The following is a 57,017-nucleotide window of genomic DNA, read 5'->3' on the forward strand; positions in this document are numbered from 1 at the left end:
CCGGGCCGGTGCGCAGGACCACGCCCGCGAGGTCGGAGCCGATGATGTGGTACGGCAGGTCGTGCCGCTTGGTCAGCTCGGAGAGCCTGCCGTAGCGCTCTAGGAACCCGAAGGTCGACAGCGGCTCGAAGATCGAGGTCCAGACCGAGTTGTAGTTGACGCTCGATGCCATGACGGCCACCAGGGCCTCGCCCGGGCCCAGCTCGGGCAGGGCCACCTCGTCGAGGTGGGTGGACTTGCGCGGGTCCTTGTCGCGGGTCTCCAGGCCCGCGAACATCTCCGTCTCGTCCTTGTGCACGGTGATCGCCCGGTACGACTCCGGGAGGGGCAGGGCGGCGAAGTCGGCCGGCGTCGAGTCCGGCGACTGGATCGCGTCGAGAATGGCCTGAGTGGTCACGGTGTTGCCTCCGGCGGTGTACGCCCCTGAGGGAAGGGGCGCTGAGGGGTACGTCGGGTGCTGCTGAGGGTTTTGGGAAGGTGCCGTCGGTTCGGCGTGGGTGGTGCTTCGGCAGCGCTTTGTGGCGCGGGAGGTTGCCTGTGACGCAGGCGTCCGGCGGGCGGGCTGGTGGGCTCGCCGGGACAGGCCGGACACCCATCAACGTATGACACCGCGTGTCAGGTGGCAAGGCACTGAGTGCCAGAACTTGCTCTCAGATGAAATCTTTACGTAACAAATGAGCGATGATCGATCAAAGCTACCGGCCGGTAGGGTACGGTGTCCCGACTTGCGGAGGTCGTCCGGATGTCAGAGCGGCTCGGCAGTCCGGTCCGAGCGGTGACCCGGCACGCAGTGCCATCGCGTGCGGCAGCCGGAACCGGCCCTCAGGGCCGATCGAGTGACGGGGAACGCCTCCCCGTGACGTGGCGGCGGGATTCTCACCGACCAGGCGTGGACGCGCCCAGAGAGGGGCGCGGGGCTGTGTCGATCCGCGGCTCCGCCGCGGCTACGGCGAGCCACGACGATGCCGCAGCCGCCGGTGGGGCGCGTCGTGGCACCCCCTCAGGCGCTCAACGCTCCTTCAGCGCCTGTTCGATGGTGCGCATCACCTCGTCGAGCGGGGCGTCGGTCCTGGCCACCGTCACCAGTACCTCTCCCTGCGAGGCCACGGTGGCCGGCGCGGCGGACCGGGGCGGGGTCTCCCGTCCCGCTCCGATCCCCGTCCCGAACGTCTTCCGTACGATCGAGAAGGCGTGGTCCAGCTGCGCCTCCACGTCGCCCTGCCCGCCGGCCCGCAGCCAGCGCCGCAGCACGTGGTTGTGGGCGGTGACCACCGCCGACGCGGCGACCTCGGCCAGCAGTGGGTCGTCGTTCGCGTCGTCCGCGTGCGCGTGCTCGTCGAAGTGGCCGAGGAGGTAGCGGGTGAAGAGGCGCTCGTAGCGGGCCACGGAGGCGATCTCGGCCTCGCGGAGGGTGGGCACCTCGCGGGTGAGCTTGTAGCGGGCGACCGAGATGTCCGGCCGGGCCGCGTACATCTTCATGACTTCCTTGATGCCACGGCACACCGTGTCGAGCGGGTGCTCGTGGGCCGGGGCCGCGTTGAGCACGGCCTCCGCGCGGATCAGCGTGTCGTCGTGGTCCGGGAAGATCGCCTCTTCCTTGGAGCGGAAGTGGCGGAAGAAGGTGCGGCGGGCGACCCCGGCCGCGGCCGCGATCTCGTCGACGGTGGTCGCCTCGTAGCCCTTGGTCGCGAACAGCTCCATCGCGGCGGCCGCCAGTTCTCGGCGCATCTTGAGCCGCTGGGCGGCCGCGCGACTGCCTGCGGCACTTTCCGGCGCGTCGGGCGTGGCTGGTGTACGTGAGGACCTGGCGGGCTGGGGCATGACCCGAACGTACTGCATGTGCGCAGCTTGATGGGCATGTCCGGGGTTTCCCCCGGCTGTGAGAGACGGGGGGCCGCCGGGCCGGGAGGGCGGGGGAGGGCTGTGCCGGGTGGGCGGGGGAGGGCTGTGCCGGGTGGGTGGGGGCGGGCCGCCCGGGTCGAGCAGCCCGCCCCACTCCCGCTCGTCCCGGAACCGGTCGCCGTGGCCCTCAGCGGCGGGCATATTCGCGGAAGCCACGGCCGGTCTTGCGGCCGAGGCAGCCCGCGGCCACCAGATGCTCAAGGAGTGGCGAGGGCGCGAGGCCGGGGTCGCGGAACTCCCGGTGCAGGACCTTTTCGATCGCGAGCGAGACGTCCAGACCGACCACGTCCAGCAGCTCGAACGGGCCCATCGGGTAGCCGCCGCCGAGCTTCATCGCCGCGTCGATGTCGTCCAGCGAGGCGTAGTGCTCCTCGACCATCTTGATCGCGTTGTTGAGGTACGGGAACAGCAGCGCGTTCACGATGAACCCGGCCCGGTCACCGCAGTCGACGGCGTGCTTCCGGATGTTCGCGCAGACCTCGCGGACGGTCGCGTGGACGTCCTCGGCAGTCAGCACGGTACGGACGACCTCGACCAGTTTCATGGCCGGCGCCGGGTTGAAGAAGTGCATGCCGATCACGTCCTGGGGACGCGAGGTGGCCCGGGCGCAGGCCACGACCGGCAGCGAGGAGGTCGTGGTGGCCAGGACCGCGCCGGGCTTGCAGACCTTGTCCAGCGTCGCGAACAGCTGCTGCTTGATCTCCAGGTCCTCGGCGACCGCCTCGACGGCCAGGTCGACGTCGGCGAAGGCGTCGTACGAACCCGCCGCGGTGATCAGGTCCAGAGTCCCCGCGGCGGCCTCGGCGGTCATCCGGCCCTTGCCGACGGAGCGGTCCAGGGACTTGCCGATCCTGGCCTTCGCCGCCTGGGCCTTGTCCTCGCTGCGGGCGGCGAGGACGACCTGGTAGCCGGCCTTGGCGAAGACCTCGGCGATACCGGAGGCCATCGTGCCGGAGCCGGCCACACCGACCGAGCGGACCGTGCGGCCCTGGGTGAGGGCGGCGCCGTCCAGCGGGGTCAGCGCGTCCCGGACGACCGTGGCGCTGCCCGGGGCCTCGTAGGTGTAGAAGCCGCGCCCGGACTTGCGGCCGGTCAGGCCCGCCTCGCTGAGCTGCTTGAGGACGGGGGCCGGGGCGTGCAGCCGGTCGCGGGACTCGGCGTACATGGCCTCCAGGACGGTACGCGCGGTGTCGATGCCGATCAGGTCGAGCAGGGCGAGCGGGCCCATCGGCAGGCCGCAGCCGAGCCGCATGGCCGCGTCGATGTCCTCGCGGGAGGCGTACTTCGCCTCGTACATCGCGGCGGCCTGGTTGAGGTAGCCGAACAGCAGCCCGTCCGCGACGAACCCGGGGCGGTCGCCGACCGCGACCGGCTCCTTGCCCAGTTCCAGCGCGAGGTCGGTGACCGCGGCGACCGCGCTCGGCGCGGTGAGCACCGAGGAGACGACCTCGACCAGCTTCATCGCCGGGGCCGGGTTGAAGAAGTGCAGGCCGAGGACGCGCTCGGGACGCGCCGAGTCGGCGGCCAGCCGGGTCACGGAGAGCGCGTTGGTACCGGTGGCCAGGATCGTCTCGTGGCGGACGATGCCGTCCAGCTCGCGGAAGATCTGGTGCTTGATGTCGTACGACTCCGGAACCACCTCGATGACGAGGTCGGCGTCGGCCGCGGCCGTGAGGTCGGTGCCGGTGCGGACCCGGGCGAGGACGTCGGCGCGCTCCTGCTCGGTCAGCCTGCCGCGGGCCACGGCACGGGCCGTGGAGGCCTCCAGGGCGGCGAGGGAGCCGGCGGCCTGGGCCTCGCTGACGTCGATGCCGATCACCTCGCGGCCGGCCTTGGCGAGAACCTCGGTGATACCGGTGCCCATGGTGCCGAGGCCGACGACGGCGACGGTCCTGAGCGGGGACAGGGAGGGGTCGGACTGGGGAGTGGCCATCGCGGGACTCCAGGAATGAGGGTGACGACTGGAAACGCCCCCGGGTGCGCCGAAGAGGCGCACCGGGTGCGGAAAGAGCTGCGTGAGAGCTGCGTGAATGCGGGTGTTGCCGGGCTGCTGGCGCACACGCCCGGTGCCGTCACCACAGGCGCGCACACGCCTGGGAGCGGCTGATCCCGACCGGCCCTGTCCCGGAGCCGAGTCGTGCGTACGGTACGAGGTACCGAACCTGATGCTCACGACGGCTGCGTCACCAAACCGGAATGAGCGTTGGTGCGAGTGGGTGACTCGCTCGATTGAGCTTAACCGGCGGGTAACGAGCGCGCCAGCCCCCCGACTTTGTGATGTACGTCCCTCGGCTCCCGCAACCCCTCTACGCTGGGCTTCGTGGACGAAGAGTTGCGATCACTCACGGAGCGTCTGCGCCAGGAGTCGCAGGGAACGGCCGCCTACGACCGGCTCCTGGCCACCGAGGACCACGAGGAGTTGGCGGAGGTGCTCACCGCCGCCGGACAGCCCCTGTGGGCCAGGGAGTTGGCGGCGTACCGCCTGGGGACGGCCGGCGACCGGCGCGCCTTCGAAACCCTGGTCCTCCTCCTGAACCACCGTGACCCACCCCGCTGCGCCTCCGCCGCGCACGCCCTCGCCCGCCTGCGGGACCCGCGCACCGCCCGTGCGGCCGCCGCCCTCGCCACCAACGAACTCCGGGTCGCCTACGCCCTGCACCCGGTCCGTCTCCTGGTCGTGCTCCGCGCCCCGGAGTCCGTGCCGGCCCTCATCACCACCCTGGAGCGCCGGCTGCGCCCCCACGACCCCTACCGCAAGGTGGCCCTCGCCTGTGTGGAGGGCCTCGGCACCCTGGGCGACACCCGCGCCCGTCGCGTCCTGAGCGAGGCGCTGGCCCACCCCACCCTCGCCGAGGCCGCGGTCCAGGCCCTGTCCCACATCCCTAGGCAGAGGTGAGGTCGCGGTCCCTGACGTACCGCACCTCGGGCACGGGCACCCCGTCGACCTCGTACGGCTCCTCGCTGCCGTCGGGCCGGAAGCCCGCCGTCTCGTAGAACCGCCGGGCGTGCGCGTTCCCCTTCAGTACCCACAGGTACACGCGCGTGTACCGGGCGCACTGCTTGAGCACCGTCTCCAGCAGCCGCCGCCCGGCCCCGGTGCCGACATGGGCCGGGTCGAGGTAGATCGCGTACAACTCGGCGTCCCCGGTGCGTACTTCCCCGTCCCGGTACGGCCCGTGCGCCGCCCAGCCGACTATCTCGCCGCCACGCTCGGCGACCAGGTCCGTCACCCCGTCCTCGCCGTCCCGGAAGCGGGCCCGCCGGCGCTCGGCGTCCCGTTCGACACTGAGCCCGTCCAGGAACGGCTGCGGCATGAGCCCCCGGTAGGCGTACTGCCAGCCCCGGACGCGTATCTCCGAGACACGGTCGCAGTCGTCGAGGGCCATCGGTCGGATGCGGAGGGAGTCGTCGGTCATGACGGCACCTTAGGAAGCGGACTGCTGCGGCCGCCCGGTATTTCGCTCAGCCGGACACCACCGCGAAGGCCTCGATCTCCATCAGGAACTGGGGCGCGACGAGTGCGGCGACCTGGATCGCGGACGACGCCGGGAGGCGGTCGTCGGGTATGTGGGCGGCGCGCGCTTCGCGGACGGCCGGCATGTGGGCCATGTCCGTGACGAAGTAGGTGAGCTTGACGACGTCCTCGAAGCCGGCGCCGGCCGCTGCCAGGCAGCGGCGCAGGTTCTCGAAGACCTGGCGGGCCTGGGCGGCCGGGTCACCCTCGCCGACGAGCCTGCCCTCCTCGTCCAGCGGCAGCTGGCCGGAGACGGCGACGAACCGGCCGGTGGCCGCCACCACATGGCTGTACTGGGTGGCCGGGGCGACGCCGTCGGGGGCGATGACGCGGGTCGGGTCAGTCATGCGTCCATGGTGGACCATGGGTCCGACAACGCCCCCGACGGCTCGTCAGGACCGGTTCAGCCGCGGAAGCCCAGCAGACCGTGCAGGGTCGAGCCGCGGGACGACGTCGACGCCGCCTTCGTGCTCAGGGGCTTCGGGTCCGGGGTCTTCCGGCAGACCGCGTCGGCGGTGCCGTCGCCGTGCGGGACCCTGCCGTCGGACAGATAGGCCGCGAGGTGGTCGTCCAGGCAGGTGTTGCCGCTCAGCGTGATGCCGTGGTTGCCGCCGCCCTGTTCGACGACCAGGCTGGAGCCGGCCAGCAGCCGGTGGGCCGTGACGCCGCCCTGGTAGGGCGTGGCCGCGTCGTCCGTGGCCTGGAAGAGAAGGGTCGGCGGGAGCTTGTCGTTGGCGATGGTCGGCGGCTTCAGCGCGGACGTCGGCCAGGAGGTGCACGCCGCGTTGTACCAGGCGTTGTTCCAGACCATGAACGGTGCCTTCTCGTAGGCCGCCCAGTTGTCCTTGCGCCACTGGTTCCAGTCCCGCGGCCAGGAGACGTCCCGGCACTGGACGGCCGCGTAGACGCTGTAACCGTTCTCGCCCGAGGCGTCGACGGCCGCGAAGTTCTGGTACGCCTCGACCAGCGCCGCCGTCTTCTTGCCGTTGACGTAGGCCGAGAACGCCTCCGCCAGGTAGGGCCAGTAGCCGTTGTAGTAGCCGCCCGGGATGAAGGTGTCCTCCAGTTCGGCGGCGCCCACCTTGCCGCCCGCCGGTTTCTTCGCCAGCGCCGCCCGCATGGCGTACCACCTGGCCTCGACCTGCTTCGGGTCGGTGCCGAGCCTGTAGGTGGAGTCGTACTTCGCGATCCACGCCATCAGGGCGCGGTGGCGGTCGTTGAACGCGTAGTCCTGGCTCAGGTTGTCGTCGTACCAGACACCCGTCGGGTCCACGATCGAGTCCAGGACCAGGCGGTGGATCCGCTCCGGGTGCAGCTTCGCGTACACGGCGCCCAGGTAGGTGCCGTACGAGTAGCCGAAGTAGCTGATGCGGTCGGCGCCGAGGGCCTGGCGGACGGAGTCCAGGTCCTGTGCGGCGCTGACCGTGTCGAGGTACGGCAGCAGGCTCGCGTACTTCTTGCCGCAGGCCGCCGCGAAGGACTGCACGCGCTTGAGGTTCGCCTGTTCCAGGGCGGGCGTGGCCGGTACCGAATCGGGGCGCACGGGGGCGAAGTAGTCCGGCGCGCAGTCGATCGCCGGGCTGCTCCTGCCCACGCCGCGCGGGTCGAAGCCGATGACGTCGTACTGGGCCGCCACCTTCTTCGGCAGCGTGGAGGCGACGAAGCCCGCGAGGTTCAGCCCGCTGCCGCCGGGGCCGCCGGGGTTGACCAGCAGTGGGCCCTGGTACGTGGACGCGGTGTGCGGGACGCGGGAGAGGGCGAGCGTGATCTGCTTCCCGCCCGGGTTCCGGTGGTCGAGGGGCGCCTTGACGGTGCCGCACTGCAGCGTCGGATAGTCGGTGGTGCCGCACTTCTTCCAGGTCACCGAGGGCGCCTGGACGGCGGTTCGGGCGGTGGCGCTCGCGGGCAGGGCGGTGAACGACCCGGCCACGACAGCGGCGGCGGCGCACAGCACGGCTGCGCGTGTTCGCATGGGGTCCTCCCAGGACGGAGGTGTCGCGGACCGCACGTGTCACGGTCCTCGCCGCATCGTCCCGGGAACAGCACCCGGAAGAACCTATTCTGACGATTATTGACCCAATTGGGCCGAGGGTTGCGCTCGAACGCTCCCGGTCGGGAACGCCTCGGTCGCGAACGCTCTCAGAGCAGCGTGAGTTGTGTCGGCTCCGGCGGCGCGGGCTCCTCCTCGGCCGTCGGCACCGGCATCCGGCGGGGGGTGCCGGCGCGGTTCGGCCCGATGCCGTACTCCTCGGCCAGCTCGTGCACCTGACGGGTGATCCGGCGCTGGTACCACTTGGGCGCGTAGGCGCCCTCCGCGTAGAGCCGCTCGTAGCGCCGGACGAGGTGCGGGTGGTGGGCCGCGAGCCAGCTCATGAACCACTCGCGGGCGCCGGGGCGCAGATGCAGCACCAGGGGGGTCACGGAGGTGGCCCCGGCGGCCGCGATCGCCCGTACGGTGGCCCGCAGTTGGGCCGGGTGGTCGCCCAGGAAGGGGATCACGGGCGCCATCAGGACCCCGCACCCGATACCGGCCTCGGCGAGGGCGCGCACGGCGTCCAGGCGGCGCTCGGGGGCCGGGGTGCCCGGCTCCACGGTGCGCCACAGCTCGGCGTCGACGAAGCCGACCGAGACCGAGATGCCGACGTCCGTGACGTCCGCCGCCCGGCGCAGCAGGTCGAGGTCGCGCAGGATCAGGGTGCCCTTGGTGAGGATCGAGAACGGGTTCGCGTGCTCGGTGAGGGCGGAGATGATCCCCGGCATCAGCCGGTAGCGGCCCTCCGCGCGCTGGTAGCAGTCGACGTTGGTGCCCATCGCGATGTGGTCGCCCAGCCAGCGCCGTGAGCCCAGCTGGCGGCGGAGCAGATCGGGGGCGTTCACCTTGACCACGATCTGGGTGTCGAAGCCGATCCCGGTGTCGAGGTCCAGATAGCTGTGGGTCTTGCGGGCGAAGCAGTAGACGCACGCGTGCGAGCAACCCCGGTACGGGTTCACCGTCCATTCGAACGGCATCCGCGAGGCGCCCGGCACCCGGTTGATGATCGACCGGGCCCGCACCTCGTGGAACGTGATTCCCCGGAACTCAGGCGTGTCGAACGTGCGGGTCGTGACCGCGTCCGCGCCGAACAGCGCGGTGCCGGCCCGGCCGTGTTCGGCCTCCTCGGTGAGGTTCTCCCAGCGCATGACGCCTCCTCGGTAGCACTGCCCCCAGAATAGAACATCTGTTCCCATGATCGTGCGAACGATATGTGGAGACCGCGCGGACACCGTTTCCGACCGCTTCCGGCACCCCGATTTGGGCGGCCGGGCGCCGGGGTGGTTGGCTTGCCACCAACCCCGAGAACTCAGGTGCTGGAGGAAGTCAATGGCGCAGGTCGAGGCCACTACGGAGCGGGTCGTCGCGGCGGACGCGGAGACGGTGTTCGACGCGCTCGCCGACTACAGCGGCACGCGCGCGAAGCTGCTGCCCCAGCACTTCAGCGAGTACGAGGTGCGCGAGGGCGGCGACGGCGAGGGCACCCTGGTCCACTGGAAGCTCCAGGCCACCAGCAAGCGCGTCCGCGACTGCCTCCTGGAGGTCAGCGAGCCCACCGACGGCGAACTGGTGGAGAAGGACCGCAACTCCTCCATGGTCACCACCTGGCGCGTCACCCCGGCCGGCGAGGGCGGCTCCAAGGTCGTGGTCCACACCACCTGGCAGGGGGCCGGCGGCATCGGCGGCTTCTTCGAGAAGACCTTCGCCCCCAAGGGCCTCGGCCGGATCTACGACGAGGTGCTCGACAAGCTCGCCACCGAGGTCGAGAAGTAGTCCCGGCCTACGGCGGTAGGTAACCGCCGGATGAACAGGGGGCGTTGACCCCCCTCACCGGTTCGAGTGGATCTCCGGGCCGGCCGGCCTCCTGCCGTAACTCGTCGTGCTTGCCCACAGTTGTCGCCCTACGGGACATAAGGCGGCAACTGTGCGCAGGTGCGACGAGGGGAGCGGTACGTGGGGACGACTCTGGTGCAGTACGAGGAGCCGGCCGCGGCGCCTGCCGACGCCCCCGTGCCCGGACCCGCCCCGGCCCCCGAACTCGGGCCGCGCCGCACCCGGTTGGTGTTCTGCGGGCTGATGCTCGCCCTGCTCCTGGCCGCCCTGGACCAGATGATCGTCGCCACCGCGCTCCCGAGGATCGTCGGCGAGCTGCACGGCCTGGACCGGATGTCCTGGGCGATCACCGCCTACCTGCTCACCTCCACCATCGGCCTCCCGGTCTACGGCAAGCTCGGCGACCTCATCGGCCGCAAGAGCGTCTTCCAGTTCGCGATCCTGATCTTCGTCGTCGGTTCCGCGCTGGCCGGACGGGCGCAGAGCATGGACCAGCTGATCGCCTTCCGCGCGGTGCAGGGCGTCGGCGCCGGCGGGCTGATGATCGGCGTCCAGGCCATCATCGCCGACATCGTGCCGCCCCGGCAGCGCGGCCGCTTCATGGGCCTGATCGGCGCCGCCTTCGGCCTCGCCTCCGTCGCCGGGCCGCTGCTCGGCGGATACTTCACCGACCACCTCTCCTGGCGCTGGTGCTTCTACGTCAACGTGCCCTTCGGCGTGGTCACGCTGGCCGTCGTCACCGCCGTGCTGAAGCTGCCGAAGCCCCGGGTCCGTGCCCGTTTCGACGTCCTGGGCACCCTGTTGCTGGCCGCCGTCTCCACCTGCCTCGTCCTGCTGACCAGTTGGGGCGGCACGGAGTACGAGTGGGGCTCGCGGGTCATCCTCGGGCTCGGGGCCGGTGCCGTGGCCGCCGGCGTGCTGTTCCTGTTCGCCGAGCACCGCGCGGCCGAACCCCTCATCCCGCTGCGGCTGTTCCGGGACTCCGTCTTCAACGTGACCGGACTCGTCGGACTGGTCGTCGGCGTCGCGCTGTTCGGCGCCGCCAGCTATCTGCCGACCTTCCTGCAGATGGTCGACGGCGCCTCGGCCACCGAGTCCGGGCTGCTGATGCTGCCCATGATGGGCGGGATCGTCGGCGCCTCGATCGTCGCCGGCCAGCTCATCAGCCACACCGGGCACTACCGGATCTACCCGGTGCTCGGCGGGGCGCTGTCCGTGCTCGGCATGTGGCTCCTTTCCCGGCTCGAAGTCGACACCCCGCGCTGGCAGTACAGCGTCTGGATGGCCGTGCTCGGCGCCGGCATCGGCATGGTGATGCCGGTGCTCATCCTCGCCGTGCAGAACTCCGTACCGCCCGCCGACCTCGGCACCGCCACCAGCGCCAACAACTACTTCCGGCAGATCGGCGGCAGCGTCGGCGCCGCCGTCTTCGGCACCCTGTTCGCCGACCGGCTCGCCGACGCCCTGCACCGACGTCTCCCCGCCCACGCCGGCGCCCGGCTGCCCGACCCCGAATCCCTCACCCCGCAGCTCGTCCACGCGCTGCCCCCGGCACTGCGCGACGCCTACATCCGCGCCTACGCCGACGCGATGCCACGGATCTTCCTCTACCTGGTCCCGCTGCTCGTCCTCGGTCTGCTCATCGCCTGCTTCCTCAAGGAGAAACCGCTGGTGTCCCACCACACCGCCGAAACCGAGTCCGCCCCCGTGCACACCCCGATCCCGCAGGCCCGTTCGCCATATACCGGCGCCGGGATCCCGGTCTGCGGCACGGTGCAGCACCCCGACGGGACCGTGGTGCCCCGCGCCGCACTCACCCTCATCGACGCCGTCGGCCGGCAGATCGGCCGGGGCGCCAGCGGCGACGACGGACGGTACGCCCTGTCCACGCCCGGCTCCGGGTCGTACGTCCTGATCGCCGCCGCCGGCGGCCACCAGCCGCAGGCGGTCACCGTGACCGTCGGCGAGCGGCCCGTCGAACTCGACGTCGTCCTCGGCGGCGCCGGACGCCTCGCGGGCACCGTCCGCACCGCCGACGGCACGCCCGTCCGCGACGCCACCGTCACGCTCACCAACGTGCAGGGGGAGGTCGTCGCCAGCACCCGCAGCGGACGCGAGGGCGGCTATGTCATCACCGAGCTGGTGGCCGGCGAGTACACCCTCGCCGGCAGCGCGCCCGCCTTCCGCCCGGCCGCCCTCCCGGTCACCGTCCAGGCCTCCCGGGAGACCCGGCAGGACGTCGAACTGGCCGGCGGCGCCGTACTGAAGGGCACCGTCCGGGCCGGGGGAGGACGGCCCGTCGAGGACGCGCGCGTGACCCTGCTCGACGCCGCCGGGAACGTCGTGGACACCCTCACCACCGGTCCCGACGGAACGTTCCGGTTCGTCGACCTGTCCTCCGGCGAGTACACCGTCATCGCCGCCGGTTACCCGCCGGTCGCCACCGTGCTCCAGGTCGCGGGCGGCGGCCGCACCGAACGCGATCTCCAACTGGGGCACGAGGACTGACCGGACAGGGGCGCGAGAACCGGCCGGGCCGGGCGCGAGGGCGCGGACCTGCGCTCCGGTGCGCTCCGGTGAAACCAATTCCAGGAATGCCACACATCGCAACCGGCGGCCACCGTACGGTAGTGGCGGGCGGCACAGATCTTTCGCGAAGCCGTGGGGAGAGAGGGCCTGGGCCATGGACCATGGCAGCGAGCGGGACACGCCTCCCGGCCTCGGTGCCGGGGAGGGCGCGGCAGGCCGGATCCCGCTGGCCGTGGTCGTCGTCGGCCGCGACGGGCAGGTCTCCCACTGGAGTTCCGGCGCGCGCCGGCTGTTCGGCGCCGCCAGGGAACAGGCGATCGGCCACCCCGTCCTCGACCTGCTGCCGGTCTCCGGGGCGCTTCCCGAGGACGACGAGATCACCCCGTACGGCGCCTACGCGGCCTACGACGGGCTCGGCCCCGACCTGGAGTCCTCCCTCGACGGGCGGCTGAACTTCCCCGCCGCGGGCCGCGCCCGGCTCACCGTGCCGGACCGCGACCGCGTCGACGTGCTGTGGTGGGCCTATCCGCTGGTCGGCCCGGGCGAGGAGCGGCTGCTGGTGCTCGCCGCCGACGCCGAGCGGCTCCGCCGGTCCGAGCGCGCCGAGGACGTGGCCTTCGAGCGCATCGCGCCCGGATTCGCCCTGCACACCGACTTCCCCGGCGCCGAGGAACTCGCCCGCAGGCTCCCCGAGATCCTGCCCAGCATGAGCGTCGACGAGAGCGCCCGGATCGTCGCCCAGGTACTCGAACTCGGCTACCCGATCCTGGAGTTCAGCCAGAACGACCGGGTTCCCGTCACCCCCGACTGGGGCGTCGCCCGGCGCACCGAGCGCAAGGCCCGCCGGCAGCGCGCCGCCCGGGCGGCCGCCGAGGGCCTGCCGGTGCCCGCCGACCTCACCGACGACGAGGGCGAGGACCTGGAGTACGCGGCCGTCCGCGAGCGCCTCGAGTTCCTCAACGAGGTCAGCGGGAAGATCGGCACCTCGCTCGACCTGTCCCGCACGATCGTCGAGGTCAGCAGAGCCGTCGTGCCCCGCTTCACCGATGTCGCCGGCACCTACCTGCGCGAACAGGTCGTCGCGGGCGAGGGGTTCCCGGACGGTGTGCCCGACACCACCACCATGTGGCACCGGGTCGCCCTGGAGCACACCGACGAACCCGGCCGCTGGGACGACGTCGTCCCGGTCGGCGAGGCCATGCCGTTCCCCGCGCACACGCCGTTCTTCCAGTGCATGACCAGCGGCGAGCCGGTCCTGGTGCCGCGCATCAGCGTGGAGATGGGCCACGCCATCGCCTCCCAGTTCGAGAAGCGGGACATCCGGCCCCTGATCACCGGCCGTTCGATGCTGGTCGTCCCCCTCAAGGCCCGCCACGTCGTGCTCGGATTCATGATCCTGCTGCGCCACCCCGAGCGCGAGATGTTCAACGACATGGACCGCGTCACCGGCGCCGAACTCGCCGCCCGCGCGGGCCTCGTGCTCGACAACGCGCGCATGTACACCTTCCAGGAGAGCGTCGCCGAGACCCTCCAGGACAGCATGCTGCCGCACATACCGCCGCGCATGGCGGGCTGCGACATCGCCACCCGGTATCTGCCGGGCACCCTGCTCGGACGCATCGGGGGCGACTGGTTCGACTCCGTGAAACTCCCCGGCGCCCGCACCGCCCTGGTCGTCGGCGACGTCATGGGCCACGGCCTCAACTCGGCCGCGATGATGGGTCAGTTGCGGACGGCCGTCCAGACCATGGCGGCCCTGGACCTGCCGCCCGCGCAACTCCTGCGCAACCTCGACGACCTGGCCCAGCGGCTCGGCGACGGCTACCTCGCCACCTGCCTGTACGCCGTCTACGACCCGATCGAGAGCGAACTCCACCTCGCCAACGCGGGCCACATCCCGCCCGTGCTGGTCCGTGCCGTCGACGGCCGCAGCGAACTCCTCGATCTGCCCACCGGGGCGCCCATCGGCGTCGGTGGGGTCGCCTTCGAGTCGCTGCGGGTACGCGTGGACCCCGGCGACCGGCTGGTGATGTGCACCGACGGACTCGTCGAGATGCGCGGTGAGGACATCGGTGTCGGCCTTGCCACCCTCTGCGAGTCCGCCGCCCACCCGGCCGCCTCCATGGACGACGCCTGCGACACCATCATCCGTGCCCTGGCCGCGACCTTCTCGAAGGCGGGCCACGGCGACCGCAAGGACGACGTCGCCCTGCTGATGGCCCGCCTCAACGGCATCGAACCGGACGACGTCGCCGAATGGCGGCTCGCCCTCGACCCCGCCGAGGTCCGCCGCGCCCGCGCCGCCGTCCGCGAACAGCTCCACGACTGGGGCCTGGCCCGGCTCGCCGACCCCGCCGAGCTGATGGTCAGCGAACTGGTCACCAACGCCCTACGGCACTCCCACAGCCGTCCGGTCCAGCTCCGGCTGATCCGCGGCGAGACCCTGCTGTGCGAGGTCGATGACGACGACCACGCCCTGCCGACCCTGCTCAGCGCGGAACCCGACGCCGCCGCCGGACGCGGACTGCGGGTGGTCAGCACGCTGGCCCGGGAGTGGGGCACCAGCCGTACGACCGCCGGAAAGACCGTCTGGTTCGAGCTGACCTCACGGCGCCGCTGACCGAGGGGCGCACGTTCGTCGAAAGTGGGGTGAAGGAACGCGCCGGGCGCTTGTGGCCGAAACCGGCGCAGGGTAAACCGTACTGGCCCGTCACATACGGCGGCCTTCTGCGGTCACACCCTGGGGAGTTGGGCATGAGCGTGACGAGTCGATACCGGGACGCCTGGGAGGGCTTCTGGCGCGAGGCGCCTGACGAGACGGGGGCGGTGTTCTGGGACGCGGAGCCGGGCGTGACCGCCTCCGTCCATGTCCCCCTCTTCGAGCCCCACCTCACCGACCCCGGTCTGCCGCTGGTCGACCTCGGCTGCGGCAACGGCACCCAGACCCGCTTCCTCGCCGGCCGCTTCCCGCGGGTGCTCGGCACCGACATCGCCGAGGCCGCCCTGGAGCACGCCCGGCACGCCGACCCGGCCGGACTGGCCCGCTACCGTCAGCTGGACGTGGCCGAGAAGAGCGAGGCCGAGGCCCTGCACGCCGAACTCGGTGACGCCAACGTCTATATGCGGGGCGTCCTGCACCAGTGCGAACCCGACGACCGGCAGCCGCTGATCGACTCCGTCGCCACGCTCGTCGGCGCTCGCGGCCTGGCCTTCCTCGTCGAGCTCTCCGAGACCGCCGGTCCCATCCTCGGCGGCCTCGCCCAGAGCCCGTCCGGGCCGCCGCCCAAGCTCGCCCCGGTCTTCCGGCATGGCATCGCCCCCGGCGAGGTCGCCGACGACGCGGTACCCGAGTACCTGCGCAACGCCGGCCTCACCGTCCTCGCGAGCGGCGAACTGCCCCTGGCGACAACGGAGGTCACCCCGGACGGCGAGCGGATCGTGCTGCCGTCGAAGTGGCTGGTGGCGGGGCGCGCGAACTGACCACCACGGACAGCGCGAGTCCGCCCCTCGGCATGGCGTGGCCGAGGGTCGGACCGCCGTGCCGGCCGGTCGGGTGCGCTCGCCGCCACGGCGGTGGGCCGCCCCCTGGGTATCGCGTTGGGCGAGGGGCGGAGGGCTGGGCTGGTTGGCTGCGGTCGCGGCCAGGCACGCATCCATCCCGAGGCGCGGCCGAGGTGCGGACGGCCGTGCCGAGTCGGTCAGGGTCGGTGCTGCCTCGCTCATGAAGACGGAGCCCGCTGCGTGCTCGGAGAACCCGAGCACGTTCGGGGATCGGGCGCGGAAACAGGCCAGGCGTGCCGCGACTGGAACATCCTTCTCCCGCTGCGGTACAAGACGCCGCGCTCGGGCACGACATGGCTGGGCTTCTCCAGGCTGCGCCGTGTCTCATGAGACACGGCGCAGTGCCGGCAGCGTCGCCGGGACGCTCAGCCGCTGGAGTACCCGCTGACGTACAGAAGCCGGAAGCCCTGGCCGACGAGGTCGTTGAAGGTCTGCTGGTACTGGCTCGACGTCAGGTCGTGGCGGGCCTGGAAGGCGGGTCCTGGGCGTTGTTCGAAGATGGCGGTGAACCGATCGCCACCACCCGCGCTCAGGTAGCCGTTGACGTCCACCGGGCGGAAGCCCTGGCCGACGAGGTCGTTGAAGGTCTGCTGGTACTGGCTCGACGTCAGGTTGTGGCGGGCCTGGAAGGCCGGTCCCTGGCGTTGTTCGAAGATCGCTGCGAACAGGTCGACGCCGCCGCTGGAGTATCCGCTGACGTGCACCGGGCGGAAGCCCTGGCCGACGAGGTCGTTGAAGGTCTGCTGGTACTGGCTCGACGTCAGGTCGTGGCGGGCCTGGAAGGCGGGTCCTGGGCGTTGTTCGAAGATGGCGGTGAACCGATCGCCACCACCCGCGCTCAGGTAGCCGTTGACGTCCACCGGGCGGAAGCCCTGGCCGACGAGGTCGTTGAAGGTCTGCTGGTACTGGCTCGACGTCAGGTTGTGGCGGGCCTGGAAGGCCGGTCCCTGGCGTTGTTCGAAGATCGCTGCGAACAGGTCGACGCCGCCGCTGGAGTACCCGCTGACGTGCACCGGCCGGAAGCCCTGGCCGACGAGGTCGTTGAACCTCTGCTGGTACTGCCCGGACGTCAGACCGTGCATTGCGTGGAACGTGGATCCCGGGGACTGCTCCCAGATCGCGGCAAAGCGTTGCGTGTCGATCGCCTCTAGCACACCCGCCACCATGGCGGCGCGTTCCTCTTCGCTGACTTCACGGAGGTCGTCGCGTACCTCGAATATCAGGTTCGAGGCGTCGCCGTCGTCCTGGATCTGCAGCACCGTGGAGCCGAGCTCGGTTTCCACCACGGCCGCGGGGGTGGCGCCCCCGTTCTGGGCGTCCGGACCGGCGGAGGAGTTGCCCCAGCGAACGCGTACTTCACCCGCGGGTGCACCGTCGGGGTCCTCCAGCCGGTAGATGACCTGCCCTCCGGCACCGGCCGCGAGTTCGTCGGTCTGGAACTCCCATTCCCCGCTGTCGCTGATGAGTTGGGGCGGACTCGTGGTCCACTCACCGCGATCGAGGTGCATCGCGGTACGCCTGAGCTTCAGGTTCTGGTGGGCTGATCCTCTTGTCAGCGTGGCGTGGTTGTTGAGCGTGACATGCGTTGATCTGGTGGTCATCGCACTCCCCTTCCACCGAATTATCTGAAAAATCCCACCATCTCCACGCTACGCGTGGGTGCCTGCCTGTGCGCGGTGGCGCCAGGCATGCATGCTCAAACACGCCGGGCAGCCATCGCCGAACCCTTCGGACGAGGCCGGCCACCGCCTGGCGGTCCGCACCGGCCACCATCGGTCCCGCATCCTGGCCACCGCCGCGGGACCGGTCGACGTCGCTGCCCCGTGGGTGAACGACAAGCGCGTCGATGCGGCAACCGGCGAGCGGATGCGGTTCTCCGCCAAGATCCTGCCGCCGTGGTGCCGCAATTCGCCCAAGGGCAGCGAGGTCCTTCGTCTGCTTTACCTGCACGGGTTGTCGTCCGGGGACTTCGTCCCGCCGCGGGAGCAGTTCCTCGGCTCGCCGGCAGCGACTTCGTCCATGTGCGGGCGTCGGCCGCGCGGGCGGAGCGGGACGCGACGAACCCGCCGGGCCACACCTGGTACAGGACACCGATCTACAACTCGCCGTCCGTCTCCCCACCGTCGGCCAACGAGCCGAGGACGGCGGTGACGTCGGGTGTCCGGCAGCCGTTCTTGACGTGCACCTGTTGGCCGGCCGTCCTACGCTGAGAAGGGGAGTCTTTACTGGAGGTCGGGATGACCAACGGGAAAGCCTTCGCGGGTTCAGAAAGCACGAGAGAGCCCAGAGGGAGCGTCGCTGTTTTCCTACTCCTGTGGATCGCTTCGCTCGTGCTCAGGCACACGCTGCCGCCCGATGAATCGAAGTGCGATCACCCCTGCGAGTCGACCCGGCGAAAGAGCGTGGCTCAGCTCCCCCGATTGCCCAAGGAGCTGTCCAGGACTCATAGAACAGCCTGGCGCGAGCGAGCTGCCGCACGCGTTCTCTTTCTGGAGCAGCAGGCAGCTCGTGAGAGGTGCCGAGCGGTAGAGGACCCAGCTGAGCAATGTCAGCGAGAAGAGACACTGGAGGGGATCGCACGGCAACTGGAGGAGGCGGGGAACGCCATCTCCGCGCGGCGCCGCCCCTTCTCCGGGGCCGCAGCGCTCGAGAGGACCTGGGCCAATGTGCGCGCGACCGACGTGATGCTGCTCATGCTGTGTGCGGAAGAGGACCTGCCCGGCCGAAGTGCCGACGTGCTGAGCCATGTTGAACAGCATCTTCGCCCGGTCGACCCGCTTCGGATAAAGGTGAGTGCGGTCGCGGAGCGCATGGGGACGAAAGGACCGCTGCCGGGGGACCGCGTGCTCCTCGCCCTCGCTCTGAGTGCCTCGTACGACGGGCTGGACGCCGAATTCAGTAGAGTTCGCAGTCTCAGCCTCATTCTGCGGGTGGCGACCTTCTTCGTTCTCCTCGGTGTGTGCGGGCTCGCAGCCTGGGGCTGGTACTGTCCCGATTCGCTCAACATGTGCTTCCTTCCTGAGGGGAAGAAGTTCGCGGCATGCCCTTCAGGGGAGGTTCCCCTGAACCCGAAAAGCGTTCCGAGTGACTACGCCCAGCGGGTCGACGTTCTCGTCACCGAGGCGGCAGGACTGGCTGGTGCGGCTCTCACGGTCATTGCGTCTCTACGCCGGATTCAGGGGACGAGTAGTCCTTATATGCTGCCGCTTTCGGCAGCCCTGTTGAAATTCCCCACCGGGGCTCTGACCGCGTTCATAGGAGTCCTGCTCATCAGGGGTGCGTTCGTTCCCGGTCTGAGCGATCTGGATTCCAGCCCGCAAATAGTGGCCTGGGCCGTCATTTTCGGCGCTGCCCAGCAGCTCGTGACCCGCTTCGTCGACGAACGGGCCCGCGAGACGCTGTCGGACGTGGGACGCCTGTCCCCTGACCCGGAAACGGACGGCCTGAAGCCCCCGAAGCCGTGAAGCCGCCTGCGCAGACTCAGTCGCCGAGGTGGCTGCCGATCGATCGGGCAACCTCGGGGTGGGCGAGGTACTCGACAATGCTGTGCGCCCGGTCGCGGGCGTTGACGACAGCGAGGTCGGACAGGCCGTCCGCCCAGTCGTCGGCCAGCGGGCATCCGATGGCCACCGCGTCGGTCGGGCACCATGCGTTGAGCCAGTCCGCCACGATGTCCGGACGCTTCGGCCCGCCCACGAGCAGCCTGCTGTACACGCTGTCCAGGCCGAGGGGACTGCCCGCCGTGGTCAGATGGACGAGGTCCACTCCGGGGGCCAGCCGTGTGGTGAGATCCAGGCCGACGACCGTGCCGAGGCTGTGGCTGACGAGCACCACTTCCCCGGCGTCCGGCATCGTCTCCGATACGCAGTCCAGGACCTCGTCCCGGATGCGCCGGTCGTCGAGGTACGCGGCCACGTCACGGAAGACCAGGGCGATGGCCCAGGCATCCAGGTCGCTCCTGGCCGCCAGCCAGGCCAGCCGCTTGTGCAGGCTCCCGACCACGTCGTCCAGGCCGATCCGTTCGGTGGCCAGCCGGCTCTCGTGCGGCATGTCCCACTTCGTGGCCGCCTCGCCGATGATCTCCTCGTACACCGCGCGGGCGGTGGGGGTGGCGGGTGCGACCGCCTCCGCCGCCCTGGCGGTCGGCGCCTCGGTGAGGTGGGGGACGGCTTCATGCGCGGTCAGGGCCTGGACCAACCGGTCGCCGTAGTAGGGGAACCAGACGTCCGCCGGGTCGACCGGAGCGAGCCCGGCGCGGACGAGCCCCTGGTTGAGTCCGGCCGCCCATTCGCGGCGTAGCTTCTCGGGGTCCTTGCCTTCCTGGGAGCGACCGTGGAGGAAGACCAGATGCCGTGTGCCGCCGAACGCGCCGTCCCGGGCGGGGACGCCCGCACGCGCGGTGGCTTTCTCGACGGCCGGACGCGACACCGCGACACCGCGAGCCGGAGCCGTCGCCGGGCCGGCGACGGGAGCAGCCGGGGCTGTCGCCGGCCCGGCGACGGCCTCCGCGAGACGCAGTCCCGACTCCGGGCCCATCTCGGCCAGCAGCTCCCGCTGCCGGGAGGAAAGGGGCAGGGCTGCCAGGTGTTTCAGGATGGAGCTGACGCGTACGCCCTCGTTGGAGACCCAGTCGATGGCGTCGTCGCCGTCGCCGGGCTGCCAGACCTGGCCGTCACGGCGCAGGACGCGGCCCTGTCCGTCGGTCTTGGGTACACCGCTGTGGTGGAGCGCGACGACCTCCCACTGGTCGTTGAAGACGGGCGAGCCCGAGTTGCCCGGTTCGGTGTCCGTCTTGTAGTGGAGGAAGTCGTCGAGGCGTACCTGGAGCATGTTGTCGCGGACGGCGATCTCCTTGAGACGTCCCATCGGATGGCCGATGACGTTGACCGGTTCGCCGATCACCAGCTTTCCCGGCTGTGCGCTGAGCCGGTTCCAGCCGAACGCCTCCCCCGCGGGCCGCTGGTCCGGGCCGGGGGCGACCAGCACCAGGGCGAAGTCGAGGCGTTGGTCGGTCAGGAAGAACCCGTCCGGATCGAGTTCCAGCCGCGTGGGCGGCTGGGCCGTGTTGTCGACGGTGACCTGGGCGTCGAACTCCACGAAGCACTGCCGGGCGGCCGCCGCGTCGGTGAGCACGTGATGGTTGGTCAGCAACAGGCTCGGCGACACCAGGAAGCCGGTGCCGAGCGGCAGCTCACGACCGTTCTCCCGCACCGAGATCCGGGCGACGGTGCGTGCCGCCCGGGCGCCGCGCGGCAGGAAACTCCAGGCCTGCAGGTCCTTGGACACCCCGAGGATGCGTTCGTATGCGGCGGTCGGGGCCAGCGGTTCCGCCCGGACGGCCTCCACCACCATGGCGGCGGGCACCGCCTGCCGGTCGAGCAGCCGGGCCGCGCGCGCCGCGAGTGCCTCCTCCGAATCCGGGAAGGCGACCCCGGCGTCCTGTTGCGCCTCGACCGCCCGCCGCTCGGCGCCGGTCTCGTCGTACCGCGCGGTGGCCGCCGTGACCTGGCGCTCCCGTTCCTCCCGGGACCTGTCCGTCGTTGCCATGTCAGGTCACCGTCCTTCCGGCGGTGTGCCACGGCACGAAGGCGTTCGTCAGCCCGGTGAGGGCCGTGCGCAGCTCCGGGTGGTGGCGCAGCAGCACCGTGATCATGCTGTTGTCGTCGATCCAGGCCATCCCGGCCTTGGAGTACACCTCGGGGGTGTAGTACTCGGTGAAGAAGCGGTCACTGTTCAGCCGGCGTGAGGCCATCAGGATGAAGATGCGGAACGCCGTGTCGCTGAAGGCGAATCCGGCCGGCAGCTTCTCCGCGTACAGCCCGACCGTGAGGTCGACCTTCTCGATGTCGCCGTCGTAGAGCCACTGGATCTGCTCGGCCCACGCCCTGTTCTCCGTCAGCTCCAGGAAGTTCGCCGCGGGCTTCAGCCGCAGCAGCCGCCGGAACTCGTTGTAACGGGGGACACCGAATTCCCGGGAGCGCAGGATGTCGGTGGCGGCGAGGTCCTGCAGTTGCCCGTCGGGGCGCTCGAACTCCTGCAGGAACCTGGGGAAGTTGTGCAGGGTGACCAGTCCGGGATGGAGCGTTCCGAAGCTGTAGAGCAGATCGGCCATCTCGGTGGTCTCCATGACCTTCAGCGCCCCGGGGCCCGCGATGTCGCGGAGGGTGCAGTGGCGCAGGCTCGTGTCGTCGGCGGCGGAGCGCAGATGCCACTCGTCGCGGATGAGCGGGTGCATGCGGTAGACGGCCACGAACTCCTCGGTGAGGGAGTACGGGACGCCGTAGTGGTCCGTTTCGCCGCCGGGGATGCCGCTGACGACCTCGCTGTCGCTGATCCGGCCGAAGAGGTCGTGGACACGCTCGCCCGCGATGCCCCACCAGTTGGCGCGCAGAGCCTTGACGGTGGTGGGGTGGCTGATCACGGCCGGTGTCCACTCCACGGTGTGGATCTTGGCGAGGAGCGCGGCGTTGACGAGCCGGGCGCGCTGGAAGAGTTCCTCGTCGTTCCAGGACGGGTACGCGCCGTGCAGGTGATCGCAGATCGCGTTGTGCTCTCGGGCGAACAGGTCGTGCATCATGGCGAGGCCCAGCCAGAAGCCGGGGACGTGCGAGGGGTCCTGGGAGGGGTCCGAGGGGACCGGGGACTGCTCGTCGTCCCACAGACGCAGCCTGCCCAGCTCACCGGCGCGCATCAGGCGCTGCTCGGTCTCGTTCTTCCCGTAGATCTGCGACGCGTCCCACCAGTGGGAGGACACGTTGACGCGGGTGTCGGGTGTTCCGGCTGGTGCCTGCGGGTCGCGGGTCGGGTCGTCCGGTGTCCGCATGATCCGCATGGGGTGTTCCGGCCACGGGTCGTCGTCCATGAGGGGTACTTCCCAGGGCCGTTCCGTGGGACTGGTCCCGTGGCTGAACCAGTCGCGGACCATGAACTGAAGCCAGGCGGCGACCAGGGAGTTGACCGATTCGGCGGGGATGAGCTCGTCGCGGGTGAGCACGGCGCGGCTGACCTCGCGCGGGTTCGGCGTGGACAGCACGTCCTCGGGTGCGGTCGGTGCGATCCGGTCCAGCGGGATGTTCCGGCCGAAGCGGGTGCCCGCCATGCCCATGCGCGGCTCGGCGAGGTCGTTGTGGCTGCCGTCGGCGGTCCGGTTGACCTTGTGGGTCTCGGAGGGGGGTGCGGGGTCGGGCAGATTCACCGAGGGCAGCCGGCCGGTGTCGTGGAGGTTCTTCTGCCGAAGCCTGACGCGCAGTCCGAGGAGCGTCACCAGGCCCGGGACGACGGGCAGTCTGTCCCAGCCGATGCGCCGGTCCACCGCTTGGGCGACGGCGGTGACGATCCGCCAGGGCAGTGACGTACGGTATCCGGCATCGGAACGGCTGGCGGCGCGGGGTTGCTTACTCATCGCGGTCCTCCTTGGCAGTTGCTCCTCGGGCGGTTGCGAGGATCACGTCGCTCGCCTTCTCGCTGATCATGTAGATGGGGGCGGCGACGAAGAATCCGGGAATGCGGGGAAAGACCGATGCGTCGACGATCCGCAGGCGGTCCACACCGCGCACCCGGAACTCGCTGTCGACGACGGCCGAGGGGTCGTCCGCCCGTCCCATCCGGCAGGTGCAGGACGCGTGGTGGCCCCAGGCCTCGTCCTGCACGAAACGGCGGATGCCCTCGCGTCCGGCGATCTCCTCGCCGGGCCACAGCTCCTCGGGGATCACGGAGCCGGCCCTGCGGTTCATCTCGCGCACGAACTCGACGGCACCGGCCATGGCGTCGAGATCCACGGCGTCCTTGTCCGTCCCCTCGCCGAAGTAGTGGAAGTTCACCAGCGGGGTGTCACGGGGGTCGGTGGAGCGCAGCCGCACCCGGCCCCCGGTGTTGTGGGTACGGCTCTTGAGGATGGCCCAGGTGAAGCGGTCCTTGTGGAGTGTCAGGTCGTGCGAGTAGCCGGGCCGGTAGCCCCGGAAGTCGAAGGGGCCGCCGAAGATGAACAGGTCGGGTGCGTCCAGCTCCGGACGGGACGCGCGGGTGACACCGACGACGGCGCCGTTGGTCGTGTAAAGACCTTCGCCGCGCTGCCAGGCCCGGTAGCAGCGGTCCGGTTCGGTCCCGGGCCGTGGCGTGTGGAAGTCGCAGTCCTTGAGGACCGGGAACTCGCGGTCCATCCGGCTGACCACGCCGACCTCGTACCGGTCCTGGAGATTCCCGCCCACGCCCTGAAGGTCGACCCTTACGGGGATGCCGTGCCGCCGCAGCTCCTCACGCGGTCCGATGCCCGAAATCATCAGCAGCTGGGGCGTGTTGAAGGCACCCGCGGCCAGGATCACCTCGTGGGACGCGAGGACCCTGCGCAGGATCGGTGGCCCGGTGTCCGGCCTGCTCGCGGGGTCGGCCCGGTAGGCGTGCGCCCCGTCCAGATAGTCGACGCCGGTCGCGGTCCCGTTCCCGTCCAGTACGATCCTGGCCGCCAGCGCGTTCGTACGGACCACCAGGTCGCCCGGATGGCTTCGCTGTACGCCCCGGACCCGCTCGCGTACGGCGCTGCGCCGTCCGTTCGCGGTGGAGAGGGGGATCTGCCACAGCCCCTGCAGGGCACGCGTCTGCGCCCGCCAGTCGTTGGGGTCGACGAAGGAGCCGAACCCCTCCAGCGGGGACAGCGGCCGGTCGAGGAAGTCGGCCAGCGCGTCCTCCGCGGCCGAGAGGATGACCTTCAGCAACTGCTCGTCCTGGACGGCCAGTTCGGGGTCGGCAAGGGTGGTCGGCAGCCAGCCGTCGAATCCGTGGCGTGCGTCGTTGCGGTACCGGGCACCCGTGACGGGCAGGATCTTCAGCAGCGCGGCCAGCAGCGGGTTGGCGGGCGGCTCCTTGGGCCTTGGCCGGTAGGTGCAGCGTTCCAGCCGCTCGAAGTACCCTCGCATGGCCGTGCTGTGCCATGTCACGTCGCCGGTCTCCTCCGCGATCGCGTCCCAGTCGCGGTTGTACGGATAGACGGTGATGAGCGCGTGGTGCGCGGTACAGCCGCCGACCGTCCCGGCACGCGGGTAGAGGATGCCCCGGTCGGGGACGAGTTTGCTGTCGCGCTGCTGTTGTTGCTCATCGGCATAGTGCCGGACGAAGTAGTTCCAGCACTGGACGGGGTCCTCGGAGGCGTCCGCGTGGAAGGCGGGCACCAGGTAGTTGTCGTTCTCCGGGGCGCCGCCCGCGTCGAGCAGCAGCGTGCGCATGCCCGCGGCGGCGAGGTTGGCCGCGAGCGGTCCGCCGCCCGCCCCGGCGCCGACGACGATGTAGTCGAAACCCGTCTCGGCCGGGGAATCGGCACCGGGTCCTCCCGTCACTTCCGCTTCCCCTTCCCCGAGTTGGCGAGCGAAGTGGCGGCCAGGAACGTGTTGGCGGCCGAGATGAGCGTGGTCAGGGCCGCGGTACGTGGGGGAAGCCGACCGCTCAGGCCCAGCGCGGCCGCCGTCGCGGTGTCACTGCCGTGGATCAGGACGCCGTCGCACAGGTCCTCCCGCAGCCGCTCGTCGCGGTTGGTCAGCAGATCGAGGCCGAGCAGGATCGTACGGATCCCGAACAGCCGGAAGGCGTACACGGCCGCCGGGCTGGGCGGCTCACGATCGGGGTCGAGGCGCCGGATGAGCAGGTCGGGTGCGAGCAGCCCGGTGACTCCGTTGAAGAGCCGGATGCCGGCGAGTGCGTAGACCGAGACAGCGCGGGGCCCGGCTATTTGGGTGGCCATCATGTCTCCTGACGGTGCTGTGAGTCTGGCGGTGACGGGAACCACCGCAGACCCTTCCGACGAGGGAGAAGACCACCTGTAAACGCTCCAATTATTACATTATGGGCATTGCGGCTTCCCTGCACCTTGAGTCCCAGGGCTTCCCAGGGCACGTGTCCGGGCCCGGAGAACCACCCGCCCAAGGACTGCTGCGTGGAGTGGGGCCCGAACGTCCACCGCGACCGGTGCGTCAACGGCCATGAGGTCGATCGCCGGGCCTGGCGGTCGGTGGCGACCCGAAACCGTGAGGAGCCGGCGTGTCTCACGCGCTGCAGCTTGACGAGACACGCCGGCGGGCCGCCCGGTCAGTCCCAGTGGATGTCGGCCAGGTCATCCAATGGCCTTCGCTCGGCCACCGCCTCCGGCACGAGCAGGTGGTCGCCCTTGTGGAGGGCGGTGGGGAAGCGGATGTGGGCTCGTTCCTCGATCTCGTCGAGGGTGACCTGGAAGACGCGGAACTCGTCGAGGTCCAGGACTTCGAGCTGGTCCAGGTTCTGCGTGAGCAAGAACGCCTTGGCCTTCAGCTCGCCTCGCTCGACGAAGGCGATGACCTTCCAGAACTCACGGGGGATCTTCACGTCCCGGTAGACCCGGTCGTCGTCCTGGAGGACCGGCCCACCGAAGACGCTCACCTTGAGGTCGTCGACGTCGACGTCGGCGAAGACGGCGTCCTCCAGCTCGCCCCACAGGCCGTTCTTGGCGCTCTGGTTGAAGTCGTCCATCTGCGGGGTGATGTTGGTGTAGAAGAACGAGTCGGTGTTCGCCTTCTGCGCCTCGGGCATGCTGCCCCAGATCAGGTCCGCACGGCGCGCTATGTGGCCGCGGTCGAGCCGGTTGGCCTCGTACAGCTCGTTCCCGACCTGCGTGTTCGAGGGCAGCCGCGGGTCCTTGACGAAGGGTATGCCGGACCGGCTGAGCTTCTTGAGGCTCCCGCCGTCGATGTTCCAGCCCACCCAGAAGGGGAAGTGCCGCTTCTTGCTGAGGGCCAGCGAGTAGTGCGTGTACGGGATGACCTCGGAGCCACCGAGGCGTACGGTGTCCCCGCTGATCTCCGCGGTCAGCTGAGGTATGTCGATCTGCTCGCCGAGGAAGTCCGGGTTGTAGCCCCGCAGGGGCTGCACCTCCTCGGGAGAGGGCTGCTGCAGGGCGATGTCGAGCTTCTCGAAGACGGAGCTGGAGAGGCAGGCCAGCGCGTGGTCGTCGGGGTCGCCGGCGCTTTCGCCGCCGAAGTGCAGTCCAGCGATGACCTTGCTCGGCCGGCCGTTCTGCTTGAACAGCCAGGCCGCGCCCGAGTCGCCGCCGCTGCTGATCTGCTGGTCTGTCGCCGGGTGTTCGTTGTCGGGCCCGATCTCGAAGCAGCCGATGGTTTTCTCGCCGACGTCGCCACCGTAGTCGATCTTGGCCAACGTGTGGATGCGGCGGACGATCCCGTGAGTGACGCCGGTGGTCCGTCCGCTCTTGATGACCTTGTCTCCCAGAGCTGCCTCACCCAACTCCTGGGGCGCCACGTCAAGTCCCAGGATCTTGGGATCGAAGGTCCGACCCTCTTCGATGGTGGTCACGGCGCAGTCGCCGGCCGGGCCGAGGTGGGACCGCCTCAGGACGCCGAGGTGGTTGCGGGAGATCTCGTTGTCGTCGAACCGGCCGGGCTGGACTACCTCCTCGCCCAGCTGACCGTCCGGGCCCTGCAGTACATGCCAGTTGCTGAGCACGTACGGGGTGCCGTCAGTCCTGTCGAACACGATGCAGCCGATGGTGCCGGCCGTGACCGTCACGCCACCGACACTGGCCCCCGGGAGGACGGGGTTGAGGCGGGTCTTTCGTTCGGGCTTCTCGGCCTCCGCGACCACGCGGAAGTGGGCCTGGTAGGTGCGCTGGATGATGTCGGTCGGCACCTCCACCCCGTCCACCGTGACGGTCTCCGGTATCCGGGTCGTGCCCAGCGCCTCCAGTGCTTCCGGCTCGGCCTTCTGCTTGACCGTGAACTGCAGCGCGATCTGTTTCCCCCGGGTGCCGTTCTTGAGCTTGTGACCGATCCCGACGGACGACACGTTGGGGTCTGCGAGCAGGTCCGGACCGCGCGTGCGGATGTACTGCTTCAAGGACTCGATCAGCTTGTCCTGGGAGGACGCCGATTTCCTCGGCGCCGACGCAGTGCGGTTCTTGTTGTTGGTGGGCATGAAAGGGAGACGTCCCTTCGCGGAGGAGGGGGAACGGCTCGCGCAATGCACCGCGGACCAGTCAGAGCGGGTGCGGTGTCGCTGCGAGCGTCCGCTGGCCACCACTTATCGAAACAGGGATACAAGGCATACGTCGCTATATAATCACCCAAAAGGGGCATGGCCTTGAGGCCTCTTGTAAGCAGGTCCTCGGGGATCGGGGTGAACAGCGGGGCGTTGTGGTTTCGAACCGCGTGCAACGAGTCAGGTGGGCGCCATGAGACCGCGCCTGCTCCACCTCTCATGTCGGGCGTCTGACCTGCGCTCTTGCTGTGTCTGGCGGCGGGTTGGGTGTCTTGGGGACCGCATGTGGGCCCCAGGTCCGGGATCTCCGCGGTGCAGAGGTCCGGCAGTGGGCTCAACCTCCTCTCCGCCTTGTAGGAAGTTCCCTCGCCGACGCGTAACGTGAAGCAGCATGAAGATCCCCATCATCGATGCATGGTGTCGCAACCTCCTGTCACCAACTGCACGAGAAGCCTCTGACCTGCGAGGGGATGGGCGCGCATGAAGATCCTCATCAGCGCCGACATGGAGGGCGCCACCGGGGTGACCTGGCCCGGCGACGTACTGCCCGGAACGCCGCAGTGGGAGCGGTGCCGGTCGATGTTCACCTCGGACGTCAACGCCGCCGTCCTCGGCTTCCTCGACGGCGGTGCCGACGACGTCCTCATCAACGAGGCCCACTGGAGCATGCGCAACCTGCTCCTGGAGCAGCTCGACGAGCGCGCCGAGATGATCACCGGCCGCCACAAGACCCTCTCCATGGTCGAGGGCGTCCAGCACGGCGACGTCGACGGCATCGCCTTCGTCGGCTACCACACCGGCGCCGGCATGGAGGGCGTCCTCGCCCACACCTACCTCGCCAACTCCATCACCGGCGTCTGGCTCAACGACGTCCGCGCCAGCGAGGGCCTGCTCAACGCCCATGTCGTCGCCGAGTACGGCGTCCCGGTCGTCCTCGTCACCGGCGACGACCTGGCCTGCGAAGACGCCCTCGGCTACGCCCCCGAGGCGCTCAAGGTCGCCGTCAAGGACCATGTGTCGAGGTACGCGGCCGTCTGCCGCACCCCGGCCAGGACCGCCGCGGACATCCGCGCCGCCGCCAAGGACGCGGCCGGACTGGCCGTGCGGCACGAACCCGTGACCGGCGGGCCGTTCACCGTCGCCCTGGAGTTCGACGCCGAGCACCTCGCCCTCTCCGCCACCGTCGTCCCCGGCGTGGAGCGGACCGGCGAGCGGAAGGTGGCGTACACCGAGGGGACCATGTACGACGCCATCCGCACCTTCAAGGCGGTCACCACGATCGTCTCGGCAGCCGTGGAGGAGCAGTATGGCTGACGGGCAGGCGCTGGACGAGGTGGTCCGGTTCACCTCCGAGCTGATCCGGATCGACACCAGCAACTTCGGCGGCGGCGACTGCCGGGAGCGGCCCGCCGCCGAGTACGCGGCCGAACAGCTGGCGGGAGCCGGTCTGGAGCCGATCCTCCTGGAGCGGACCGAGGGCCGCACCAACGTCGTCGCCCGGATCGAGGGCACCGACCCGTCGGCCGACGCGCTGCTTGTCCACGGTCACCTGGACGTGGTGCCCGCGCAGGCCGCCGACTGGAGCGTCGCCCCGTTCTCCGGGGAGATCCGCGACGGGGTCGTGTGGGGCCGGGGCGCCGTCGACATGAAGAACATGGACGCGATGATCCTGGCCGTGGTGCGGGCCTGGGCCCGGGAGGGGGTACGGCCGCGCCGGGACATCGTCGTCGCGTTCACCGCCGACGAGGAGGCCAGCGCCGAGGACGGCTCCGGCTTCCTCGCCGACCACCACCCCGAACTGTTCGAGGGCTGCACCGAGGGCGTCAGCGAGTCCGGCGCCTTCACCTTCCACGACGGCACCGGACGGCAGCTCTACCCCATCGCCGCGGGCGAGCGCGGCACCGGCTGGCTGAAGCTCACCGCGCGCGGCCGGGCCGGACACGGCTCCAAGGTCAACAAGGAGAACGCGGTCACCCGGCTCGCCGCCGCCATCACCCGCATCGGCGAGCACACCTGGCCGCCCCGGCTCACCCCCACGGTCACCGCCGCCCTCACCGAACTCGCCGCCCTCTACGGCATCGAGCCCGACCTGGACGAGGTCGACCTGCTCCTCGACAAGCTCGGGCCGGCCGCCAAGCTGGTCGAGGCCACCGTCCGCAACAGCGCCAACCCGACCATGCTGAACGCCGGTTACAAGGTCAACGTCATCCCCGGCGAGGCCGCCGCCTTCGTCGACGGACGCCATCTGTACGGCACCGAGGACGAGTTCCGCGCCACCCTGGACCGGCTCACCGGGCCCGACGTCGACTGGGAGTTCCACCACCGCGAGGTCGCCCTCCAGGCGCCGCTCGACTCACCGACGTACGCCCGGATGCGCGCCGCCGTCGAGGAGTTCGCGCCCGAAGGGCATGTGGTGCCGTACTGCATGTCGGGCGGCACCGACGCCAAGCAGTTCTCCCGGCTCGGCATCACCGGCTACGGTTTCACACCGCTCCGGCTGCCGGAGGGCTACGACTACCAGGCCATGTTCCACGGCGTCGACGAACGCGTCCCCGTCGAGGCCCTGCACTTCGGCGTCCGGGTCCTGGACCGCTTCCTGCGCACGGCATAGGAGACATCGTGGAGACGAAGCCGTACGGCTCCTGGCCCTCGCCCATCGACGCGGCCCTGGCCGCCGCGCACGACGGCAGCCCCGACTGGGTGGGCTTCGTCGGCGACGAGACCTGGTGGACCGAACCCCGCCCGCGGGAGGGCGGGCGCCGGACCCTGGTGCGGGGCAGCACCCGGGAGTCCGTGCTGCCCGCGCCGTGGAACGTCCGCAGCCGGGTCATCGAGTACGGCGGACAGCCCTGGGCCGGTGCGGTGCCCACGGCCGGCGGCGAACCGCTGCTGGTCTTCGTCCACTTCGACGACCAGCGGCTGTACCGGTACGAGCCGGGCGCCGAGCCCCGCCCGCTGACCCCGCCCGGTCTCCGCTGGGCCGAACCGCGGTTGCTGCTCGACCGCGGCGAAGTCTGGTGCGTGCTTGAGGAGTTCACCGGGGACGGCCCCGGCGACGTGCGGCGGGTGCTCGCCGCCGTACCGCTGGACGGCTCGGCCGCCGAGGACCGGACCGCCGTACGCGAACTCACCGCCGAACGGCACCGGTTCGTGACCGGGCCGCGTCTCTCGCACGGCGGGCGGCGGGCCGCCTGGCTGGCCTGGGACCATCCGCGGATGCCGTGGGACGGCACGGAACTGCTGGTCGGCGAGGTCGGTGACGACGGTGTGCTGCACGAGGTCCGCACGGTCGCGGGCGGCCCCGAGGAGTCCATCGCCCAGGTCGAATGGTCGACGGACGACCGCCTCCTGTACGCGAGCGACCGCAGCGGCTGGTGGAACCTCTACCGCGACGGCACCCCCCTGTGCCCGCGCGAGGAGGAGTTCGCCGGGCCGCTCTGGAGGCTCGGCCAGCGCTGGTTCGCACCGCTGGACAACGGGCTGATCGCCGTCGTCCACGGCCGCGGGGCGACCGCGCTCGGGATACTCGACCCGGAGTCCGGTGAACTCGTCGACGCCGCCGGACACTGGACCGAGTTCGCCCCCACCCTCGCGGCGCACGGCACCCGCGTCGTCGCGGTCGGCGCCGGCCCGCGCACCGCGGGTGAGGTGATCGAACTCGACACCGCCGGCGGCCGCGCCCGGGTCGTCGGCGCCCCCCACCGCGACCCGGTCGACCCCGCCTACTACCCCGAGCCGCGGGTCCGCACCTTCACCGGCCCGGACGGCCGCGAGGTGCACGCCCACATCTACCCGCCCCACCACCCCGGCCACACCGCCCCCGACGGCGAGCTGCCACCGTACGTCGTGTGGGCACACGGCGGCCCCACCAGCCGGGCGCCCCTCGTCCTCGACCTGGCGATCGGCTACTTCACCTCCCGGGGCATCGGGGTCGCCGAGGTCAACTACGGCGGCTCCACCGGGTACGGGCGGGAGTACCGCAACCGGCTGCGCGAGCAGTGGGGCGTGGTCGACGTCGAGGACTGCGCGGCCGTCGCCCTCGCTCTCGCCGAGGAGGGCACCGCCGACCGCGCCCGGCTGGCGATCCGGGGCGGCAGCGCCGGCGGCTGGACCGCCGCCGCCTCGCTGACAGGCACCGACGTCTACGCCTGCGGCACCATCTCCTACCCCGTCCTCGACCTCACCAGCTGGGGCACGGGGGAGACCCACGACTTCGAGTCCCAGTACCTGGAGTCGCTGATCGGACCGCTGGCCGAGGTCCCCGAGCGGTACGCCGCACGCTCGCCCAGCGCGCACGCCGACCGGCTCACCGCGCCCTTCCTGCTGCTCCAGGGCCTGGACGACGTGATCTGCCCGCCCGCGCAGTGCGAACGCTTCCTCGCCAACCTCGACGGACGGCACGTGCCGCACGCCTACCTCACCTTCGCGGGCGAGGGCCACGGCTTCCGCCGCGCCGAGACCATGGTGCGCGCCCTGGAGGCCGAACTCGCCCTGTACGCACAGGTGTTCGGGCTGAACGTGCCCGGCATTCCCGAGTTGGAGCTGGTGAAGTGAGCACGCTGACAAGGCCGTCGAGGCTCGCCCTCGGAGACCGGATCGCCGTCGTGGCGCCGAGCGGGCCGGTGGTGGAGGAGCGGCTCCAGGCGGGCCTCGACGTCCTGCGCGGCTGGGATCTCGACCCCGTGGTGGCACCCCATGTGCTGGCCAGGGACGCGGAGCTGGGCTACCTCGCGGGCTCCGACGCCGACCGGGCCGCCGACCTCCAGCGGGCCTGGTGCGACCCGTCCGTGTCCGCCGTGCTCTGCGCGCGCGGCGGCTACGGCGCGCAGCGCCTGGTCGACCTGCTCGACTGGGAGGCGATGCGGGCCGCCGGGCCGAAGGCCTTCGTCGGCTTCAGCGACGCGACCGTACTGCACGAGGCGTTCGCGACCCGGCTCGGTCTCGCCACCCTGTACGGGCCGGTGGCCGCGGGCGCCGACTTCGTCAAGAGCAGCGAGGCACAGGAGCACCTGCGGGCCACCCTGTTCGCCCCGGAGACGGTCCGCACGATCAGCGGCCGGGGCAGCGCGCTGGTGCCCGGCCGGGCCCGGGGCGTCACGGTCGGCGGCTGCCTGCGCCTGCTCGCGACCGGCATCGGCACCCCGCACACCCACCCCGGCGCGCGCGGCGGGCTGCTCCTCCTCGAAGACGTGGGCGAGCAGCCGTACAGCCTCGACCGGAGCCTCACGCAACTGCTGCGGTCCGGCTGGCTCGACGGCGTCGCCGGCATCCTGCTCGGATCCTGGGACCGGTGCGGGCCGTACGAGGGCGTGCGGGCGGTGCTCGCCGACCGGCTCGGCGGGCTCGGGGTACCGGTGGTGGAGGAGTTCGGCTTCGGGCACTGCGAGTCGGCCCTGACGATCCCGCTCGGCGTCGCGGCGGAGCTGGACGCCGACGCGGGCACACTCACCCTGCCGGAACCGGCGCTGCGCTGAGACCGCACGGCCGGCCGCGCTCGCCGTGCGGGGTGTGGGCCGCGGGCGCAGCCCGGCCGTATGAGCTCGAAGACCTCGGAGCGCCGGGCCCTGACCGGCCGACGCGCCGTGGCCGGCTTTGCGTAGGGTGGGTGAATGCCGCACATCGCTTCCCGCTACCTCACCGAGGGCCCTCGCGTGGGCATCCGCCACTTCGGCTACGAGGACGGCGCCGAGTTCATCGCCCGGGCCCGGGAGAGCAAGGACCTCCACCAGCCCTGGCTGTTCCCGCCCACCACGGACGCGGCCTACGCCGGCTACGCGGGCCGGCTCATCGAGGACCGCAGCAAGGCCGGGTTCCTGGTCTGCGAGAAGGACGGCGGAGAGCACGGCGGGGCGATCGCCGGGTTCATCAACATCAACAACATCGTCGAGGGCGGCTTCCAGTGCGGAGCCCTCGGCTACGGGGTGTTCGCGCACGCGGCCGGGCGCGGGCTGATGCGGGAGGCGATGGGGCTGGTCGTGGATTACGCCTTCGGGCCGATGCGGCTGCACCGGCTGGAGATCAACGTCCAGCCCGGCAACGCCGCGTCCATCGCGCTCGCCCGTGGCGCCGGGTTCCGCCTGGAGGGCTTCTCGCCCAACATGATCTACATCGACGGGGCCTGGCGGGACCACGAGCGGTGGGCGATCACGGCCGAGATGCGCTGATCCGGAGCAGGGCACGCGCCGCCGGACGGGCCCCGGCGGCCCGGCCTTTGCGGAATCCTGACCGGCAGCTCCCCTGGTCAGCTCGTCCCGCGCCGGGTTCCATGGCGATCGTGACGAGGATCCGACGTGAGGTGCTGACCCTGCCCGCGGCGGAGTTGGGCCCGGACAACCCGCTGCCCCCGCTCCGCCCCCTCGACGATGGGGGCACCGCCCACGCCCTTCAGGCAGTGGCAGAGCACCGCGTCGAGGAGCGCGAACGGGACGAATTCCCCGCCGACATGGTCCGGCAGCTCGGCTACGAACCGCTCCGCAGCCTCCTCCCGGTGCGGATCCGCGACGGCTACGGCAGAACCCGCGCGCCCCGTGCCCTCGACGCGCTCGTGATCGAGAACGACCGGCTGCGCGCCACCGTCCTGCCCGGCCTCGGCGGTCGCGTCGCCTCCCTCGTCCACCTGCCCACCGGCCGTGAACTCCTCTACCGCAACCCGGTGTTCCAGCCCGCCAACTTCGCCCTCAACGGTGCCTGGTACGCCGGTGGCATCGAATGGAACATCGGTGCCACCGGCCACACCACCCTGTCCTGCGCCCCGCTGCACGCGGCCCGGGTCCCCGCCCCCGACGGCGGGGAGATGCTCCGGCTGTGGGAGTGGGAGCGGCTGCGCGACCTGCCCTTCCAGGTCGACCTGTGGCTGCCGGACGGCTCCGACTTCCTGTACGTCGGCGTCCGCGTCCGCAATCCGCACGAACGCCCGGTGCCGCTCTACTGGTGGTCCAACACGGCCGTACCCGAGGACCGCCGGGTCGTGGTGCCGGCCGCGGAAGCCTGGGAGTTCGGGCCCGAACGCCGGCTACGCCGGACGCCCGTCCCGTCGTACGACACCCAACACCCCTACGCCACCGACTACTTCTACGACCTACCGGACGGGCGGCGCCGCTGGATCGCCGCGCTGGACGCGGCCGGGCACGGGCTGGTGCAGACCTCGACCGACGGACTGCGCGGCCGGAAACTGTTCGTGTGGGGCTCGGGTCCCGGTGGCCGGCGCTGGCAGGAATGGCTCGGCGGACCCGGCACCGGCGGCTACCGCGAGATCCAGGCCGGGCTCGCCCGCACCCAGCTGGAGCACGTCCGGCTGGAGGCGGAGAGCGAGGTCTCCTGGCTGGAGGCGTACGGGCCGCTGTCAGTGTCGCCGGAGACGGAGACGGAGACGGAGCCCGCGGCGGTGGCGGAGCGGCTGGAGGAGGCCCTGCCCCGCACCGCGGTCGACGCCGCGTACGTGGCCTGGCAGCCCTGCGCCGACACCGCGCCCGGCGAGATGCTCGCCACCGGCTCCGGCTGGGGCGCCCTCGAAGTCCTGCGCACGGACTGGAAGCTGCCCGGCACGCCGTTCGCCGAGTCGACGCTGGGCGAGGAGCAGGCGCCCTGGGTGGAACTGCTGCACACCGGCACGCTGCCCGAACCCCGCCGGGTCCGCCCACCGGGACCCACCCTGGTCGCACCGGTCTGGCGGGACATGCTGGAGACGGCCCCCGCGACCCCGCACACCGAGTACCACCTCGGCGTCGCCCAGTGGCACGCCGGCGACCGCGCCCAGGCCGTCCGCAGCTGGGAGCGGGCCCTCCGGCTCGCGCCGTCCCTGTGGCCGCTGCTGCGCTGTCTCGCCGGCGCCGACCAGGAGTACGGGCACCACGAGCGGGCCGCCGAACGGTACGCCCACGCCTTCGACGACCTGTGCCGCGAGCTCCCCCACTGCCTGAACGGCGCGGGAGGTACCCCCACCGACGACGGTGCGCTCTGGACGGCGGCCGCCGCCGCGCTGGGCCGCGAGTCCCTCGAAGCGCTGCTGCGGGTACGGCGGGTCGCGGACGCCCGTGCGGTCTGGGAGGCGCTGCCGCCGGCCGTCCGGGAACGCGGCCGGTTCCGGCTCCTGGCGGCCGAGTTGCTGCTCGCAGAGGGGCGGCGGGATGCGGCCCGGGCCGTGTTCGAGGACGGGTTCGAGGTCGCCGACCTGCGGGAGGGGGACGATGCCGTCGACGGGTTGTGGGCGCGGCTCGGTGACGAGCCGCTGCCCGGTCGGTACGACTTCCGGATGCGGCCGCGGAACCCCTGATCAGGCCGGTTGCTGATCGACGTACTCGAACACCGAGCCGTCCGGGTGCATCGCGAGCAGATTGCGGCCGGCCGGGGTGGGCACCGGCCCCGCGAGGATGTGGGCGCCGAGGTCGTCCAGCAACCGGTGGGCCGCGTCGACGTCCTGCACCGCGATCGTCGCGGTCACCTTGCGCAGCACCTCCAGCTCCGCCTCCGGGCCGCTCATCAGAAGGAAGGAGCCGACCGCGGCGACCTGGACGCCCCCGCGTTCGAAACGGAGGGCTCTGCCGCCGGAGAGGCGTTCGTAGAACGGGATCGCGGTTTCGAGGTCGTCGACGCAGATGCGCAGGGAGGCGCCCAGAATCTCCATGGGACGAGCCTAGTTGGCCCCGGACGGGAAGAGGCCACCTCCGGTGATCTCCTGTTACGGCTTTTCGCGTCCGGGTACCCGGCCCGCATGGCACATCTGGATCATCTCGAACATCTGGACAGGGACCTCGTCGACGAACTGGCGCAGGTCGCGCGCGAGACCGTACGGGATGAGCTGCGCGAGCAGGGCCGGAAACGGCGACGGGCCGCCCTGCTGTACGGCGCCTCCGGTGCGGTCGCCCTGTACGCCGGGGCGGCGGTGGCGGCGGCCGTGGGCCTGGCGTTGGCGGTCGTGCTGCCGGGGTGGGCCGCGGCGCTGGCCACCGCGGTGATCCTGGGCGCGGTCGCCGGTCTGCTGCGGGAGGCCGGCCGGCCCAGGAGGCCGCACGTTCCCCACCCGGCCGTCGGCGGGCCGGCGCCGGCAGGGTCGCCCGGCGGGCCGGAGCCGGCATATCCGCCCATGCCGTCCAGGCCGCCGGTCCCGCCCATCACTCCGGTTACGCCCCTGACGCCCGACGCCGGCCAGGAGGCGCCGCACCATCGGGCGTGAGGCGGACACCCCGTGCCGTCGGCCGCTCGTGCGGGTGCGGCCGGTCGCGCGGTTCCGCGCTCCCCGGCCGGGACGTCTTCGGCGGGCGGCGTTTGACCGACCCGCCTACGGTTACGTGGGAAGCCTCGGAACCCAGACGCATTCCCGGAGGCGCACCGTGAGCCGTCGACCCCGGATCGTGACCGTCGGCGCCGGTTTCGCCGGGTGCCGCGCGGCACCCGGCCCGCGCGCGGCCGGCCCGGCACCGTGCCGCGGTCACTCCGCCCGACCCGCCCGACCACCTTCCGTGTCCGCCCTCGTCGAGCCTCGCACCGTCCTGGCCGGGGCCGCTGGACACGGACCCGCCGGCAGCTGCCTGAAGGCCCCCGGAACCGCTACGGACACTCCCTCCGAAGGAGTCTCATGAACACCGCCGAACTCGTCGAACTCGCCCAGCAGTTGCGCGTGGACAGCGTGCGGGCGGCGGCCGCGGCCGAGTCCGGGCATCCGACCTCGTCGATGTCCGCCGCCGATCTGATGGCCGTCCTGCTCGCCCGCCATCTGCGCTACGACTTCGACCGGCCCGCCCACCCCGGCAACGACCGTCTCATCCTCTCCAAGGGCCACGCCTCGCCCCTGCTGTACGCCGCCTACAAGGCGGCCGGCGCCATCGACGACGCCGAACTGCTCACCTTCCGCCAGCTCGGCTCCCATCTGGAGGGGCACCCCACCCCGCGCCGGCTGCCCTGGGTCGAGACCGCCACCGGCTCCCTCGGCCAGGGCCTGCCGGTCGGCGTCGGCATCGCGCTGTCCGGGAAGCGGCTGGAGCACAGCCGGTACCGGACCTGGGTGCTGTGCGGGGACAGCGAGCTGGCCGAGGGCTCCGTGTGGGAGGCCGCGGAACAGGCCGGGTACGAGCATCTCGACAACCTCACCGCGATCGTCGACGTCAACCGGCTCGGCCAGCGCGGCCCCACCCGGCACGGCCACGACCTGGACGCCTACGCCCGCCGCTTCCAGGCCTTCGGCTGGCACACCGTACAGATCGACGGCCATGACGTGGACGCCGTGGACCGGGCCTGCGCCGAGGCCGCGGCCACCGCGGGACAGCCCACCGTGATCCTCGCCCGCACCCGCAAGGGCCGGGGCGTCGCCGCCGTCGAGGACCGCGAGGGCATGCACGGCAAACCGCTGCCGGACCCCGAGGAGGCCGTCGCCGAACTGGGCGGCATCCGGGACGTCCGCGTCCATGTGAAGGAGCCTCCGGCGGCCCGTGCCCTGCACTCCGTGCCCACCGGCGCGCTCGAACTCCCGCGCTACGACAAGGGGGACGAGGTTCCCACCCGTGACGCCTTCGGCAAGGCGCTGGCCGCGCTCGGCACCGCCCGCGCCGACATCGTCGCGCTGGACGGCGAGGTCGGCGACTCCACCCGTACCGAGCTCTTCGGCAAGGAACACCCCGACCGCTACTTCGAGTTCTACATCGCGGAACAGCAACTCGTCGCGGGTGCCGTCGGGATGGCCACGCGCGGCTGGGTGCCGTACGCCGTCACCTTCGCCGCCTTCCTCAGCCGCGCCCACGACTTCGTCCGCATGGCCTCGGTCAGCGGCAGCGGGATCAACCTGGTCGGCTCGCACGCCGGTGTCGCGATCGGGCAGGACGGGCCCTCCCAGATGGGCCTGGAGGACCTGGCGATGTTCCGCTCCGTGTACGGCTCGACCGTGCTGTACCCCTGCGACGCCAACCAGACCGCCAAGCTCGTCGCGGCCATGGCCGGACTGGACGGCATCCGCTATCTGCGCACCTCGCGCGGTGCGAGCCCGGTGATCTACGGGCCGGACGAGGACTTCCCGGTGGGCGGCAGCAAGGTGCTGCGCTCCTCCGACGCGGACCGGCTGACCGTGGTCGCCGCCGGCGTCACCCTGCACGAGGCGCTGAAGGCCGCCGACGCGCTCGCCGAGGACGGCATCCGGATCCGGGTGGTCGACCTGTACTCCGTCAAGCCCGTGGACCGGGCGACCCTGCGCCGGGCCGCCGAGGAGACCGGCTGCCTGGTCACCGTCGAGGACCATCACGAGGAGGGCGGGCTCGGCGACGCGGTCGCCGAGGCGTTCGCCGACGGCCGGCCGGTACCGCGTCTGGTGCGGCTCGCCGTGCGGACCATGCCGGGCTCGGCCGCGCCCGACCAGCAGCTGCACGCGGCGGGCATCGACGCCGAGGCGATCGCGGCGGCCGGCCGCCTCCTGGTCGAGGAGGCGATCGTGCGATGAGCGGTGGCGACGGCGACCGGGCAGTCGTGCGATGAGCGGCGACGGGGTGCGGGAGCCGGTGGTGGCCCTGGCGGCCGGACGCGGACGGTGGCAAGAGGAGGATCCATGAGCGGACAAGCCGGACTGCGGTATGTGTACGCGGTCTGCCGCCCCTTCGCGGCGGCCCTGCAGTCCCAGCTGACCGGCGTGGCCGGCATGCCGCCCTGGCTGCTCAGGCACCACGGTCTGGTCGCCGTCGTCAGCACGGTCCCGGAGGGGGACTTCGCCGAGGCCCCCCTGCGGGATCATCTGAAGGACCTGGACTGGCTGGCCGCGACCGCCCGCGCCCATCAGGGTGTGGTCGACGCGCTCACCACGGTGACCACCCCGCTGCCGCTGGAGGTGGCCACGGTCTTCCGGGACGACAGCGGCGTCCGGACCATGATGGAGGCCCGCGAGGCCGACTTCCTGCACACCCTCGACCGGCTCGACGGCCGGGTCGAGTGGGGCGTGATGCTGTACGCCGATCCGCCGGAGAAGGAGCCGGCGCCCGCCGAGGAATTCGCCCGCACCCTGCACGAGCGGCTTTCCCGGTACGCCGAGGATTCCCGGCTGCACCCGCCACGGAAAGCGCCGCTCACCGGTGCGCCGGAACGGAATCTGTTCTGCGCCGCCTATCTGGTGGCGCGCGCGAATTGCGAGGAATTCGTGGAACTGGTGGACCGTACGAAGGACGAGGCGCCGGGAATACGGGTGGAGCTCGCCGGCCCATGGGCGGCCTACTCGTTCACCGACGACATCGCCCTGGAGGAGCATCCCGATCTGCTGGACCTCTGCACGCGGCCCGGGACCGCGACGGGCAGCGGCCCGAGGACCTGAATCGGACCTCGGGCCGCTGGGGCCGCTGTTGCCGCGTGCGTGAACCGGCCACCGGAGGTGGCTCTACCACCTGTACCAGCGGCCCCTGCCACCGGTACCGGTCGTGCCGCGTACCAGGAATCCGAGAATCTGACCTCCTGCGCTCGGGGTTTCCCGAATGGCGTGGATCAGGCTCGCTCACGGCAGAGAATTTCGCCGTGCAGGACGGCGAACCAGCCGTCGTCCTGTGCCGCCCATTCCCGCCAGGCCTCCGCGATCGCCCGCAGTTCAGTGGTGGTCGCGTGACCACCCTCCGTGGCCCGCTCGGCATATGACGAGGCGACCGTGCGGTCCGCCCACAGCCCGCCCCACCACTCCCGCTCCTCGGCCGTGCTGTACGTCCAGGTGCCGGAGGTGGCGGTGATGTCGGTCAGTCCCGCGGCCAGCGCCCAGGACTTCAGCCGCCGCCCGGCGTCCGGCTCGCCCCCGTTGGCCCGGGCCACCCGCCGGTACAGCTCCAGCCAGTCGTCCAGGCCCGGCACCGCCGGGTACCAGGTCATCGCCGCGTAGTCGGAGTCCCGTACGGCGATGAACCCGCCGGGCTTGGTGACCCGGCGCATCTCGCGCAGCGCCTGCACCGGGTCGCCCACGTGCTGGAGCACCTGGTGGGCGTGGACCACGCAGAAGGTGTCGTCCGGGTAGTCCAGCGCGTGCACGTCGGCGACCGTGAAGTCCACGTTCGTCAGCCCGCGTCCGGCGGCGGTCTCCCGGGCCTGCTCCAGGATGCCCGGCGCCTGGTCGGCGCCGGTGACCCGGCCGTCGGGGACCAGTTCCGCCAGGTCAGCGGTGATCGTGCCGGGGCCGCAGCCGATGTCCAGGATCCTCATGTGGGGCTTCAGCGAACCGAGCAGATAGGCCGCGGAGTTGGCGGCGGTGCGCCAGGTGTGGGAACGCAGCACCGACTCGTGGTGCCCGTGCGTGTAGACGGCGGTCTCCTGCGGTTTCGACATGGCTCAGCCCCTTCGCTTCACACCAGGCGGACGGGGCCGGACGACCCCGTCCCGCGGTGTCCGCAACGCTACGCTCGCATGCCGAATGATGAGACCCGCGTTTTACGATATGGACTGACGCTCCGTCAGTGAGGCCGGTAGACGGTCAGCGCAGCCGGCAGCTTGTCCACCGTCACCTCGCCCTTCACGTCGACGACTTCACCGTCGTACGCGAGCGGGGTACCGGTCTTGAGGCCGGTGAGACGCAGTCGGCTCACCCGCACCTCCGCGTGTGCGGGGGAGCGGGTCAGCGGACCCGTGAGGGCGGCGGTGAGCAGGCGCAGTGCGGGATGCCGGCCGCCGTGCACCACCCGTACGTCCAGCTGGCCGTCCGCCAGGTCGGTACGGCGGCCCGGTGTCAGGCCCATCCGGTGGTAGACGCAGTTGCCGACGAACAGCAGCCACAACGGGTGTGCCGAGCCGCCGAGTTCGACCTCCAGCGGATGCTGGTCGGTGCGCAGCACGCGCAGCGCCGCCAGCACCTCGGCGGGCCGGCCGCCGATGCGGTGCGCCCAGCGCTCCCGCTCGCGCACCAGCTCCGGGTAGACACCGAGGCTCAGCGTGTTGAGGAAGATGCCCTCCTGGTCGTCACAGGCGAAGCGGCCGACGTCCACCCGGACCGCCTCGCCGTCGCGCACCGCGCGGCCCAGGCCGCGGCCGCCCTCCACGGTCAGGTCGTAGGCGAAGTGGTTGAGGGTGCCGCCGGGCAGCACCGCGAGCGGCAGGCCGTGCCGCAGGGCGATCCGGGCGGCCGCGTTCACGGTGCCGTCGCCGCCGCACACCCCGAGCGCCCGCGCCCGCAGCGCCGCCTTCTCCAACTCGGCCCGCACCTCGTCCGGTTCGCACTCCACGAGTTCGGCCTTCGGCAGCTCGTCGCGCAGCGCCCGGACCCGGTCGGAGCTGCCCGAGGCCTGGTTGGCCACCACCACCAGGCCCTCCCCCTCGGGCAGCGCCGGAACCTCGGCGCGCGGCCGGGGCGGCGGACCGATCTGGCCCCGGGTCGGCACCAGCCGGCGGACGGCGAACGCGGCGCCCACGCCCAGAGCCGCGCCCGCCAGCACGTCGCTCGGGAAGTGCACGCCCGTGTAGACCCGGGACATCGCGACGGAGAACGCCACCGGCGCCACCACCGCACCCCACCCCGGCGACTCCAGGGCGACCCCGGCCGCGAACGCCGCCGCCGACGCGGCATGACCGGAGGGGAACGAGGTGGTGATCGGCTGCCGCTTCAGGTGCCGTGCCGCCGGCACCGGGTCCAGGACCGGCCGGGGCCGGCGCACCGAGCGCTTGCCGAGGGTGTTGATGGTCAGGGAGGCCAGGCTGAGCGAGGCAAGACCGCGGGCGGCGGCGCGGCGGGCCCGGGGCGTGCGGGACGCGGCCACCGCGGCGGCCGCCGCGAACCACAGCACGCCGTGGTTGGCGCTGCGGCTCAGCCGGGGCAGCACCGGCTCGGCGAACGGCCAGTTCCGCTCGGCCGCCACCTCGAACAGCCTCAGGTCGAGAGCGAGCAGCCGGTCGCGCAGCGCGTGCCGGCCGGGCTTCAGGACGGTCAGGTCAACATCTGGGCTCATGCGGGTCCGGTTACCCTGAAGTGGCTGTTTCGTGCCGGTACTCGGTGCGGACGAGTGAGAGGACCCTCTGGATGCGCCTGCTCCTCATACGTCATGGGCAGACCCCGACCAACGTCGACTTCCTGCTCGACACCGGCGTACCGGGCCCCGGTCTGACCGCGCTCGGCGAGCAGCAGGCGGCGGCCCTGCCCGAGGCCCTCGCCGACGAGGACATCGAGCTTCTCTACGTCTCCACGCTGACCCGCACCCAGCTCACCGCCGCACCGCTGGCCGCGGCCCGCGGCCTGGTTCCGGTCGTCCGCGACGGTATCCGCGAGGTCTCGGCCGGCGACCTGGAGCTGCTGCCCGGCCATTCCGAGCGGGGCCAGGAGTACATGCGGACCGTGTTCGCCTGGGCGGCCGGCGACACCGGGCTGCGCATCCCCGGCGGGGAGACCGGGGACGAGGCCCTGGCCCGCTACGACGCGGTGATCGCCGAGGCCGAGGCGAGCGGCGCCCGGACGGTCGCCGTGATCAGCCACGGCGCGGCGATCCGGCTGTGGACGGCCGCCCGCGCCGACAACGTCGACGTCTCCTTCGCCGCCGCCCGCCCCCTCGACAACACCGGCGTGGTCGTCCTGGAGGGCTCCCCGGCCGACGGCTGGAAGGCCGTGTCCTGGCAGGGGGCGGTGGTGGAGCCGGCGGGGGAGAGCGGGCCGACGGGGGAGCCGGTGGAGTCCGCCGCGGAGTGACTGCGTCGCGGGGGCCGACGTCTTCGGCCGCGGGCGCGTCGTGGTTGCTCGCGCAGTTCCCCGCGCCCCTGGAGGGGCGCGGGGCTGTATCGATATGCGGCTCCGCCGCGTGGGCGCGACCAGCCACCGGTCCCGCAGTCGAAGACGTCGGGCCGATAACGGTTTGCCCTATCTCAGCCGTGCCCCGCAGAATCCCTGACCATGGGACACCTGGAAGCCGCGCATCTCGAGTACTACCTCCCCGACGGGAGGGCCCTGCTCGGCGATGTGTCGTTCCGGGTCGGTGAGGGGGCCGCCGTCGCGCTGGTCGGCCCCAACGGCGCCGGCAAGACCACCCTGCTGCGGCTGATCTCCGGCGAGCTGAAGCCGCACGGCGGCACCGTGACCGTGAGCGGCGGCCTCGGCGTGATGCGCCAGTTCGTGGGCTCCGTACGGGACGAGACCACCGTGCGTGATCTGCTGGTGTCGGTGGCGCCGCCCGGGATCCGGGAGGCCGCGCAGGCCGTGGACCGGGCCGAGCACGGCATCATGACCGTCGACGACGAAGCCGCCCAGCTCCGCTACGCGCAGGCACTCGCCGACTGGGCCGAGGTGCGCGGCTACGAGCACGAGACGCTCTGGGACATGTGCACGATGGCCGCACTCGGCGTGCCCTACGACAAGGCCCAGTGGCGGCAGGTGCGCACCCTCTCCGGCGGCGAGCAGAAGCGGCTGGTGCTGGAGGCCCTGTTCCGCGGCACCGACGAGGTGCTGCTGCTCGACGAGCCGGACAACTACCTCGACGTCCCCGGCAAGCGCTGGCTGGAGGCGCAGCTGGGGGAGACCCGCAAGACGGTCCTGTTCGTCTCCCACGACCGGGAGCTCCTCGCCCGCGCCGCCGAGAAGATCGTCTCCGTGGAACCCTCGCCGACCGGCGCCGACGCCTGGGTGCACGGCGGCGGCTTCGCCACCTACCACGACGCCCGGCGCGAACGCTTCGCCCGCTTCGAGGAACTGCGCCGCCGCTGGGACGAGAAGCACGCCCAGCTGAAGAAGCTGGTGCTGAACCTCCGCCAGGCCGCCGCCGTCTCCCACGAGATGGCCTCCCGGTACGCGGCCGCGCAGACCCGGCTGCGCAAGTTCGAGGAGGCCGGACCGCCCCCGGAGCCGCCGCGCGACCAGGACATCAGGATGCGGCTGCGCGGCGGCCGGACCGGCGTGCGCGCCGTCACCTGCGCGGGACTCGAACTCACCGGCCTGATGAAACCCTTCGACCTGGAGGTCTTCTACGGCGAACGGGTCGCCGTCCTCGGCTCCAACGGCTCCGGCAAGTCGCACTTCCTGCGGCTGCTGGCCGGCGAGGAGGTGGCGCACACGGGACAGTGGAAGCTGGGCGCACGGGTGGTGCCCGGGCACTTCGCCCAGACCCACGCCCACCCCGAGCTCCAGGGCCGTACCCTCCTGGACATCCTGTGGACGGAACACTCCCAGGACCGGGGCGCCGCGATGTCCCGGCTGCGCCGCTACGAGCTGACCCACCAGGCCGAACAGACCTTCGAACGGCTCTCCGGCGGCCAGCAGGCCCGGTTCCAGATCCTCTTGCTGGAGCTACAGGGTGTAACGGCGCTGCTGCTCGACGAGCCGACCGACAACCTCGACCTGGAGTCCGCCGAAGCCCTCCAGGAGGGTCTGGAGGCCTTCGACGGCACGGTGCTCGCCGTCACCCACGACCGCTGGTTCGCCCGTGCCTTCGACCGCTACCTGGTCTTCGGCACCGACGGCCGGGTCCGCGAGACCCCGGAGCCGGTGTGGGACGAGCGCCGGGTGGAGCGCGCCCGCTAGACAGGCCCGGCGGCCCGGACCTTCGTACAGTGGATGCAGGGATCCGGACCGCCGGGACGGACATGACGAGCGGGGTACCACCATGACCGGAGTCGACCCCAGCCGGCTGGACGAGCAGCAGCTCATGAAGGAGCTGGAGACCATCCACCGGACACGCCACGACACCCTGCTGTACGGCTCCAACGACGCGCTGCGCGCCCACAACGAGCGCATGGCCCAGCTGGAGGGCGAGTACCTGCGCCGCAACCCGCGCCGCATCGTCGCCGCCGGCCGCACCCGGGAGGGCGCCCGGGAGCGCAGCTGCGCGGAGACGGCCACACCGCGCGGCTCCGCGAGCTGAGCACCGGCGCCCTTCTCGGGCTCAGGCCTCGTGGAGCGCGTCGAGGAAGGCCTCGCAGAAGGCCTTGAGGTCGTCCGGCTTACGGCTGGTGACCAGTGTGTTGGGACCGGCCCCGCAGACCTGGACCTGCTCGTCGACCCAGGTGCCGCCGGCGTTGCGGATGTCGGTCCGCAGACTCGGCCAGGACGTCAGGGTCCGGCCCCGCACGACGTCGGCCTCGACCAGCGTCCAGGGCGCGTGACAGATCGCCGCGACCGGCCGGCCCGCCTCGAAGAAACCCTTCACGAACGCCACGGCCCGCTCATCCGTCCGCAGAATGTCCGGATTGGCCACCCCGCCGGGCAGCACCAGCGCCCCGAACGAGTCCACCGAGGCGTCGCCGACCACCTCGTCCACGCGGAACGTGTCCGCCTTGTCGAGGTGGTCGAAGCCCTGGACCCTCCCGGGCTCCGTCGACACCAGCACCGGCTCGTGCCCGGCGTCCAGGACCGCCTGCCACGGCTCGGTCAGTTCCACCTGCTCCACGCCCTCGGGCGCGGTCAGAAACGCGATACGCATGATGTTCACTCCTTGCTTCTCGACTTCCTCGGCCGCATCGCCGGCGCCCGGCTCATTCCCCGCCGACCACCGCCTCTGCCAGCCCCAGCAGGTTGCGGTAGCGCGTCGAACGCGGCAACCGGGACACCCGCTGGACGAGTGCGTCGGAGGCGTGGCCACGGCGCAGCAGCCGTACCAGTTCGCTCGGCCCCGCCGGGAAGTCGTGCCGGGTCAGGGACCGGGCCAGCTCCAGCCGTACGGTCGCCGGTGACGGCCGGTCACTGGTCCACGGCTGCATCGGGGAGCGGTACACCTCCGGGTCGTCCTCGGCGGGCGGCTCCGGGTCGTTCCAGTCCTCGGTCCGTGTCGGATGCCCGGACCTGAGCAGTCCCTGCAGCTCGTGCTTCATCTCCTCGTCCCGGTGAACACTCAGCCGGTCACTGCCTCGCTGCATATCTCCCTCCAGGTGGTTCGGGGGTGCGGGACGCGTACCCGGTGACCAGGGGCCGACACGCCGGAAACCGGCCCGGGACGTCACCCGAAAGGCCGGGCGTGTCCCGCGAATGGGGGTCGGCCGCGCGCGGCACGGCGTGGGGCGGGCTGTGATGGCTGCGGGGGCACCAGCCGCGTGTCGCCGGAGTCGTACGTTCCGAGGAGTCACCCCATGCGCCGTACCGCTCGCGCCCTGTCCGTCGCCGTACTGACGGGTGCCGCGTTCGGCGCCGCCGGTACGGCCGCCGTGGCCGGCCCCGCCGCCGCGCGGCCCGGCAACACCGCCTCTGTGACCTGCGTGACGACCGACAGGACCTGCCCGGCGGCGGGCGGAGTGCAGGGGCCGCCCCGGAGCACCCCCTTCACGGCCGCCAGGAGTGACGGGAATGAGGGGAGTGAGGGGAGCGCCGTCGGAAGTGAGGGGACCGCCGTTCCCCCGGCCGACGGTGGCGCGGTGCCGGGTGGGGACGGTGGGGTTCTGCGCGGGGACGGTGGCGCGGTGCCGGGTGGGGACGGTGGGGTTCTGCGCGGGGACGGTGGCGCGGTGGTGGGTGGGGACGGTGGGGTTCCGCACGGGGACGGTGGCGCGGTGCCCGGCGGGGACGGTGGGGTCTCGCGCGGGGATGACGGCACGGTCTCTCGGGGGGACGACGGCGCGGTGTCGCCCGGCGACGGTGGCACGGCTCCGTGGGGTGACAGCGGCACGGGAGCGCGGGGCGACAGCGGCACGGGTGCGCGGGGTGACGACGGCGGTGGCACGGCTGGGCGGGGTGACGTGGGCACGGGCGGTCGGGGTGACGTCGGCGGTGGCACGGCTGGGCGGGGTGACGTGGGCACGGGCGGTCGGGGTGACGTCGGGGGCGGCACGGTGACCGGAGGCGAGGGCGAGCGGCCCTGTTCCGCCGGGCAGAAGTCCTGCGGCGAGGGCGGGCACGACTGCGCCTCCTCCGGGTCCTCCCATTCCTTCGGCTCCTCCGGTTCCGGCGGAGCCGGCTTCTCCGGCTCGTCCGGCTCCTGTGCCGACGCCGACGACCACGCCTGCGACGAGTCGCGCGGCGGTGACACGTCCTGCGCTCCGCCGACCGTCGAGCACGGCGTGGAGGCCGGGGCGGGCGGCGCCTTCACGGACTCGGTTCCCGCACTGGTCGCGGGCGGCATGCTGATCGCGGCCGCGTGCGGCGGCGCGGTGTACCGGCTGGCCGGCGGGAGGTCCCGCGCGGACGGATGAGACGGCCGCCACCGGGAAACCCGAGGGGCGACCACCCCGGCACCGTACGCATCACCACCCGACGAAGCGCACGGCCCGGACCGGACGGCACACGGCACCACGGACTGCGCGGAGGCGGACATGCGGCGGACGGATCCCGAGGGTCAGGGGCCGCCCCGGGACACGCCCGCGCGGGGCCACGGACCCGTCCGGTACGGGCCGGCGCTGCCCGACGACGGGCTGCCCGTCCTGCCCGAACTCTCCACCGCGCTGGCCGCCGCCGCGAGCCGGGGCGGGGAGGAGCCCGTCGGCGGTGGTCCGGCGCTGCTCGACGCGGCGCGCGGCTACTGGGAGCGCCGCGGGCTGGCCGCCACGTCCGCCCGGGTGACCGCGGGCCCCGGCGCCCCCGCCCTCCTGGTGGCGCTCACCGCCGCGCTCGGCGGCGACGTCCTGGTGCCGCGCCCCTGCGCCGCCTGGTGGGCGCCGTACGCCCGACTCCTCGGCCGGCCCGTCTTCCACGTGGCCACCCCCGCCGAGTCCGGGGGCGTACCCGACCCCTACGCGCTGCTGGAGACCGTGCGCCGGGTCCGGGACGAGGGCGGCGACCCCCGGCTGCTGGTGCTCTCCGTCGCCGACGATCCGACCGCCACCGTCGCCCCGCCCGAACTGCTGCACGCGACCGTCGAGGCGGCCGCCGGCGAGGGACTCCACCTGGTCAGCGACGAGACCTGGCGCGACACCCTGCACGCGCCGCACGCCACCGTGCTGCTCAGCCCCGCCGAGATGCTTCCGGACCGGGTCACCGTCGTCAGTGACCTGGCCGGCGCCCTGCTGCCGGCCGGCTGGCCCGCCGCCGTCGCCCGGTTCCCCGAGGGCGACACCGCTTCGGCCCTGCACGCGCGCGTGCTCGACGTCCTCACCGCGCTCGGCGCCCGCCTCGCCGGGCCGGTCGCGGTCGCCGCCGCCCACGCGCTCGACGAGCCCGAGCCCGTCACCACCCGCCGGGAGGCCGTCGTACGCCTGCACGCGCGCATGGCCGCCGCCGTGCACGCAGCGGTGGTCGCCGGCGGCGGCGTGGCCCGGCCCCCGCAGGCCGGCCGCCACCTGTACGCCGACCTGGAACCGCTGCGCGCCGCGCTCAGTGCTCAGGGGGTCGGCGACGCACAGGAGTTGGAGGACTTCCTCACCGCCCGGCTCGGCATGCCCGCGCCCGGCGGCCACCGCTTCGGCGACGACCTCCAGGCGCTGCGCGTCCGGCTCGCCACCGGGCCACTGCTGGGCGGGACCGACGAGGAACGGCTGGAATGCCTCACGTCCCCCGCGCCGTTGGAACTGCCACACGTGCAACGCGCGTTGATGTCCTTGAGGTCGGTACTCGACGATCTCCGCGACGACGCTCAGCGATGGGAGCCTCCTCGATGACGCAGCAGACGCATGAGTCAGGGTCCACCACGACGACTGCCCCCGCGACGACTGCCGACCCGACTGCCACGACGACCCGGGACGCCGCCACCCCCGGCACCCCTACCGCCCCGACTCCCTACACGCCTCCGTTCCCGCCGCTCGCCGAACCCCGCCCGCTGGGTGAACTCCGGGTCTGGCCGCGGACCTTCCACGACCGTCTGACCGCACCCCTGCCCGGCCTCAAGGCCATGGCCCGCTTCGCCCGCGAGGGCTCCGTCCGCCCCGGGCGTGAGGGTCTCGCCGACATCCCCCGGCTGCCCTACGAGCCGGGCCCGCTGCCCCGTGTCGACACCGGCACGGTCGCCGTCACCTGGGCGGGGCACGCCAGTTGGGTCGTCCGGATCGGCGGCCTGACCGTCCTCACCGACCCCGTCTGGTCCCGCCGCATCATCGGCACCCCGGCCCGGGTCACCCCGGTCGGCGTCGACTGGGAGACGCTGCCGCGCGTCGACGCGGTCGTCATCAGCCACAACCACTACGACCACCTGGACGCCCCCACCCTGCGCCGCCTCCCGCGCGACACCCCGGTGTTCGCACCGGCCGGTCTCGGCCGCTGGTTCCGGCGCCGCCGCTTCACCACCGTCACCGAGCTGGACTGGTGGGAGGCGGCGGAACTGCCCGGCGTCCGTTTCGACTTCGTCCCCGCCCACCACTGGTCCAAGCGCACCCTCACCGACACCTGTCACAGCCTCTGGGGCGGCTGGGTCCTCACCGCCGCCGACGGGCAGCGCGTCTACTTCGCCGGCGACACGGGCTACGGCCACTGGTTCTCCCGCATCGGCGGCCGCTATCCCGGTATCGACCTCGCCCTGATGCCCATCGGCGCCTACGACCCCCGCTGGTGGCTGAGCGACGTCCACCTGGATCCGGAGGAGGCGGTCCGGGCGACGGAGGACCTGGGGGCGAGGCGGATGGCCCCCATGCACTGGGGGACCTTCATCCTCTCGGCAGAGCCGGTCCTGGAGCCGCTGCGGCGGGTACGGGCGGCTTGGGAGAAGGCGGGGCTGGACCGGGAAGATCTGTGGGACCTGTCCGTGGGAGGGTCGAGGGTGCTTGAGCGGACTTCGTTCGAAAGCGCCACTGACTAGAGCGCCCCTCCAGGGGCGCGGGGCCGCATCGACATGCGGCTGCCGTAGCGTGGACCCGGCCGGCCACCGCGCACCCGCGCCCCGCAACGCACCGTCACACGGCAGCTCGAACCCGTCGCCACAGGCTCGGTGCCACACTGATGATCACGGTCAGCGCGACCGCCAGCACAACGCCCTCCCACGGCTCCGGGAACAACGACCCGCCCAGGATCCCGATCAACTGATAGGTCGCGGCCCACGCCACACAGGCCGGCGCGTTGCCCCGCGCGAACCGCCGCAGCGGCCACTCCGCCAGCAGACAGGCCAGCATCACCGGTATCCGCCCGGCCGGCACCAGGCGCGACAGCACCAGCACCATCACCCCGTGCTCGGCCAACTTCGCCTGCGCCTGCTCCAGCCGGTCCTCCGGCGCCCGTGCCCGGATCGCCGCCAGCCACCGCGACCCGTTCTTCGACCTCATCCCGCGCCGCCCCAGCCAGTACAGCGCCGCGTCCCCCAGGAAGGCGGCCAGCGACGCCGTCACCAGCACCAGCGCCAGCGCGAACGGCGCCGTCTGGTGAAGGGCCACCACCGCCGCCGAACTCACCAGCGCCCCCGTCGGCACCACCGGCACCAGCGCTCCGACCAGCACCAGCAGGAACAGCGTCGGATAGCCGATCGCCTGCTGCGCGGACTCGGTCGACGACGGCGACGAGGTGGCTGCCGTGGCGCCGGCGGCCGCCATCACCACCAGCAGTCTCACCGTGCGACCTCCAGCCGCACGCTCTCCCCGTGACCGAGCTTGTGCACCGCCACCCGCGGCGCGTACTCCGCCGCCAGGCGCACGAACTCGTCGCCCGGCGCATGGAACTCGTGCGGGCGCACCCCGTCCATGCCGATCGGCCAGTACGTCCCGTAGTGCACCGGCACCGCGCTGCGCGGCGCCAGCCGGGCCAGCGCCCGCGCCGCCCGCCCGGCGTCGAGATGCCCCTCTCCGAGGTGGGGCCCCCACCCGCCGACCGGCAGCAGGGCCACGTCCACCTGCCCGACCGCCTCGGCCATCTCGTCGAACAGCCCGGTGTCCCCGGCGAAGTACGTCCGTGCCGCACCCTCGACGACATATCCGAGGGCGGGGGAGCGGTGCGGGCCGACCGGCAGCCGGCGCCCGTCGTGATGTGCGGGCACGACGCGTACGACGAGCGGGCCGACGGATATCTCGTCCCCGACACCGACCTCGGTGATCCGCAGCTGCCGGAGCCGACGGAGCGTGGGCACCGCCCGTGGTGCGCCCCGGGGCACAAGCAGGCGCGTGCCCGGGGCGAGCCCGGCCAGCGAGGGGACGTGCAGATGGTCGGCGTGCAGGTGGGAGACGAGCGCGAGGTCCGCCCGACGGGCCTCGGGCGGCGGCGGGGCACCCCGGCGGCGGCGCAGGTGCGCGAGCCGGCGCGCGAACAGAGGATCGGTCAGCACTCGTACGCCCGAATCCTCGATCGTGCAGGTGGCGTGACCCCACCAGGTGATCTCCACCGGCACCTCTTTGCCTCCTTCGCGCGACTCCCCGAAGCCTACGTGCAGGAGTAGGGTCGGCGGCGAAACCCGGAGGTGAGGGGGGACGCCATGGGACAGGTGCGGGGTGCCTACCGCGGGCTCGCGCCGGTGCGGGTGACCGCCATCGCGAGTCTGACGCCCCTGGAGGAACTGGAGATCGACCCCTTCCTGGTCGACTCCCGCAGCCAGCACGCGATGTGCGCGCGCTGGGCACTGGAGCACGGGTACGTCATCGCCCGGGAACTCCTGGTCCGCGGGCTGCGCCACGACCACAGCGCCCTGTGGGCGGGTGTCCGACCCGGCCTCGACATCTTCGTCGCACCGAGCAGACGGGTGCTGGAGAGCGCGCTGTCGTCGGTCGAGGACTTCACGGCGGAGTGCGCGAGACGCGGGGTGCGGGTGGAGATGGTGGGGCGGGCCGAGCCCTGCTACGACGCCCAGATGAAGGCGCAGGTCCACCGGAGGCTGTCGATGCCGACAGCGGGGTACGACGGCAGGTGAGCCCGCTCCCGCCCGAGGCCGTGTGACAGGGTGGGCGGCAGCAGACCCGCGGCGGACGCGGGTCGCGGACGTGAGGTCGGTGGGGCGTGCGGTGGCGGCGGGTCGTCAGTCAGATCGGGCGGAGCGTCGTGGTGTGGGCGGTGTCCACCGTGACCATGCTGGTCCTCGCCGGGATCCTGCCCGACTTCCAGCTCCAGTCCGCCGACGGTGACAGCGCCACCCGTATCGCCGTGACCGCGGCCCTCGGCGCCGGCGCCTTCGGTGTCCTGTCGGCCGTCGTATGGCCCCTGCTCGTACGACTGCTGCTGCTGGTGCCCGCGCTCGTCCTCGGCCTGCTGGTCTTCTTCCTCAACGGCTCCCTCCTCCTCGTCGCCCTGCGCATCAACCCCTCCGGACAGAGCGAGGCCGCCCCGGAGACCGCCGTGATCGTGGCCGCCGTGATGTCCGCCGTCGCCTCCGCCACCGGCGGTGCCCTCGCCGTCCGCGACGACGACGCCTACCGGAGCCGGCTCTCCCGCCTCGCCACCCGCCGCCGCAGTTCCCGGCCGCCCTGCCCGGCCACCCCCGGCACCGTCTTCCTCCAGCTCGACGGTGTCGGCCACGACGTCCTCACCGCCGCCGTCGCCAAGGGCCTGATGCCGACGGTCGCCGCCTGGCTGGACGACACCCACCGGCTCACCCCCTGGCGCACCGACTGGTCCAGTCAGACCGGCGCCAGCCAGCTGGGCATCCTGCACGGCTCCACCTTCGACGTCCCGGCCTTCCGCTGGTACGAGAAGGACAGCCGGGAGGTGATGGTCTGCAACCGGCCGACCAGCGCCGCCGAACTCCAGCGCCGTGCCATCGAGTACACCGCCGACGGGGGACTGCTCACCCTGGACGGAGCCAGCCGCGGCAACCTCTTCAGCGGCGGCGCCGACGAACAGGCCCTCGTGCTGTCCATAGCCACCCGGCGCCGAGGCCGGGAGAACCGTTCCCGCGCCGGCTACTTCGCCTACTTCTCCGACCCGGCCAACGCCGTCCGCACCGCGCTCTCCTTCTTCGCCGAGGTCGGCCGCGAGATCGGCCAGTCGACGGCGGCCCGGATGCGCAAGCAGCGGCCCCGCGTGGGGCGCGGCGGCCTCTATCCCCTCGTCCGCGCCTTCGCCACCGTCGTCGAACGGGACGTCGTCGTCGCCGCGGTCATGGGCGACCTGCTCGCCGGCCGCACCGCCGTCTACGCCGACCTCGTCGCCTACGACGAGGTCGCCCACCACTCGGGCCCGCACAGCCGCGACGCCGAGAAGGTGCTGCAACGCCTGGACCGGGCCCTCGCGCTGATCGAGAAGGTCGCCGAGCACGCGCCGCGGCAGTACCGGATCGTCGTCCTCTCCGACCACGGGCAGAGCCCCGGCGAGACCTTCCACTCCCGGTACGGCCTCACCCTCGGCGACCTGGTCCGGGCCGGCTGCGGGCTGCACGTGCCGCGTCGCGCCGAGCGCACCCACAGCGGCGCCGAAGCACGGGCCGCCGTCCGCGCGGCCCTGCGCAGGCCGGTCGAGGAGCGCGGCGAGAAGCACCGGCCCACCCGGCACTCGGAACCTGTCGTGCTCGCCTCCGGCAACCTCGGCCTGGTCTCCTTCCCGGATGTGCCGCACCGCATGACCAAGGAGGAGATCGACGCCCGGTACCCCGCCCTGCTCACCACCCTCGCCAACCACCCCGGCGTCGGGTTCCTGCTGGCGCGCAGCGAGGAGCACGGCGGGGTGGTGCTCGGGGCGTACGGCGCGGAGATACCGCTCGACCGGCTCGACGGGCACCCGGGGCCGCTGGCCGCTTTCGGGGCGGGCGCGGCGGACGCCGTCCGGCGCACGCACTCGTTCCCGCACACCGCCGACATCATGGTGAACTCGTCGTACGACCCGGAGGGCGGCGACGTCCTCGCGTTCGAGGAGCAGATCGGATCGCACGGGGGGCTGGGGGGCGCACAGGGGAGGCCGTTCCTGTTGTCGCCGGTCTGCGTCTCCGCGCCGGTGGCGGAGGGCGACGAGCTGGTGGGGGCGGAGGCCGTGCACGGGGTGTTGCGGCGGTGGCTTCGGGAGGCGGACGGGCCGCAGGTGCCGGTGCCTGCCGGCGAGGAGACGGCCGCGTAGTTCGTTCACCGCGGGCCGGTGGGGGTGTTCGCGCCCGCGCGGCGGAGCCGCACATTGACACAGCCCCGCGCCCCTGAGGGGGCGCTTCAGCTCAGCCGGGGATAAATCAGCTGCGTTCCTCTTGCTCCCGACACACACTGTTCGAGTCGCAAGTCCCTCGAACCCTCCTCAGGAGCCATCCCTTTGCAGGCTGCCGTCACCGTCACCCCCGCCCGTCTCCCCGAGCTTCTTCTCGGTCTTGCCACCGTGCGGCCCGTGTTCATCTGGGGGGCGCCCGGGATCGGGAAGTCCTCGCTGGTGCGGGCGTTCGCCGAGTCGCTGGGGCTGGAGTGTGTGAGTCTGCTCGGCACGCAGCTCGCGCCCGAGGACCTGATCGGCGTTCCGCAGATCCGTGACGGGCGGTCGGTGTTCTGCCCGCCCGAGGCGATCGCCCGGGACGAGCCGTACTGCCTCTTCCTCGACGAGCTGAACGCGGCCACCCCGGATGTGCAAAAGGCGTTCTACTCGCTGATCCTCGACCGCCGGATCGGCAACTACGAGCTGCCCAAGGGGTCGATCGTCATCGGCGCCGGCAACCGGGCCACCGACAACGCCCTCGCCCGGCCCATCGCCTCCGCGCTCGTCAACCGGCTGGCCCACGTCCACCTGGCCGCCTCCGCGCACGACTGGCTCGCCTGGGCCGCCGACAACGGCATCCACCCGTGGATCCTGGACCACCTCACCGACCGGCCCGACCATCTGTGGTCCAAGCCGCCGAAGACCGAGGAGCCGTTCTCCACCCCGCGCTCCTGGCACATGCTCTCCGACGCCCTGCACTCCTTCGGGCGCGACCTCGACGAGGAGACCCTCAAGGTCCTCGCGCACGGCACGCTCACCCCGGCCCACGCGACCGCCTTCTGCGGATACGCCAAGATCGTGCGCAGCCGGTTCGGCATCGAGGCGATCCTCAAGGGCGACGCCGGCTGGCCGCACCGTATCGAGGACCGCGACCTGCTGTACTACCTCGCGGAGTCGTTCCGCGGGCGGCTGGTCAAGGAGCTGCCCGTCGACAAGGAGCACATGTCGGCGAACGGCCGGCAGACCGCGTACCGCGCCAAGTCGCTGCTCGTGCAGCTCGCCGAGATCTCCGTCGAGGTCGCCCAGACCGTCATCGCCTCCGACGCCGACGGCAACCCGGTGCTGCCCGCCTGGTTCCTGATCGAGGCCGCCCGGGACATGCCCCGGCTCGTGGAAGCCCGACGATGAGCCCCAGCGGCCGCAAGGACCAGAAGAAGGAACAGAAGAAGGACCCCGCCGCGGAGAACTTCGCGGCCGGGGTCGAGCTGCTGCGCGCCAACCCGGCCCTGCGGGCGGTCGAGTTCACCCTCTGCCGGCACGAGAAGTGCGAACTGGCGCCCCACGAAGGGCTGGTGCGGGCCGACTCCGACGGCGTCCTGCACGCCCACGCCACCCGGCGCGCCGAACCGGCCGAATGGGCCTGGGCGTTGGCCCACTGCACCATCCATCTCGGCTTCGGCCACCTGCCGGCCGCCACCGGGCAGCGCACCCAGCCCGACCGCTACGACCTCGCCGCCCGCTGCACCGTCGTCAACCGTTTCCTGGCGACCTTCCAGGTCGGCGAGGCCCCGGACCACCTGCCCGCGTCCTACCCGGAGGGTGACGAGGACCGGCTCGCCGCCGGCTGGCGCCGCGTCGGCAGCGTCCCGGCCGCCTACGAGCGCGGCGGCACCAGCGGCGGCGAACCCGACCAGCTGCTCCTCTCCTGGGACAAGTGGGCCGGCCAGGTCCCCGACTGGCAGGTCGCGTTCGCGCACGCGCTGACCCGGACCATGTCCCGGGCGATGGACCTGGCCGGCGGCCGCCGCACCTCCATGACCGGGCCGCCGACCCCGCTGCGCCCCTGGGAACAGGCGCTGAGCTGGTTCGTCTCCTCCTATCCGCTGCTCGGCGGGATCGCGGCCGGCATCAAGCTGGTCGCCGACGCCGAACTGGCCCGCGCCCACGACATCGCGATCGCCGCCGTCAACCCCGAGGCCGGCGAGATCTACGTCAACCCGCTGCGGACCCTGGACGCCGAGGAGTGGCGGTTCGTCCTCGCCCACGAGATGCTGCACGCCGCCCTGCGCCACGGCGACCGCCTCGGCGGCCGCGACCCCTACCTCTTCAACGTCGCCTGCGACTACGTGATCAACGGCTGGCTGGTCGAGATGCGCGTCGGCACCATGCCCGAAGGGCTGCTGCACGACCCGGAGCTGAAGGACCTGTCGGCGGAGGAGGTGTACGACCGGATCGCCGTCGACCTGCGCCGGATGCGGCGCCTGGCCACCCTGCGCGGCAAGGGGCGCGGCGATGTCCTGGGCGCGCCGCTCGGGCCGCCCGGCGCCTGTGTCGACCTCGACGAGTTCTACCGCCGTGGCCTCGGCCAGGGACTCGACCTGCACCAGACGCAGGACCGCGGGTTCCTGCCCGGCGGCCTGGTCGAGGAGATCCGCGCGCTCAGCCATCCGCCGCTGCCCTGGGACGCCCAGCTCGCCCGCTGGTTCGACGAGTTCGTACCCCGGCCGGAAGCCGTCCGGTCGTACGCCCGGCCCTCCCGCCGGCAGTCGTCCACCCCGGACATCCCGCGGGCCGGCCGGTACTTCCCGCCCGAGGAGGTGGCCCGCTGCACCTTCGGCGTGGTCCTGGACACCTCCGGCTCCATGGACCGCACCCTGCTCGGCAAGGCCCTCGGCGCGATCGCCTCCTACGCCGAGGCCCGGGACGTACCGGCGGCCCGCGTGGTGTTCTGCGACGCCGCCCCGCACGACGCCGGGTACCTGCCGACGACCGAGATCGCCGGGCGGGTCCGGGTGCACGGCCGCGGCGGTACCGTCCTCCAGCCGGGGATCGACCTGTTGCAGCGCGCGGACGACTTC

Annotated in this window: 45 protein-coding genes and 1 pseudogene (2 of these 46 cut by a window edge); 26 read left to right on the forward strand and 20 right to left on the reverse strand. The window is 72.1% G+C overall.

Annotation, left to right across the window (positions count from 1 at the left end; translation table 11 throughout):
- The 3 genes from ccrA to ACZ5K7_RS24870 all read right to left on the reverse strand — a co-directional run.
- Positions 1–397, reverse strand: the 5' portion of a protein-coding gene (gene ccrA, locus ACZ5K7_RS24860) for a crotonyl-CoA carboxylase/reductase (RefSeq protein ID WP_351698953.1). Its footprint begins 947 nt before the window's first position; the window shows 397 of its 1,344 coding nt (coding positions 1–397); the start codon lies at positions 395–397; its stop codon lies beyond the left edge, outside the window.
- A gap of 611 nt (positions 398–1,008) precedes the next feature.
- Positions 1,009–1,839 carry a TetR family transcriptional regulator gene (locus ACZ5K7_RS24865; protein WP_351698955.1) on the reverse strand — a complete coding sequence of 277 codons (831 nt, stop codon included), beginning with the start codon at positions 1,837–1,839 and terminating at the stop codon, positions 1,009–1,011.
- A gap of 190 nt (positions 1,840–2,029) precedes the next feature.
- Positions 2,030–3,835, reverse strand: a complete 1,806-nt coding sequence (locus ACZ5K7_RS24870) for a 3-hydroxyacyl-CoA dehydrogenase family protein (protein ID WP_468916216.1) — start codon at positions 3,833–3,835, stop codon at positions 2,030–2,032.
- A 387-nt stretch (positions 3,836–4,222) separates the two neighbouring features.
- Between ACZ5K7_RS24870 and ACZ5K7_RS24875 the strand changes: the two genes are divergently transcribed.
- The gene (locus ACZ5K7_RS24875; protein ID WP_351698959.1) at positions 4,223–4,798 is read left to right on the forward strand and encodes an adenylosuccinate lyase; all 576 of its coding nucleotides are present in this window, start codon (positions 4,223–4,225) and stop codon (positions 4,796–4,798) included.
- On the opposite strand, the gene ACZ5K7_RS24880 is transcribed toward ACZ5K7_RS24875, so the two are convergent.
- From ACZ5K7_RS24880 to ACZ5K7_RS24895, 4 genes are all read right to left on the reverse strand, one after another.
- A complete protein-coding gene (locus tag ACZ5K7_RS24880) occupies positions 4,785–5,318 on the reverse strand; it encodes a GNAT family N-acetyltransferase (RefSeq protein ID WP_468916220.1) in 534 nt (177 codons plus the stop codon). The genes ACZ5K7_RS24875 and ACZ5K7_RS24880 overlap by 14 nt on opposite strands.
- Before the next feature lie 46 nt (positions 5,319–5,364).
- The gene (locus tag ACZ5K7_RS24885; RefSeq protein WP_351698962.1) at positions 5,365–5,763 is read right to left on the reverse strand and encodes a RidA family protein; all 399 of its coding nucleotides are present in this window, start codon (positions 5,761–5,763) and stop codon (positions 5,365–5,367) included.
- 56 nt (positions 5,764–5,819) lie between these two features.
- Positions 5,820–7,388, reverse strand: coding sequence for an alpha/beta hydrolase (locus ACZ5K7_RS24890; protein ID WP_468916223.1), 1,569 nt, complete (start codon positions 7,386–7,388; stop codon positions 5,820–5,822).
- A gap of 167 nt (positions 7,389–7,555) precedes the next feature.
- Entirely contained in the window at positions 7,556–8,596 is a 1,041-nt protein-coding gene (locus tag ACZ5K7_RS24895; protein ID WP_468916226.1) for an Rv2578c family radical SAM protein, read from the reverse strand.
- A 181-nt stretch (positions 8,597–8,777) separates the two neighbouring features.
- On the opposite strand from ACZ5K7_RS24895, the gene ACZ5K7_RS24900 reads away from it, so the two are divergent.
- From ACZ5K7_RS24900 to ACZ5K7_RS24915, 4 genes are all read left to right on the forward strand, one after another.
- Positions 8,778–9,221, forward strand: coding sequence for an SRPBCC family protein (locus tag ACZ5K7_RS24900; RefSeq protein ID WP_453028093.1), 444 nt, complete (start codon positions 8,778–8,780; stop codon positions 9,219–9,221).
- A 180-nt stretch (positions 9,222–9,401) separates the two neighbouring features.
- Positions 9,402–11,789 (forward strand): MFS transporter, encoded by a 2,388-nt coding sequence (locus tag ACZ5K7_RS24905; protein ID WP_468916229.1) that lies wholly within the window; start codon positions 9,402–9,404, stop codon positions 11,787–11,789.
- 175 nt (positions 11,790–11,964) lie between these two features.
- Entirely contained in the window at positions 11,965–14,430 is a 2,466-nt protein-coding gene (locus ACZ5K7_RS24910) for an ATP-binding SpoIIE family protein phosphatase (protein WP_468916231.1), read from the forward strand.
- A 134-nt stretch (positions 14,431–14,564) separates the two neighbouring features.
- Positions 14,565–15,290 carry a class I SAM-dependent methyltransferase gene (locus ACZ5K7_RS24915; protein ID WP_468916233.1) on the forward strand — a complete coding sequence of 242 codons (726 nt, stop codon included), beginning with the start codon at positions 14,565–14,567 and terminating at the stop codon, positions 15,288–15,290.
- 446 nt (positions 15,291–15,736) lie between these two features.
- Here ACZ5K7_RS24915 and ACZ5K7_RS24920 read toward each other — a convergent pair whose 3' ends face one another.
- Positions 15,737–16,972 carry a hypothetical protein gene (locus ACZ5K7_RS24920; protein ID WP_468916236.1) on the reverse strand — a complete coding sequence of 412 codons (1,236 nt, stop codon included), beginning with the start codon at positions 16,970–16,972 and terminating at the stop codon, positions 15,737–15,739.
- 130 nt (positions 16,973–17,102) lie between these two features.
- Between ACZ5K7_RS24920 and ACZ5K7_RS24925 the strand changes: the two are divergent.
- Positions 17,103–17,390: pseudogene (locus tag ACZ5K7_RS24925) on the forward strand (IS256 family transposase); the annotation flags it as partial.
- A 218-nt stretch (positions 17,391–17,608) separates the two neighbouring features.
- Positions 17,609–18,835: a hypothetical protein gene (locus tag ACZ5K7_RS24930; protein WP_468916238.1), complete on the forward strand. Its 1,227-nt coding sequence runs from the start codon at positions 17,609–17,611 to the stop codon at positions 18,833–18,835.
- A gap of 16 nt (positions 18,836–18,851) precedes the next feature.
- Here the strand turns inward: ACZ5K7_RS24930 and ACZ5K7_RS24935 are convergent, their stop codons facing one another.
- The 5 genes from ACZ5K7_RS24935 to ACZ5K7_RS24955 form a co-directional block, all read right to left on the reverse strand.
- Positions 18,852–20,918, reverse strand: coding sequence for a trypsin-like serine peptidase (locus ACZ5K7_RS24935; protein ID WP_468916241.1), 2,067 nt, complete (start codon positions 20,916–20,918; stop codon positions 18,852–18,854).
- A 1-nt stretch (position 20,919) separates the two neighbouring features.
- A complete protein-coding gene (locus tag ACZ5K7_RS24940) occupies positions 20,920–22,773 on the reverse strand; it encodes a peroxidase family protein (RefSeq protein ID WP_468916244.1) in 1,854 nt (617 codons plus the stop codon).
- Entirely contained in the window at positions 22,766–24,700 is a 1,935-nt protein-coding gene (locus ACZ5K7_RS24945) for a GMC family oxidoreductase (protein ID WP_468916247.1), read from the reverse strand. Before ACZ5K7_RS24945 ends, ACZ5K7_RS24940 begins: the two co-directional genes overlap by 8 nt.
- Complete coding sequence (locus tag ACZ5K7_RS24950) at positions 24,697–25,104, reverse strand: hypothetical protein (RefSeq protein WP_468916250.1); 408 nt, start codon at positions 25,102–25,104, stop codon at positions 24,697–24,699. The genes ACZ5K7_RS24945 and ACZ5K7_RS24950 overlap by 4 nt, the downstream gene beginning before the upstream one ends.
- A 341-nt stretch (positions 25,105–25,445) precedes the next feature.
- Complete coding sequence (locus ACZ5K7_RS24955) at positions 25,446–27,320, reverse strand: DNA/RNA non-specific endonuclease (RefSeq protein WP_468916252.1); 1,875 nt, start codon at positions 27,318–27,320, stop codon at positions 25,446–25,448.
- A gap of 543 nt (positions 27,321–27,863) precedes the next feature.
- Here ACZ5K7_RS24955 and ACZ5K7_RS24960 point away from each other — a divergent pair.
- The 6 genes from ACZ5K7_RS24960 (at position 27,864) to ACZ5K7_RS24985 (ending at position 35,655) form a co-directional block, all read left to right on the forward strand.
- On the forward strand, positions 27,864–28,697 hold the full coding sequence (locus ACZ5K7_RS24960; RefSeq protein WP_351698990.1) for a M55 family metallopeptidase: 834 nt from the start codon (positions 27,864–27,866) through the stop codon (positions 28,695–28,697).
- Complete coding sequence (locus tag ACZ5K7_RS24965; protein WP_468916256.1) at positions 28,690–29,994, forward strand: M20/M25/M40 family metallo-hydrolase; 1,305 nt, start codon at positions 28,690–28,692, stop codon at positions 29,992–29,994. The genes ACZ5K7_RS24960 and ACZ5K7_RS24965 overlap by 8 nt, the downstream gene beginning before the upstream one ends.
- A gap of 8 nt (positions 29,995–30,002) precedes the next feature.
- Entirely contained in the window at positions 30,003–31,937 is a 1,935-nt protein-coding gene (locus tag ACZ5K7_RS24970) for a S9 family peptidase (protein WP_468916258.1), read from the forward strand.
- Positions 31,934–32,857: a S66 peptidase family protein gene (locus ACZ5K7_RS24975; RefSeq protein WP_468916261.1), complete on the forward strand. Its 924-nt coding sequence runs from the start codon at positions 31,934–31,936 to the stop codon at positions 32,855–32,857. The genes ACZ5K7_RS24970 and ACZ5K7_RS24975 overlap by 4 nt, the downstream gene beginning before the upstream one ends.
- Before the next feature lie 135 nt (positions 32,858–32,992).
- Positions 32,993–33,547 carry a GNAT family N-acetyltransferase gene (locus ACZ5K7_RS24980; RefSeq protein WP_468916263.1) on the forward strand — a complete coding sequence of 185 codons (555 nt, stop codon included), beginning with the start codon at positions 32,993–32,995 and terminating at the stop codon, positions 33,545–33,547.
- Positions 33,548–33,648: 101 nt separating this feature from the next.
- Positions 33,649–35,655 carry a DUF5107 domain-containing protein gene (locus tag ACZ5K7_RS24985; protein WP_468916266.1) on the forward strand — a complete coding sequence of 669 codons (2,007 nt, stop codon included), beginning with the start codon at positions 33,649–33,651 and terminating at the stop codon, positions 35,653–35,655.
- Here ACZ5K7_RS24985 and ACZ5K7_RS24990 read toward each other — a convergent pair whose 3' ends face one another.
- The gene (locus tag ACZ5K7_RS24990; protein ID WP_351699000.1) at positions 35,656–36,006 is read right to left on the reverse strand and encodes a VOC family protein; all 351 of its coding nucleotides are present in this window, start codon (positions 36,004–36,006) and stop codon (positions 35,656–35,658) included.
- An 87-nt stretch (positions 36,007–36,093) separates the two neighbouring features.
- On the opposite strand from ACZ5K7_RS24990, the gene ACZ5K7_RS24995 reads away from it, so the two are divergent.
- From ACZ5K7_RS24995 to ACZ5K7_RS25005, 3 genes are all read left to right on the forward strand, one after another.
- Positions 36,094–36,555: a phage holin family protein gene (locus ACZ5K7_RS24995; RefSeq protein WP_468916270.1), complete on the forward strand. Its 462-nt coding sequence runs from the start codon at positions 36,094–36,096 to the stop codon at positions 36,553–36,555.
- A gap of 402 nt (positions 36,556–36,957) precedes the next feature.
- Entirely contained in the window at positions 36,958–38,805 is a 1,848-nt protein-coding gene (locus tag ACZ5K7_RS25000) for a transketolase (RefSeq protein WP_351699004.1), read from the forward strand.
- Positions 38,806–38,910: 105 nt separating this feature from the next.
- On the forward strand, positions 38,911–39,663 hold the full coding sequence (locus ACZ5K7_RS25005; protein ID WP_468916272.1) for a GvpL/GvpF family gas vesicle protein: 753 nt from the start codon (positions 38,911–38,913) through the stop codon (positions 39,661–39,663).
- A gap of 167 nt (positions 39,664–39,830) precedes the next feature.
- Here ACZ5K7_RS25005 and ACZ5K7_RS25010 read toward each other — a convergent pair whose 3' ends face one another.
- On the reverse strand, positions 39,831–40,652 hold the full coding sequence (locus ACZ5K7_RS25010; protein WP_468916275.1) for a class I SAM-dependent methyltransferase: 822 nt from the start codon (positions 40,650–40,652) through the stop codon (positions 39,831–39,833).
- 125 nt (positions 40,653–40,777) lie between these two features.
- The gene (locus ACZ5K7_RS25015) at positions 40,778–42,262 is read right to left on the reverse strand and encodes a bifunctional phosphatase PAP2/diacylglycerol kinase family protein (protein WP_351699010.1); all 1,485 of its coding nucleotides are present in this window, start codon (positions 42,260–42,262) and stop codon (positions 40,778–40,780) included.
- Positions 42,263–42,333: 71 nt separating this feature from the next.
- On the opposite strand from ACZ5K7_RS25015, the gene ACZ5K7_RS25020 reads away from it, so the two are divergent.
- The 3 genes from ACZ5K7_RS25020 (at position 42,334) to ACZ5K7_RS25030 (ending at position 45,154) form a co-directional block, all read left to right on the forward strand.
- Positions 42,334–42,993, forward strand: coding sequence for a histidine phosphatase family protein (locus tag ACZ5K7_RS25020; RefSeq protein ID WP_351699012.1), 660 nt, complete (start codon positions 42,334–42,336; stop codon positions 42,991–42,993).
- 201 nt (positions 42,994–43,194) lie between these two features.
- Positions 43,195–44,814 carry an ABC-F family ATP-binding cassette domain-containing protein gene (locus tag ACZ5K7_RS25025; RefSeq protein ID WP_382545214.1) on the forward strand — a complete coding sequence of 540 codons (1,620 nt, stop codon included), beginning with the start codon at positions 43,195–43,197 and terminating at the stop codon, positions 44,812–44,814.
- 82 nt (positions 44,815–44,896) lie between these two features.
- Entirely contained in the window at positions 44,897–45,154 is a 258-nt protein-coding gene (locus ACZ5K7_RS25030; RefSeq protein ID WP_351699016.1) for a DUF6158 family protein, read from the forward strand.
- A gap of 21 nt (positions 45,155–45,175) precedes the next feature.
- Here ACZ5K7_RS25030 and ACZ5K7_RS25035 read toward each other — a convergent pair whose 3' ends face one another.
- Together ACZ5K7_RS25035 and ACZ5K7_RS25040 are read right to left on the reverse strand one after the other, a co-directional pair.
- Complete coding sequence (locus tag ACZ5K7_RS25035) at positions 45,176–45,712, reverse strand: type 1 glutamine amidotransferase domain-containing protein (protein ID WP_450973386.1); 537 nt, start codon at positions 45,710–45,712, stop codon at positions 45,176–45,178.
- A gap of 52 nt (positions 45,713–45,764) precedes the next feature.
- Entirely contained in the window at positions 45,765–46,145 is a 381-nt protein-coding gene (locus ACZ5K7_RS25040; RefSeq protein ID WP_468916280.1) for a DUF2795 domain-containing protein, read from the reverse strand.
- Between the two features lie 906 nt (positions 46,146–47,051).
- Here ACZ5K7_RS25040 and ACZ5K7_RS25045 point away from each other — a divergent pair.
- The 3 genes from ACZ5K7_RS25045 (at position 47,052) to ACZ5K7_RS25055 (ending at position 49,942) form a co-directional block, all read left to right on the forward strand.
- Entirely contained in the window at positions 47,052–47,411 is a 360-nt protein-coding gene (locus ACZ5K7_RS25045) for a hypothetical protein (RefSeq protein WP_468916283.1), read from the forward strand.
- Positions 47,412–47,531: 120 nt separating this feature from the next.
- Positions 47,532–48,812 carry an aminotransferase class I/II-fold pyridoxal phosphate-dependent enzyme gene (locus tag ACZ5K7_RS25050; protein ID WP_468916286.1) on the forward strand — a complete coding sequence of 427 codons (1,281 nt, stop codon included), beginning with the start codon at positions 47,532–47,534 and terminating at the stop codon, positions 48,810–48,812.
- Positions 48,809–49,942, forward strand: a complete 1,134-nt coding sequence (locus tag ACZ5K7_RS25055; protein ID WP_468916288.1) for an MBL fold metallo-hydrolase — start codon at positions 48,809–48,811, stop codon at positions 49,940–49,942. The genes ACZ5K7_RS25050 and ACZ5K7_RS25055 overlap by 4 nt, the downstream gene beginning before the upstream one ends.
- Before the next feature lie 94 nt (positions 49,943–50,036).
- On the opposite strand, the gene ACZ5K7_RS25060 is transcribed toward ACZ5K7_RS25055, so the two are convergent.
- A complete protein-coding gene (locus ACZ5K7_RS25060; protein ID WP_351699434.1) occupies positions 50,037–50,666 on the reverse strand; it encodes a DedA family protein in 630 nt (209 codons plus the stop codon).
- A gap of 14 nt (positions 50,667–50,680) precedes the next feature.
- Positions 50,681–51,454: an MBL fold metallo-hydrolase gene (locus ACZ5K7_RS25065; RefSeq protein WP_468916291.1), complete on the reverse strand. Its 774-nt coding sequence runs from the start codon at positions 51,452–51,454 to the stop codon at positions 50,681–50,683.
- Positions 51,455–51,538: 84 nt separating this feature from the next.
- On the opposite strand from ACZ5K7_RS25065, the gene ACZ5K7_RS25070 reads away from it, so the two are divergent.
- The 4 genes from ACZ5K7_RS25070 to ACZ5K7_RS25085 form a co-directional block, all read left to right on the forward strand.
- On the forward strand, positions 51,539–51,970 hold the full coding sequence (locus ACZ5K7_RS25070; RefSeq protein ID WP_351699028.1) for a hypothetical protein: 432 nt from the start codon (positions 51,539–51,541) through the stop codon (positions 51,968–51,970).
- 131 nt (positions 51,971–52,101) lie between these two features.
- A complete protein-coding gene (locus tag ACZ5K7_RS25075; RefSeq protein WP_468916566.1) occupies positions 52,102–54,102 on the forward strand; it encodes an alkaline phosphatase family protein in 2,001 nt (666 codons plus the stop codon).
- Positions 54,103–54,285: 183 nt separating this feature from the next.
- On the forward strand, positions 54,286–55,347 hold the full coding sequence (locus ACZ5K7_RS25080; protein WP_468916294.1) for an ATP-binding protein: 1,062 nt from the start codon (positions 54,286–54,288) through the stop codon (positions 55,345–55,347).
- Positions 55,344–57,017: the 5' portion of a vWA domain-containing protein gene (locus ACZ5K7_RS25085; RefSeq protein ID WP_468916298.1), read on the forward strand. It continues 138 nt past the right edge of the window; the window shows 1,674 of its 1,812 coding nt (coding positions 1–1,674); its start codon is at positions 55,344–55,346; the stop codon falls past the right edge of the window. Before ACZ5K7_RS25080 ends, ACZ5K7_RS25085 begins: the two co-directional genes overlap by 4 nt.

This window comes from Streptomyces sp. NPDC031497 (assembly GCF_055580905.1).

Excerpts from the sequence above, each read along its gene's own strand:
- ACZ5K7_RS24940 (WP_468916244.1), bottom strand. The coding sequence starts at position 22,773 with ATGAGTAAGCAACCCCGCGCCGCCAGCCGTTCCGATGCCGGATACCGT.
- ACZ5K7_RS24950 (WP_468916250.1), bottom strand. The coding sequence starts at position 25,104 with ATGATGGCCACCCAAATAGCCGGGCCCCGCGCTGTCTCGGTCTACGCA.
- ACZ5K7_RS25000 (WP_351699004.1), top strand. The coding sequence starts at position 36,958 with ATGAACACCGCCGAACTCGTCGAACTCGCCCAGCAGTTGCGCGTGGAC.
- ACZ5K7_RS24915 (WP_468916233.1), top strand. The coding sequence starts at position 14,565 with ATGAGCGTGACGAGTCGATACCGGGACGCCTGGGAGGGCTTCTGGCGC.
- ACZ5K7_RS24900 (WP_453028093.1), top strand. The coding sequence starts at position 8,778 with ATGGCGCAGGTCGAGGCCACTACGGAGCGGGTCGTCGCGGCGGACGCG.
- ACZ5K7_RS25060 (WP_351699434.1), bottom strand. The coding sequence starts at position 50,666 with ATGGCGGCCGCCGGCGCCACGGCAGCCACCTCGTCGCCGTCGTCGACC.
- ACZ5K7_RS25040 (WP_468916280.1), bottom strand. The coding sequence starts at position 46,145 with ATGCAGCGAGGCAGTGACCGGCTGAGTGTTCACCGGGACGAGGAGATG.
- ACZ5K7_RS24965 (WP_468916256.1), top strand. The coding sequence starts at position 28,690 with ATGGCTGACGGGCAGGCGCTGGACGAGGTGGTCCGGTTCACCTCCGAG.
- ACZ5K7_RS25055 (WP_468916288.1), top strand. The coding sequence starts at position 48,809 with ATGACGCAGCAGACGCATGAGTCAGGGTCCACCACGACGACTGCCCCC.
- ACZ5K7_RS24990 (WP_351699000.1), bottom strand. The coding sequence starts at position 36,006 with ATGGAGATTCTGGGCGCCTCCCTGCGCATCTGCGTCGACGACCTCGAA.
- ACZ5K7_RS24935 (WP_468916241.1), bottom strand. The coding sequence starts at position 20,918 with ATGGCAACGACGGACAGGTCCCGGGAGGAACGGGAGCGCCAGGTCACG.
- ACZ5K7_RS24885 (WP_351698962.1), bottom strand. The coding sequence starts at position 5,763 with ATGACTGACCCGACCCGCGTCATCGCCCCCGACGGCGTCGCCCCGGCC.
- ACZ5K7_RS25050 (WP_468916286.1), top strand. The coding sequence starts at position 47,532 with ATGCGGCGGACGGATCCCGAGGGTCAGGGGCCGCCCCGGGACACGCCC.
- ACZ5K7_RS25035 (WP_450973386.1), bottom strand. The coding sequence starts at position 45,712 with ATGCGTATCGCGTTTCTGACCGCGCCCGAGGGCGTGGAGCAGGTGGAA.
- ACZ5K7_RS24920 (WP_468916236.1), bottom strand. The coding sequence starts at position 16,972 with ATGACCACCAGATCAACGCATGTCACGCTCAACAACCACGCCACGCTG.
- ACZ5K7_RS25015 (WP_351699010.1), bottom strand. The coding sequence starts at position 42,262 with ATGAGCCCAGATGTTGACCTGACCGTCCTGAAGCCCGGCCGGCACGCG.
- ACZ5K7_RS25070 (WP_351699028.1), top strand. The coding sequence starts at position 51,539 with ATGGGACAGGTGCGGGGTGCCTACCGCGGGCTCGCGCCGGTGCGGGTG.
- ACZ5K7_RS25010 (WP_468916275.1), bottom strand. The coding sequence starts at position 40,652 with ATGTCGAAACCGCAGGAGACCGCCGTCTACACGCACGGGCACCACGAG.
- ACZ5K7_RS24995 (WP_468916270.1), top strand. The coding sequence starts at position 36,094 with ATGGCACATCTGGATCATCTCGAACATCTGGACAGGGACCTCGTCGAC.
- ACZ5K7_RS24890 (WP_468916223.1), bottom strand. The coding sequence starts at position 7,388 with ATGCGAACACGCGCAGCCGTGCTGTGCGCCGCCGCCGCTGTCGTGGCC.
- ACZ5K7_RS24870 (WP_468916216.1), bottom strand. The coding sequence starts at position 3,835 with ATGGCCACTCCCCAGTCCGACCCCTCCCTGTCCCCGCTCAGGACCGTC.
- ACZ5K7_RS25020 (WP_351699012.1), top strand. The coding sequence starts at position 42,334 with ATGCGCCTGCTCCTCATACGTCATGGGCAGACCCCGACCAACGTCGAC.
- ACZ5K7_RS25005 (WP_468916272.1), top strand. The coding sequence starts at position 38,911 with ATGAGCGGACAAGCCGGACTGCGGTATGTGTACGCGGTCTGCCGCCCC.
- ACZ5K7_RS25025 (WP_382545214.1), top strand. The coding sequence starts at position 43,195 with ATGGGACACCTGGAAGCCGCGCATCTCGAGTACTACCTCCCCGACGGG.
- ACZ5K7_RS24930 (WP_468916238.1), top strand. The coding sequence starts at position 17,609 with ATGACCAACGGGAAAGCCTTCGCGGGTTCAGAAAGCACGAGAGAGCCC.
- ACZ5K7_RS24880 (WP_468916220.1), bottom strand. The coding sequence starts at position 5,318 with ATGACCGACGACTCCCTCCGCATCCGACCGATGGCCCTCGACGACTGC.
- ACZ5K7_RS24955 (WP_468916252.1), bottom strand. The coding sequence starts at position 27,320 with ATGCCCACCAACAACAAGAACCGCACTGCGTCGGCGCCGAGGAAATCG.
- ACZ5K7_RS24910 (WP_468916231.1), top strand. The coding sequence starts at position 11,965 with ATGGACCATGGCAGCGAGCGGGACACGCCTCCCGGCCTCGGTGCCGGG.
- ACZ5K7_RS24985 (WP_468916266.1), top strand. The coding sequence starts at position 33,649 with ATGGCGATCGTGACGAGGATCCGACGTGAGGTGCTGACCCTGCCCGCG.
- ACZ5K7_RS24980 (WP_468916263.1), top strand. The coding sequence starts at position 32,993 with ATGCCGCACATCGCTTCCCGCTACCTCACCGAGGGCCCTCGCGTGGGC.
- ACZ5K7_RS24960 (WP_351698990.1), top strand. The coding sequence starts at position 27,864 with ATGAAGATCCTCATCAGCGCCGACATGGAGGGCGCCACCGGGGTGACC.
- ACZ5K7_RS24865 (WP_351698955.1), bottom strand. The coding sequence starts at position 1,839 with ATGCAGTACGTTCGGGTCATGCCCCAGCCCGCCAGGTCCTCACGTACA.
- ACZ5K7_RS25030 (WP_351699016.1), top strand. The coding sequence starts at position 44,897 with ATGACCGGAGTCGACCCCAGCCGGCTGGACGAGCAGCAGCTCATGAAG.
- ACZ5K7_RS24895 (WP_468916226.1), bottom strand. The coding sequence starts at position 8,596 with ATGCGCTGGGAGAACCTCACCGAGGAGGCCGAACACGGCCGGGCCGGC.